Origin of the sequence: Embleya sp. NPDC127516, from assembly GCF_044765325.1 — a bacterium.
Classification (GTDB): Bacteria; Actinomycetota; Actinomycetes; order Streptomycetales; family Streptomycetaceae; genus Embleya.
The window spans coordinates 148,670-206,097 of the sequence record NZ_JBIWJT010000008.1; the positions used below are offsets into that span (position 1 = coordinate 148,670).

Consider the following 57,428-nt stretch of genomic DNA (forward strand, 5'->3'; position numbering starts at 1 on the left):
CCGGACGGCAACCGTCCACGCGAACCCCACCAGCCCGTCCGGCGCTTGAGGACAACCCGAAACCCACCCGGCCGCCCCGCGAACCGCACCGACCCGGCAACGAGCCACCCTCCGCAGCCGCAGACCAAAACGCGGGCAAACCAATCAGCCCGTCCGGCGCTTGAGGACAACCCAAGGCCCCCCACCGCGGACGGCAACCGTCCACGCGAACCCCACCAGCCCGTCCGGCGTTTGAGGACAAAGGCGCTAGACCGCGCCGGTGATCACCCGCAAGAGCCCACCGACCGCATCCACCATCGCCGACCGCGCAGCGACCAGCGCCGGCCGCGGATCGGCCTTCCCCGGCTCGGCGACCAGCCGCGACCGCAGCGTGCCGGTGTAGGCGATGTTCAGCGCCGTGCCCACGTTGATCTTCGTCATCCCCGCACCCACCGCCCGCCGCAGCTCCGCGTCCGGCACCCCCGAGGACCCGTGCAACACCAGCGGCACGTCCACCGCCGCGCGCAACCGCGCGATCAGGTCGTGGTCGAGCGTGGCGGTACGGTCCAGCATCGCGTGACTGCTGCCGACCGCCACGGCCAACGCGTCGACCCCGGTCGCCCGCACGTACGCGGCGGCCTCGTCCGGATCCGTGCGAGCCCCCGGCGCGTGCGCGTCGAGCGCGGGATGGCCCGGCTTTCCGCCGACCTCGCCGAGCTCGGCCTCCAGGCTGATCCCGCGATCGTGCGCCCAGGCCACCGCGTCCGAAGTGGCCGCCACGTTCTCCGCGTAGGCGAGCCGCGACGCGTCGAACATGACCGAGCTGATCCCGGTCCCCTCGGTGGCCGTCAGCAGATCCACCGACTCGACGTGGTCCAGGTGCAACGCGACCGGTACGGCCGCCTCCTCCGCGAGCGCCCGGCACGCCGCCGCGAACGGACCCAGCCGCCCACGCCGAAACTTGACGGCGTTCTCGCTGATCGCCACCACGACCGGCAGTCCCGCCTCCTCCGCCGCGATCAGCACCGCCTCGGCGTGTTCCAGCGTGATCACGTTGAACGCGGCCACCCCGACCCCGTCCGCACGCGCCGCGTCGGTCAATATCCCCGTCGAGGTCAACGGCATGTCATCTCTCCTCGTGAACGATCCCGACAACAACCGGCCCCGAGCACCCCGGCACCCGAACACCCAAACCCACACCGGCACCGGCACCGGCACCGGCACCGGCACCCATACCGGCACCCAAAAGACGCGCACTCACACCCGCGCCACCCCACCCCACCGCGCGCAAGCCGACCGCACACCCACCGGCCCGCGTCCCGGCCACCCCGCGGCGCGGCCTCATCGCGGCGGCTCCACCACATCGACCCGCACCCTCGGCAGCCAGGTCCGGTACAACTCGCCGTCCACGTCGCCCGCCATCGGCGCCGCCACCGCCGCCGCCGACAGCGCCACCGCGTCCCGCAACCGGTCCGGCCACGGTCCGCCCTCGGCCAACCCGCGTGCCAGCGCCGCCACGGCCGCGTCACCCGCGCCGGTGGCGTTGCCGCGTACCGAGGTGGGTGGCGTCGCCCGCCACCAGCCCTCGTCGGTCCCGGCGAGCATGCCCTCCGGACCGAACGAGGCGACCACCGCCGTCCCGGCCCGCGCCGTCCCCGCCAGCCGCGCGACCGCCCGCAGCGGATCCGCCTCACCCGTCACCGCGAGCAACTCGTCCGCGTTCGGCTTGACCACGTCCGGCCCGGCCGCGACACCGGCCGACAACGCCGGCCCCGAGGCGTCCAGCAGCACCGGCACCCCCGCGGCCCGAGCGAGCGTCACCAACTCCGCGTAGCCGCTCGCCGAAACGCCCGGCGGCAGACTCCCGGACAACACCAACACCGAGGCGTCCGGCAGCAGTTCGGCCGTGGCCGCGACCACCAGAGCCCATTCCCGCGCGGTCCGCGCGGGCCCGAGTTCGTTGAGCGACGTCGCGCCGCCCGAGTCGGTCTCCACGATCGTCGTGGTGCAGCGCGTCTCGCCCTCCACCGGCACCGCCGTCAACGCGATGTCCGCCGCCGCGAGGTCGGCCCGTATTCGCTCACCCGTGGCACCGCCCAACGGGGCCACCGCGGTGACGGCGACGCCGAGCGAGCGCAGCACGCGTGCGACGTTGACGCCCTTGCCGCCGGCCCGTCCCTCGACCGACGCCGGCCGGTTCGCGCCGTGTCGGATCATGCGTTCCAGGTGGTAGGTGACATCCCAGGCCGGATTCGGCGTCACCGTGACGATCACAACGCCCTCCGCCCGACGGACCCGACGGACCCGACGGACCCGTCCCGAGGCCCGCCGTCGACACCCGCGCCGACCGTGTCCCTCACGACGCGTCCAGCACCACGGACCGGGTGAGGTGCCGCGGCTCGTCCGGGTTCAGGCCGCGGCTCTCCGCGATCGCGACCGCGAGCTTCTGCACCCGGACCAGCTCCGCCATCGGGTCGAGCGCTCCGGCCACGAACGTGCCACCGGTGGCCGCGACCTGCTCGGCCAGGCCCTCGGGTACCGGCCCGAACACCCAGGTGACCCGGTTCGGCGCGGCGATGCTGATCGGCCCGTGCCGGTACTCCATCACCGGGTAGCTCTCCGTCCACGCCCCGGCGGCCTCGCGCATCTTCAGCGCGGCCTCCGCCGCGAGCCCGACCGACCAGCCCGAGCCCAGGAAGGTGAACTGCTCCGCGCCCACGAACTCCGGCTCGGGCAGCCACGCGACGGCCTCCTTCGCGTCCCGTACGGCCCCGTCCAGGTCCGCGCCGACGTGCGCCCGCAGCAGCGCGAGGGCGGTGGTGGCGAACCGGGTCTGCACGACCGAACGCTCGTCGGCGAAGTCGAGCATCACGAGTTCGTCCGCCGCGGTCACGATCGGCGTCCCGGGCGTGCCGGTGATCGCGGTGGTGGCGACCGTGCCCCGGATCTCCGCCAGCAGCCGCAGTACCTCGGTGGTGGTGCCGGAGCGGGTCAACGCGATGACCCGGTCGTAGTCCCGTACGCCCGGGAACTCCGAGGCCGCGAACGCGTCGGTGACGCCGAGCCCGGCCCGCTCGCGCAGCACCGCGTACGCCTGGCCGATGAACCACGAGGTTCCGCATCCGACGATCGCGACCCGCTCACCGGGGCTCGGTAGTCCGGCGCAGTCCGCGGCCAGCGCGGCGGCACGCGCCCACAGATCGGGCTGAGTGGCGATCTCGGCAGTGGTGTGGTTCACGGTCGTCATGACGCTCCCGGGTCCTGGCGCGCAGCACCGCGCGGACTGCGCACTGCTGCACTCGCATGCTTGAAACTATTCATTTGATAGCAGTTTCACGCACGAATGAGCAATGCCGCTCAGCATGATGAGGTCCGATTCACCCGGATTCGATCTGAAATATCCACCACGCTCGTGCCGCGCACCCGGCGACTTCGGCCCTGTCGCCCGCACGCGACCGCCGCTACATTGGCCCGGCTCAGGCGGCCCGGCCCACCCGGCCGGCGCCACGAGCCCACAGCCCGCAGCCCGCAGCCCGCAGCCCGCAGCCCACGCCCCACACACCCGCCCCGCCCCACCCGACGGGAGATCCGTGCACACCGAAGGACGTCCCGCCCCCGACAACCGGACCGCCTGGCAAACGCTGCTCGCCGATCTGGAGGAGCACCGAACCCGGTCACGAGCCATGGGCGGCCCGGCGAAGGTCGCGCGCCACACGGTCGCCGCCCCCGGCCGGATGTCCGCCCGGGCCCGGGTCGCGGCCCTCCTCGACGACGACTCGTTCGCGGAACTGGGCACGCTCACCGGCGGCGCGGACATCCCCGCCGACGCGTTCGTGGCCGGTTCGGGGCTGCTGGACGGCCGCCCGGTGTTCGTGGGCGCCGAGGACTTCACCGTGCAGGGCGGCTCGATCGGCCCCGGCGCCGCCGCCAAGCGGGCCCGGCTCGTCCGGCTGGCCGGTCAGGAACGCGCGCCGCTGGTGACCCTGCTCGAGGGCGCCGGCCACCGGGCGGGCAACGCGCTCGCCGGCCACACGGCCACGCCCAACGACCTCCAGGCCCTGGCCGACCTCGCCGGACTGGTCCCCACCGTCGCGATCGTGCACGGCCCGTCCGCCGGGCACGGCGCGCTCACCGCGCCGCTGTCCGATTTCGTGATCATGGTGGAAGGCACCGGAGCGCTCTTCACCGCCGGCCCACCCCTGGTCGAGGCCGCCACCGGCGAGCGGGTGGACAAGCACACCCTCGGCGGCAGCGGGGTGCACTGCGTAGTCAGCGGCGTCGCGCACAACGCCGTTCGCGACGACGCGGCGGCGCTGCGCCTGGCCCGCCGCTACCTCTCCTACTTCCCGTCACACGCCTGGCAACATCCGCCGTACGCGGGAGCGGACTCGGGCAACACCGACACCGCCCCGCGAGCCACCGAGGCGCTCCTGGACCTGATCCCGCCGGACCCGCGCCGGCCGTACGACGTCAAGACCGTGCTGGCCGAGGTCTTCGACGCGGGCACACTCCTGGAACTGCAGCCGGCCTACGGCGCCTCGATCGTCACCGCGCTCGCCCGTCTCGGCGGCCACGCGGTCGCGGTCCTGGCGAACCAACCCGCGGTCCGGGCGGGCACCATCGACGCGGACGCCGCCGACAAGGCCGCCCGCTTCCTGTCCGTCGCGGGCGCGTTCCACCTGCCGGTGGTCTTCCTCGCGGACAACCCCGGCGTCCTGGCCGGCACCGCCGCCGAGCGTTCGGGTGTGTTGCGCGCCGCGGCCCGACTGTTCGCCGCCCAGCACCGCCTGCGCGTTCCGAAGCTGCACCTGACGGTGCGCAAGGCGTTCGGCTTCGGCAGTTCGGTGATGGCCATGAACCCGTTCGACGCGCAGACCGTGTCGTACGCGCTGCCGGGCGTCACCCTCGGCGGCATCCCGGCCGCCGCGGGCGCCGCCGCCGCGAAGCAGGACGCGGACACCACCCGCCGGCTCACCGCGAACGAGGCGAGCGGCCCGTGGCGCTCGGCGAACGCGCTGTCCTACGACGACGTGATCGCACCGACCGAGGTCCGCGACGCCCTGCTCACCGGCCTGACCCGCGCCCGAGCCCGACTGACCGGCCCGATCGAACCGGACCGCCGCCCCGGCTACCTGCCCTAGAGAGACGTGTCTTGAGGACACGCCCTGGGAGCGCTCCGGAGCCAGGACCTAGGCTCGCCACATGGACGGTTTGGGTGACCTGCTGCGCGGGATCAGGGCCGACGACGCGCTCTTCGACCGACGGGCGCTGCCCCCGGGGACTTCCGTACGGATCACCTCCGGCGCGCCGTTGACCCTGTGCACGGTGGTGCGCGGCAGCGGCCGACTCGTCCCCGAGGACGGCCCCTCCCTCCCGCTGCGCCCGGGTGACGCCGCCCTGGTCCGGGGTCCCGCGCCGTTCACGTTCGTCGCCGACGCGCGCCCGGGGCACGAGACGGGGACGGACTCGGACCCGGACGACGGGGCCTTCGCCGAGTTGCTCTGCGGCTCCTACCGCGCGCACGCCGACATCGGCCGTCGCCTGCCCGCCGCGCTCCCCCAAACCTTGGTCGTCCCCGACGACCAGGGTTGCGAGGCGGTGTTGGGCTTCGTCTCCGCCGAGGTCGCCGCCGACCGGCCGGGCCAGAGCTTCGTCCTGGACCGGCTGCTCGACTGGATGCTGGTCTGTACGCTCCGCGCCTGGTTCGACCGCCCCGAGGCGCATCCGCCCGCGTGGTACCTGGCCCTGGCCGACCCCGTCGTCGGCACCGCTCTGCGCGCGGTCCACGACGCCCCGGCCCGGCCGTGGACGATCGCCGCCCTGGCCGCCGAGGCGGGCGTCTCCCGCACCTCCCTCGCCGAGCGCTTCACCGCCCGGGTCGGCACGCCGCCGCTCACCTACCTGACCGAGTGGCGGATGGCCCTGGCCGCCGAATTGCTCACCGAACCGGACGCCACGGTCGCCGCCGTGGCCCGCCGGGTCGGCTACGCCGACCCGTTCGCCTTCAGCACCGCCTTCAAGCGCGTCCGCGGCCTGAGCCCCACCGCCTACCGCACGACCCACGCGGCGTAACGCCGCTATCGGGGCAGTTGCTCGAACATCCAGCGATGTCCCTCGGGGTCGGCGACGGTGTAGGCGCGCCCGTGCCCGGTGTCGCGCGGCGGCGCCAACACGGTCGCGCCCGCGTCGCGGGCCACGGCGAAGTGCGCGTCCAGGTCGGCGACGTAGACGTGCACGCCGTCCACCACGTAGGGCACGGACAACCACTTGTCCGCGTCCGCGCAGGTCTCGGCGTGCCGCCGGGGCGAGCGGTAGTCGGGCGTCGGCTCGGCGAGCATGATCAGCCCGCCCTCCGGGGTGGCCACCTCACCGTGGCCCACCGAACCGTCCGGCATCATGATCCGAGTCACCTCCCGGAAGCCGAACGCCCGACTCAGCCAGTCCAGCGCGGCGGCGGCGTCCTGGTAGGAGATCATCGGCGTGACGGTCTGCGACATGGTCGACTCCTTCGATCGTGCGATGCTCGCGCTTCCGAGTCTGCTCGCGCCGGGCGCGCCGGTCTTGGACGAACGGGAACAGGCGTGCCCCGACCCCACCCGGTCGCCCCGGACGTACGCACATGTCCCCCGGTTTCTCGCCCATGTCGGCCGGGCCCGGCCCGGATCAAGCTGGACGCATGACGGAAACCACGCAGTTCCCCATCCTCGTTCTCGGCGGCACCGGCAAGACCGGCAGCCGGGTGGTCACCGCGCTCCGCGCCCGCGGCGCCGCCGTGCGTGTCGCCTCCCGCTCCGCCGAGCAGCGCTTCGACTGGACCGACGACCGCACCTGGGGCCCCGCGCTGGCCGGCGTCTCCGCCGTCTACCTGGTGCCCCTGGACGGTGTCCCGACCGGTCCGGCCTTCGTCCGCCGAGCGGCCGACGCCGGGGTCGAGCGCATCGTGCTGCTCTCCGCGCGCGGCACCGACGTCCCCGGCTACTTCGCCGCCGACGACCCCGGCAACCAGGCTCGCCTCGACCTGGAGGCGGCCCTGCGCGCCTCGGGCATCGCATGGACGATCCTGCGTCCGGGCTGGTTCGCGCAGAACTTCAGCGAGGGCTTCTTCCGCGACGAGGTGCGCGCCGGCGAGTTGACGCTGCCGACCGGCGCCGCGTCGGTGTCCTTCGTCGACACCGAGGACATCGCCGCCGTCGCGGTGGCCGCCCTGCTCGACCCCGGCCACGCCGGCGAGACGTACGAGTTGTCCGGGCCCCGGGCGGTGACCTTCGACGAGGCCCTCGCCGAGATCGCCGCCGCGACCGGCCGGCAGGCCCGCTACGTCCCGGTCGACCCGGCCGGGTACACCGCCGAGCTGATCGCCCGGGGCCTGCCCGAACTCGACGCGACCATGTGGGCGTCGGCCCTGAACAGCATCCATCGCGGCCTGGAGGCCAAGATCTCCGACGGCGTGCAGCGCGCGCTGGGCCGCCCCGCCCGCGACTTCACCGACTTCGTCCGCGCGGCGGCCCCGACCGGCGTCTGGTCTGCCTGACCCCACGGCCGGACCGCCCGGCCCGCACCGACCCGACACCGCGCCGGACCCGATGCCGCGATGGGCGGCCGACGACTCGAACAGAGCCGTCGGCCGCCCATCGGCACGCGCGCGCCCGGCCCGGCCCCGGCCGGCTGCGGGACGGCAGGCCCGCCGGCCCGCAGCTAACCCGCCCGATGATCGAATTCACCACCCGTTTGCGCACCCGTATATCGATCCACCGATCACTCGCGCGTCATCCACGCGCGTCATCTTCCGCACGGCCCACTATTCCGCGCGTCGGACTCCCGATCACCGCGCCGAATCGATCTCGCGCGGCCGCACTTCGATTGTCGTATCGATTAGCCGAATAGTGTGCGACGAAGATCGCGGCGGAGATCCTTTACCGCGTCGACACGTCCGCCCTATCCCGCCGATCGTCATCGCACAACCGCGCCCGCCGTCACTCGGATAGCCGAAGAAATCACACACCGCGCACCGCTATTTCCGCGCCGCGTCCGCCGCCCGCACGCATTACCGCCGACCCGACCGAGGAAATCCCGCCCGCCGCTTTCCGCGGGTCCCGCCGGCGGCCCGGCCGCGGCGCCCCGAGGAGCCGGCCCGGGCACCCGCACCGCACCGAGGAGGTCCGCCCCGTGCGTAACGCGCCGGCAGGCGGGCATTCTCAAGACAGGTTCAGGACCGCACGACCGACGCCGATGCCCGACCCGATCCGCACCACCACGAGAAAATTCGACCCCGCAGCATCGGCACTCGGATATCGTCGATCCCCGGCCACGGCAGTGTCGTCGGGCCCGGAACCCCGGGCTCACCGGCGCGACCACGCAGATCAGCGGGCCGTCCCGCACACTGGGGAACCCACAGCTCGAAGCCCCTGCGGACCGACGTGACCCAGGTCACGCTCGCGGAGGCGTAACACTTGTACCGATCGGAGCGATGCCTTGAGTGGCGCCGGCAGCGCCGACGGATCCGGTCCCGCGGATGCGTCATCGATTCGGTGTAGTTGCGGCGCCGCAGCATGCCCGCGTGAACCGAGAGGTTATTTGTGACCCCGAGCTCGTCCAGCACGCTTCCCAACAGAATCGCCGAATCGGAATCTCTGGTGGCGCTCATCGAGCGTGGCCGTGCCGAAGGATCGATTACCGGCGAGGACATACGCCGAGCCTTCGAAACCGATGCCATCCCTGCGACGCAGTGGAAGAGCATCCTCCGTAGCCTCAACGAGGTCCTCGATGAGGCCGGTGTGACCTTGACCGTCAACCCGGTCAAAGAGACCCAACGGAGAGACGTAGCCACAACTCGGCGATCTGTCAAGAAGACGCTATCCACGCGCTCAACCCGTGTCAAGAACACAGAGACCTTGCCCGCGCAAGTCACGCCCGCGGCAACGGAATCGGGAGAGTCCGTCGTGGAATCTGCTCCGAAGCCGAAGAAGGCCGCAGCCAAGAAGAAGGCCGCGGCCAAGAAGACCACCACCACCGAGACGACCGCCGTCGAGTCGCCCGCCCCCAAGGACGGCGACGAGGCACTGGTCGAAGAGGACCTGTTCGACGAGCCCGCCGAGGCGGCGGCTCCCGAGGTCGGTCCGAGCGGCTTCGTCCTCACCACGGACGAGGACGACGCACCGCAGCAGCAGGTCACCACGCCGGGTGCCACCGCGGACCCGGTCAAGGACTACCTGCGGCTGATCGGCAAGGTCTCGCTGCTCAACGCCGAGCAGGAGGTGTCGATCGCCAAGCGCATCGAGGCCGGCCTGTTCGCGTTGGAGAAGCTGGACTCCGAGCCCGGCCTGACCCCGCAGTTCCGGCACGAACTCGAACTCGTCGCCGAGGACGGCAAGCGTGCCAAGAACCACCTTCTGGAGGCCAACCTCCGCCTGGTGGTCTCGCTGGCGAAGCGCTACACGGGTCGCGGCATGCTCTTCCTGGACCTCATTCAGGAGGGCAACGTCGGTCTCATTCGTGCGGTCGAGAAGTTCGACTACACGAAGGGCTTCAAGTTCTCCACGTACGCCACCTGGTGGATTCGCCAGGCGATCACCCGGGCCATGGCCGACCAGGCGCGGACCATCCGCATCCCGGTCCACATGGTCGAGGTGATCAACAAGCTGGCCCGCGTGCAGCGCCAGATGCTCCAGGACCTGGGCCGCGAGCCCACCCCGGAGGAGCTGGCCAAGGAACTCGACATGACCCCGGAGAAGGTCGTCGAGGTGCAGAAGTACGGCCGCGAGCCGATCTCCCTGCACACCCCCCTCGGCGAGGAGGGCGACAGCGAGTTCGGTGACCTCATCGAGGACACCGAGGCGATCCGGCCGGCCGACGCGGTCAGCTTCACGCTGCTCCAGGAACAGCTCCACTCGGTCCTGGACACCCTCGCCGAGCGCGAGGCCGGCGTGATCTCGATGCGCTTCGGGCTCACCGACGGTCAGCCCAAGACGCTCGACGAGATCGGCAAGGTCTACGGGGTCACCCGTGAGCGGATCCGCCAGATCGAGTCGAAGACCATGTCGAAGCTGCGCCACCCGTCCCGCTCCCAGGTGCTGCGCGACTACCTGGATTAGGCAGCAGGACCCCGGGTACGGACGGACCGCCACACCGGCGGCCTCCGTCCGTACCCGGCGCCACACCTTCCGTGCCACGCCCCGGCGTCGCCGTCAGGGCGTCAGGGCGTCAGCCGATGCGGACCGCGGAAGAGGAACGTCGCGTCCCGGATCGACGGCAGGTCCAGGAGCAGCATCAGCAGTCGGCCCAGCCCCAGGCCCAGACCGCCGTGCGGCGGGATGCCGTAGCGGAAGCAGTCCAGGTAGGACGCGAGCGGTGCCGCGTCCAGGCCCTTCTCGCGCAGTTGGGCGAGCAGTCTTTCGTGACGGTGCTCGCGCTGCGCGCCCGTGGTGATCTCGACGCCCTTCCACAGCAGGTCGAAGCTCTCGGTGAGCGTGGGGTCGTCGTCCGGACGCAGGTGGTAGAACGGCCGGATCCCGGCCGGGAAGCGGGTCACGAAGACGAACTCGTGCCCGGTCTCCGCCGCGATCGACGCGGACAGCGCGCGTTCGCCCTCCGGGTCCAGGTCGACCCGGGTACCGGTCGGGTCCCACCCCTCGGCCCGCAGTCGGCGCAGCGCGTCGGCCATCGTGATCCGCGGGAACGGCAACTCGGGGACGGTCACCTCGACGCCGAGGAGTGCTTCGATCGACGCCCCGTGCACGGACCGGACGTCGTCCAGTACCGCCCGCAACAACCGCTCCTCGAAGGCCATCACGTCCTCGACCCCGTCGATCCAGGCCAGTTCGGCGTCGACGCCGGTGAACTCGGTGGCGTGCCGGGACGTGTAGGACGGCTCGGCGCGGAAGACCGGGCCGATCTCGAAGACCTTGTCGATGCCGGCCGCGATCGCCATCTGCTTGTAGAACTGTGGCGACTGGGCCAGGTAGGCCGGGCGGCCGAAGTAGTCGACGGTGAACACCTCGGCGCCGGATTCGGACGCGGTGCCCATCAGCTTGGGTGTGTGCAGCTCGGTGAAGCCCTCCGCCGCGGTGACCCGACGCATCGCCTGTTCGACGGTGCTCTGCACGTCGAGCACCAGCCGTCGGTCGGGGCGCCGGAGGTCGAGGAATCGCCAGTCGAGTCGACGGTCCGGGCCGGTGTGGGCGTCGATCGGCAGCCCGGGTTCGGCCCGCGAGAGGATCTCGACCCGCTCGGGAAGCAGTTCCAAAGCGCCGAGTCGGACCACGTCGTTGGCCACGACCCGGCCGGTGATCCGGACCGCCGACTCGGGGGTGACCTGCTCGAAGGCGGCCTCGATCGGGTCGTCGGCGCCGACGCGGCGGTGGGTGACCTGGACCCGACCGGTGTGGTCGCGCACCACGACGAACTGCATGCGGCGCTGCCGGCGCAATGTGTCGACCCACCCGTGGACGGTGACCCTCTCGTCGAGATGTTCGGACAGGTCGCGGACGAGGGCGCGCGGCATGGCGGCAACTCCCTTGGTTGCGGGCGCGTTGGTCGCGCCGGGTACGGCGGGTGGTAGACGGCCACCCGAGGAGATCGTCAGCGTAGGTGGCCGGGTCGGCGGTGTCGCCGGATTAAACGGCGGCGGGAGGCACGGGGTGGAGCGGGGGCGAGGCAACGCCGGCCGGCCGCCGGGCACCGGGCCCGCCGCGCCACAGCCTGCGATCGGGCCTGCGCGGGCGACCCGACAGGGCGGTACATCTGCCGACTTGTCCGCCCGTGTGGGCACCAACTGCCGTTTGCAGCACGGGGATTGATGACCAGCCGCGTTACCTGCGGTTTACCATCGGCGGTGTGCCGCACCACCCCCAACCGGCGGCCGCGAGGTGTCGAGATCATGACCGAGAACGCTGGAGACCGAGTGTGGTCGACGGAGCCCGCCGGTGAGCGACCGCCGCCGGGCATCGATGTCAACGTGCCGAGCGTCGCGCGCATCTACGACTTCCTGATCGGCGGGAAGGACAACTACGCCGCCGACCGCGAGGTGGCCCGCAAGTTGATCGCGGTGGCGCCCGATCTCGAACACGACGCCGGCGCCCATCGACGGATCCTGCACCGGGGCGTGCGCTTCCTGGTCGAACAGGGCATCCGCCAGTTCGTCGACATCGGATCGGGTCTGCCCACCGCGCAGAACACCCATCAGGTCGCCCAGGCGATCGCGGCTGAGACCACCGTGGTCTACGTCGACAACGACCCGATCGTGCTCGCGCACGGTCGCGCGCTGCTCGCCGAGAACGACCGCACCACGGTGATCACCGCCGACCTGCGCGAGCCCGAGTCGATCCTGAAGAACCCGGACCTGCTGCGCCTGATCGACTTCGATCGGCCGATCGCGTTGATGCTGCTGGGCGTGATCCACCACATCAACGACGACGAGGATCCGGCCGGGCTGGTGCGCACCTACCTCGACGCGTTGCCGTCCGGGAGTTGGCTGTTCCTGACCCACTTCCTGCACAGCGGCCCGGAGTCGGAGCAGTTGGAGCGGGTCATGCAGGGCTCGCACAAGAGCGGGCGCTTCCGCGAGCGCGAGGAGATCGCGGCCTACCTGGAGGGTCTGGAGACGGCCGACCCGGGCCTGGTCTACATCGACCTGTGGCGGCCCGAGGAGCCGGTGGACGAGGCGACCCTCTCGGTCACCCAGCGCCTGGTCCTGGGCGCGGTGGCCCGCAAGCCGTAGCCGGGGCGGTCGTCACCGCTTCGCGCGCTGGTCGGTGCCGGCGAGCTTGCCGGTGCCGATCGCGATCCGGTTCCAGGTGTTGACGGCGAGGATCAGGGCCATCAGGTGGGCCAGTTCGCCTTCGTCGAATCGGTCTGCGGCCCGGGCGTAGACGTGGCCCGGGACGCCGTCGGCGGCGACCAGGGTCAGCGCCTCGGTCAGCGCGAGGGCGGCCCGTTCCCGCTCGGTGAAGAAGTGCGCGGCCTCGCGCCAGAGCGCGACCAGGGCCAGGCGTTCGTCGTTCGCGCCCGCGTTGTGCGCGTCGGTCCAGTGCATGTGCAGGCAGTACGCGCAGCCGTTGAGCTGCGAGACGCGGATCTGGACCAGTTCGACCAGCGCGGGGTCCAGTCCCTCCCGAGCGGCGGCGTCGAAACCGATCAGGGCCTTGAACACCTTGGGTACGGCGCGGGCGAAGTCGACGCGGCGGGCCTCGGGATCGGGGTGGGAAGGGGGTTCGGGGGCGGCCTCGGTGGGCCGTTCGGTGCGGTGCTCGCTGCTCATGTCGACGAAGCTCATGTGACGAAGGTAGGCGCGAAAGAGACCTGGTATAGGGTGCAGTTCCATGTCGGAAGACGAGGTCAATTCCGCCGAGTGGAGCGGCCGTGACCTGCATCTGGAGTTGTCCGGTACGGGCAGCCGGCGGGCGGTGCTGATCGGGGCGATCCGGACGGCGATCCGCACCGGTCGGCTGGCACCGGACACGCCGCTGCCGCCGTACCGGTCACTCGCCGCCGATCTGGGCATCGCCCGGAACACGGTCGCCGACGCGTACGCCGAGCTGGTTGCGGAAGGCTGGCTGACGGCGCGTCAGGGCTCCGGGACCCGGGTCGCCCGGCGGGTCGAACCGCTCGCCGCGCCGCGCCGCCGCGCCCGCACCGAACTGCCCGCGCGGTCCGCCGGCTCGACCCACAATCTGCGCCAGGGGCAGCCGGACGCGGCGTCCTTCCCACGTACCGCGTGGGTCGCGTCCGCCCGCCGGGCGCTGAACGCCGCGCCGAACGAGGCGTTCGGACCCGGCGATCCGCAGGGGCGTCCGGAGTTGCGGGCCGCGCTGACCGATTACCTCGCGCGGGTGCGCGGGGTGCGTACCCATCCGGATCGCATCGTGATCTGCTCCGGCTTCGCGCACGCGTTGCGGCTGCTGTTCGCCGGTGTGCTGCGCGGGCCGGCCGCCGTGGAGTCGTACGGGCTCGCCTTCCACCGCTCGATCCTGGACGCGGCATCGATCCGCACGCTGCCCCTGGACATCGACGAACAGGGCGCCGACACCGACGCTTTGGCCGCGCGGGCGAACGCGCGCGTGGCCGTGCTGACGCCGGCTCACCAATTCCCCACCGGCGGCCCGTTGTCGCCCGAGCGACGGGTCGCCGTGCTGGACTGGGCACGGGCCCGGGGCGGGATCGTGCTGGAGGACGACTACGACGGCGAGTTCCGCTACGACCGGCGTCCGGTGGGCGCGGTCCAGGGCATGGATCCGGACCGCGTGGTGTACGTGGGCTCGGTCAGCAAGAGCCTGTCCCCCGCGATCCGGCTCGGCTGGATGGTGTTGCCCGAGCACCTGGTCGACGACGTCCTGGCGGTGAAGGGCCTGCGCGAGGCGTGGGCCGGTGTCACCGATCAGCTCACCCTCGCCGACTTCATCGAGGGCGGCCACTACGACCGGCACATCCGCCGGATGCGCCGGCGCTATCGCGCCCGCCGGGACCATCTGCTCGCCGCGTTGGCCGAACACGCCCCGCACGTCACCGCGACCGGCATCGCCGCCGGCCTGCACGCCGTGCTGCGCCTGCCGCCCGGCACCGAGTCCGCCGCGGTCAAGGCCGCCACCTGGCAGGGCCTGGCCCTCGACGGCCTGGCCGCCTTCCGCCACCCGGACGCGACGGGCTCGGCTCCGGACGGCCTGGTGGTCGGCTACGCGACGCCCCCGGACCACGCGTACCCGGCGGCGGTGGAGGCGCTGTGCCGGTCACTGCCGCCGGCGGAGGGCGAGTAGGGCGGACTTCGGGCGCGGGCGGCGCCGCGCTTCGGGGCACGTGCGCCCGCCGGTCACATCGTCCGGGTCGGCGGCATGCCCGAGCGGCCCGAGGCGGGGGTCTTGACCGCCAGGATCTGGTTGACGCCGATGCGGTTCTGTTCGAAGGCCAGGGCCGAGGCGGCCATGTACAGGCGCCAGACCCGGACCCTGCCCGGTGAGGTCAGCCGGGTGGCGCGGTCCCGGGCGGCCTCCAGGTTGGCCACCCACGCGCGCAGCGTGGTCGCGTAGTGCTCGCGCAGCGCGTGCACGTCCCGCACCTCGAAGCCCGCCTCCTCCAGCACCGACACCGTGCTGCCCACCGGCGTCAGCTCGCCGTCCGGGAAGACGTAGCGGTCGATGAACTCGTCGACGTGGTAGGCGGATTCGTCCCGCGCAGGGCGGCGGGCGATCTGGTGGTTGAGCAACCGGCCGCCGGGACGCAGGAGTTCGTACAACGAGTCGGCGTACTCACGGAAGCGGATCCGGCCCACGTGTTCGGCCATGCCGATCGAGGAGATCGCGTCGTAGGGGCCGTCGGCGTGTTCGCGGTAGTCCTGGATCCTGATCTCGACCCGGCCGGTCAGCCCCGCCTCGGAGACCCGTTTGCGGGCCAGGTCGGCCTGTTCGCGCGAGATGGTGATGCCGACCACCTGCACGCCGTAGTGCTCGGCGGCGTGCAGCGCCATCGACCCCCACCCGCAGCCCACGTCCAGCAGCCGCATCCCCGGGCCCAGCGCCAGCTTGCGGCAGACCAGGTCGAGCTTGGCCCGCTGGGCGTCCTCCAGGGTCGCGTCGGGGCGGTCCCAGTAGGCGCACGAGTAGACCATCGAGGGGCCCAGGATCAGCGCGTAGAACTCATTGCCGACGTCGTAGTGGTGCCGGATCGCCTCCTGGTCGCGGCGCAGGCTGTGCAGCATGCCCCGGCGGCGGCGGACCTCCTCGGCGGGCGCGGGCGGCGGTACCGGCAGGCCGGTCAGGGTGAGCGCCTCGCCCATCGGGCGCAGCGCGCCGAGCGCGGCCCGCACGGACGGCAGCGGGCGCTCGGGGTGGTGGGTGCGGATGGCGACCGCCTTGGCCGCCGGGGCGCTCACGGGCGGCGGCTCGTCGCGGTGCAGGGCGATGCCGGCCAGTCGGTCCAGCGCGTCGTAGAGGTCGCCGTCCACGTCCAGGTCGCCGGACACCCAGCCGCGCGCGAAGCCCAGCTCGCCCGGCTTCCACATCAGCCGGCGCAGCGCGCGTCGGTTGCGGACGACCAGGGTCGGGCCGTCCGGAGGCCCCGCCTCGCTGCCGTCCCAGGCCCGGATCCGAATCGGCGACGGGCGGCCGAGTACCTGCTGGGTCAGCGCGGCCAGGCGGTTGGCGGTGTGCGGCATGACGGATTCCTCCGCGGTGTGGAACCCCGGACTCCCGATCCGGGCTACACCGTTGCCCCTACCCCAATCGACGCGGAGCGCGAACGGAATTGCTCCGTCCGGGGCGGATCACCGCCCCGGACGGAGCACATCGTGTCCGGCCGGTCACAGCACCTTGGACAGGAACGCCTTCGTGCGGTCGTGCTGCGGGTTGCTCAGCACCTCGCGGGGCACCCCCGCCTCGACCACGAGTCCGTCGTCCATGAACACCAGCGAGTCGCCGACCTCGCGCGCGAAGCCCATCTCGTGGGTGACCACGATCATCGTCATGCCCTCCTCGGCGAGGCCGCGCATGACGTCGAGGACCTCGCCGACGAGTTCGGGGTCGAGCGCGGAGGTCGGCTCGTCGAACAACATCAGCTTGGGGTCCATGGCCAGCGCGCGGGCGATGGCCACCCGCTGCTGTTGGCCGCCGGAGAGCTGGGCGGGGTAGGCGTCCGCCTTGTCGCCCAGGCCGACCCGCTCCAGGAGTTGGTGCGCGCGCTCCCGGGCGGCGGGCTTGCTGATGCCCTTGACCTGGGTGGGCGCCTCCATGATGTTGCCCGCGGCGGTCATGTGCGGGAAGAGGTTGAAGCGCTGGAACACCATGCCGATGTCGCGCCGCTTGAGCGCGACCTCGCTGTCGCGCAGCTCGTAGAGCTTGCCGTCCTTCTCCCGGTAGCCGACGAGTTCGCCGTCCACCCACAACCGCCCGGCGTTGACCTTCTCCAGGTGGTTGATGCAGCGCAGGAAGGTGGACTTGCCGGAGCCGGAGGGGCCGACGATGCACATGACCTCGCCGGCGCCTACCTCCAGGTCGATGCCCTTGAGCACCTCCAGCGGGCCGAACGACTTGCAGACGTCCTCGGCCTTGACCATGGGTTGCCCGGAGCCGGCCGCCCCGGGCGCGGGCTTGTCGAAGTTGGTCGTCATCGGATCTCGACTCCCGAACGCCGGGTCGGGAACAGGTTGGCCCTGATCCGCTGGAGCGGGGTGGGCGGCAGCGCCCGGCTGGCCCCGCGCGAGAAGCGGCGTTCCAGGTAGTACTGGCCGATGCTGAAGACGGTGGTCAGCAGCAGGTACCAGAAGCAGGCCGCGAAGAGCAGCTCCATCACCGCGAGGTTGTTGGTGTACACGTCCTTGGCCTTCTGCAGCACCTCGGGGTAGACCACCACGCTGGCCAGCGAGGACGTCTTGAGCATGTTGATGAACTCGTTGCCGGTGGGCGGCACGATCACCCGCATCGCCTGCGGCAGCACGATCCGGCGCAGGGTACGGCCCTTGGACATGCCGAGCGCGTGGGCCGCCTCGGTCTGGCCCTCGTCGACGGACTGGATGCCCGATCGCACGATCTCGGCCATGTACGCGCCCTCGTTGATGCCGAGGCCGAGCAGCGCCGCCCAGATCGGGGTGATCAAGTTGTTGGTGTTATGGCCGAACATGGTCGGGAAGATCAGCGCGAGGTTGCCCCAGATGAGCAACTGGACCAGAACCGGCGTGCCGCGGAAGAACCAGATGTAGACCGACGAGACGGTCGCGGTGACCGGATTGCCGGACAGTCGCCCGATCGCGGCGAGCACGCCGAGTACGAGCCCGAGCGCCATCGAGTAGAGGCTGATCTTCAGCGTGTTGACTGCGCCCTTGATGATCTGTTCGTCGAACAGGTACTCGCCGGTCACGCTCCAGTGGATCTTCGCGTTCGCGAACGCGTTGATCAGGAGGCCGACCAGGGCCAGAACCACGACGGCGGCGACCCAACGGCCGTAGTGCGGCACGGGGATCGCTTTGATGTGTTCCCGTTTGGCCGGCTGTTTGTCGGCCGCGGGGGTTGGGGGTGTGGTCACGGGAAGGTGACCTCCTCTTGGAGCACGAGTGCGGGCGCGGGCACGGGGTGGCCCGGTGGGACGGTCCGCCGGGTCCGGCCCCGCCGCCGCTGGGCGGGCGGGGCCGGACCTCGGATCAGGAGGTGCCGCCGTTGATGGTGACCTCGGTGACGGCGCCGGCCTCGACCTTCCAGTTGTTCAGGATCTTGGCGTACTCGCCGTTCTTGATCAGCGCCTCCAGGGCCGACTTCAGCGCCTGCTGGAGCTGCTGGTTGTCCCTGCCGACGCCGATGCCGTAGAGGCCGGCATCGATCTGTTCGCCCGTGACCTCGAAGTCCTTGCCGTCACCGGAGGTCTGCGCGTTGTACGCGGCGACCGGGAAGTCGTTGAGGTCGGCGACGGCGGCACCGCTCTTGAGCTTGAGCAGGGCCTCGCCGTCGTGCTCGTACTTCTGGATCGTGATCGCGCCCTTGCCCGACTCCTCGCACTTCTTGGACTGGGCGGTGGCGACGTCCTCGTTGGTCGTCGCCTGCTGGAGCGCGACGATCTTCCCGCACAGGTCGTCGAGCGACTTGATGTTCTGCGGGTTGCCCTTCTGCACCAGGATCGAGGTGCCGGCGCGGAAGTAGTCGACGAACGCCAGGCCCTGGCCCTGCCGCTCCTTCTTGTCGGTCATCGCGGACATGACCAGGTCGAAGCGCTTGGAGGTGATCCCGGTGATCAGCGAGTCGAACGGGGAGTTCTTGTACTCGTACTTGACACCGAGCTGCTTGCTGAGCGCGGCGGCCAGCTCGGGGTCCACGCCGACGGCCTTGCCGCCCTTCATGAACTCGATCGGTGCGTACGCGATCTCCGAGCCGATCTTGAGCTTGCCGGACTTCTGGACGTCCGGCGGGAGCATCTTGAAGAACGGCGCGTTCTCGTCCTTCTTGCCGAGCGCGCTGTCGCCGCCATCGTCCCCACAGCCGGTCAGGAGCATGGAGCCCGCGACCAGGGTTGCGGCACAGGCGATCAGGCGGCGGTGGGTAAGGCGTCCGCTCATGTGCGGGTTCCTCCAGGTATGAGGGGACAGGGTGGCCGGCATGGCACGAGCTGACTCGCGGTGCCCGATCTGCGGGCGGTTTGGGCGAATCCGGGATCGAGCTATGGGCATGAATGATTTCCTGGTGCTCTGTACGGGACAATGGGACAGATTGTTAATTACGAAGATCCAATTTGACAGAATGTCAAGCAGCGATGGGGACATTTCATCCCATCGGGCGATTTTCCAGGGCATACCGAAACGGCTCTGGCCGGCCGGGGTCTACGCGCATTGGCGTGATACTCGCCGGACGGCGCGTGAGCCGGCGCGGGCGATGCCGGTCCCCCGGCGCAGCAGGAGCGCCACGTCGATCGCGGCGACACCGATCGCGGTGGCGAACGGAACGGCGGGGCGTCGGCCGCCGAGCAGCGCGCCCGCGGCGGCCAGTACGCCGGCACCGGCCAGCGCGAGCCGGCCGGCCCGGTCCGGTCGGCCGTACGCGAGCAACGCGGTGGCGCCGAGCAGCGGCAGCGGGGTGAGCGTGCGGATCCCGGTCGGGCCGAGCCGGTGCGGCAGGCCGCGTACGCCGCCCGCGTGGTCGACACCCAGGTCCGGCAGCGCGTCCGCCAGATGCGCGCCACAGCCCAGCAGCGCGGCGGCGGAGACGACCCACCACGCGGGCGCGGGCCGCCCGGGCAGCCCGAACGCGACGAACGCGGGCAGACTCGCGAAGCCGACCGCGTAGGGCACCCAGGACCCGACGGTGCCCTTGACCCCGAGGTCGTACGCCCACGCGGCACCCACCCCGACCAAATGCGCGGTGCCCGCCGCCGGCCCCGACGCGTAGGACAGCGGTACGCACGCCACGAGCGCGGTTCGGGCGGCGAGTGCCACCCGTTCGGCCGTGACCAGGTCGGCGACGACCGGCTTGCCGATGCGCCCGGCGGCCCGATCGCGGTCCGCGTCCACCGCGTCGTTGCACCAGCCGACCGACAACTGCCCGCTGAGCACCGCCGCGCCGACGAGCGCGCAACCCTTGGCGTCGCGCCCGGCCGCGACGGCGAGCGCGGTGGTCAGGGCCGTGACGGCGAGCGTCGGACCGAGGTGGCAGGCGAACAGGAGGCCGAGCACGGGCGCGTGTTCGGCGGGACGCCCGCCGGGGTGTGCGGGGGTGTGCGGGGTGGCTCCGCTCGGCGTGGCGGCTTCACTCACGTGGGTGTCCTCTCCGGGTAGCCGGCGTACGTCCGGCGCATGCGAGCGACGAGTGCGGGCAAACGACGTGGGTTCGGTGTTCCCGCTGGGCACTGTTCCAGCGTTCCCGCTCGCCGCCGGTTCCGTTCGCCGCCCAGCGTCTTCGCTCCTCATCCAGCCGGGGATACGCCATGACCCGCATCGCAGCCGTCCGTGGCGCACTGCCGCCGCACCGATACCCGCAAGCCGAGATCACCGAGGCGTTCGCGGCGATGTGCCTGCCCGCCGGCGCCGATCGCCGCGTCCTGGATCGGCTGCACGCGAGTGCCCGGGTGCACACCCGCCATCTGGCGCTGCCGCTGGACCACTACGCCAAGCTCGACGACTTCGGCGCCGCCAACGACGCCTACCTGGACGTCGCGGTCGAGCTCGCGGCCGAGGCGGTCGAGTCCGCGCTCGGCGCCGCCGGGCTCAGCGCGCGCGACCTGGACCTGATCGTGTTCACCACGGTGACCGGCCTCGCGGTGCCCTCGATCGACGCGCGCCTGGTCGGCCGGCTCGGCCTGCGCGCGGACATCAAGCGGCTGCCGGTGTTCGGCCTCGGCTGCGTCGCGGGCGCCGCCGGCATCGCCCGCCTGCACGACTACCTGCGCGGGTGGCCCGAGCACGTCGCCGCGCTGGTCTCGGTCGAGTTGTGCTCGCTCACCCTCCAGCGCGACGACGCCTCGATCGCCAATCTGGTCGCGGGCGCGCTGTTCGGCGACGGCGCGGCCGCGGTGATCGCCTGCGGCGACGCGCGGACCGGGCCCGGGCGCGGACCGCGGGTGGTCTCCAGCCGCAGTCGCATGTATCCGGACTCGGCCCGGGTGATGGGCTGGGACGTGAGCGGCTCCGGGTTTCGGATCGTGCTCGGCTCGGACGTCCCCGACGTGGTCCGCGAGTATTTGGGCGGCGACGTGCGGACCTTCCTCGCCGAACACGACCTGACCCCGGCCGACATCACCGCGTGGGTCTGCCACCCGGGCGGCCCGAAGGTGCTCGAGGCGGTCGCCGAGACGCTCGAACTCCCGGCCGGCGCCCTGGACCTGACGTGGCGTTCGCTGGCCTCGACCGGAAACCTGTCGTCCACCTCGGTGCTGCACGTGCTGCGCGACACGATGGCCGCCCGGCCCGATCCCGGTACGCCGGGCCTGATGATCGCGATGGGCCCGGGGTTCTGCTCCGAGCTCGTCCTCCTGGAGTGGTAGGTCGGGGATGTACTGGTATTTCGCACTGGTGGGCCTGGTCGCCCTCGAACGCGTCGCCGAGTTGGTGGTCTCCCGGCGCAACCTGGCCTGGAGCCTGGCCCGGGGCGGCGTGGTCAGCGGACAGGGGCACTACCCGCCGATGGTCGTGCTGCACGTCGGCCTGCTGGCCGCGTGCGTCCTGGAAGTGGGGCTGGGCGACCGACCGTTCGTGCCCTGGTTCGGGTGGTCGATGTTCGCCCTCGTGCTCGCCGCGCAGGCGCTGCGCTGGTGGTGCATCACGGCGCTGGGGCCGCGCTGGAACACCCAGGTCGTGGTGGTGCCGGGACTTCCGCTGGTGCGCACCGGGCCGTACCGGCTGCCCTGGTTGCCGCACCCCAACTACGTCGCGGTCGCGGTCGAGGGCCTGGCCCTGCCGCTCGTGCACGGCGCGTGGGTCACCGCGCTCGCGTTCACCGGACTCAACGCCGCGCTGATGGTGGTCCGGATCCGCTGCGAGTCGACCGCGCTGTCGGCGGCGACCGCGTGATCGACCTGCTCGTCGCCGGCGGTGGGCCGGCGGGTCTGGCCACCGCGATCCACGGCGCGCTCGCGGGGCTGCGCGTGGTGGTCGTGGAGCCGCGGCCGGCGCCGGTGGACAAGGCGTGCGGCGAGGGGCTGATGCCGACGGGCGTTGCCGCGCTGGCCCGGCTGGGGATCACGCCCGCGGGGCGGCCGTTGGCCGGGATCCGGTACCTGGACACCCGGCACGCGGTGCAGGCGAGATTCCGGGAGGGACCGGGACTGGGCGTACGGCGGACCACGCTGCACGCCGCGCTGTACGAACGGGCGCTGGCGCTGGGCGTGGAGCACAGGGTCGGGCGGGTCACCGACGTGCGGCAGGACGCGCACGGGGTGACCGCGGCCGGGCTGAGCGCGCACTGGCTGGTGGCCGCCGACGGCCTGCACTCTCCGATCCGGGCCACCCTCGGGCCCGCCGTGCCGGATCGCCGGGCCCGGCGGTACGGGCTGCGCCGGCACTTCGAGGTCGCACCGTGGACCGACTTCGTCGAGGTGCACTGGTCGCCGCGCGGCGAGGCGTACGTGACGCCGGTGGGCCCGGACCTGGTCGGCGTCGCGATGCTGGGGCCGCGCGGTCGTTCCTACGACGACCACCTCGCCGCCTTCCCGGCGCTGCGGGATCGGTTGGCGGGCGCGGCGGCCGGCGAGGTGCGCGGCGCGGGGCCACTGCGCCGCCGGGTCCGCACCCGGGTCGCGGGCCGCGTCCTGCTCGTCGGCGACGCGGCCGGCTACACCGACGCGCTCACCGGCGAGGGCGTCGCGCTGGCCCTGGCCTCGGCCCGAGCCCTGGTCGCCGCCCTCGTCGCGGGCAGCCCCGAACGCTACGAATCCGACTGGCGCCGGCTCTCCCTCCGCCACCGCCTGCTCACCGAATCCCTCCTCACCGCCCGCTCCCACCCACACACGGCCCGCCTGATCGTCCCCGCGGCCCACCGCCTGCCACGGGTGTTCGGCACGATCGTCAACGCGTTGGCGTAGGTCGGGATCGGGGCCGCGGGACTGCGGGATCGGGGGATCACAGGACCGCGGGATGACGGGATCGGGGACCGTATTGCCCAGGCGCGCCCGAGGAGGGCGCACACTCCGGCGGGGATCGCCCCGCTGTCCGGAGCCTGTGGCAACGTCCGGCGGGCTTCCACGGCGCCACCCGAATCGTCGTCTTCGGGATGGACCCGATCGCCGCGCCGTAGCCGACACCGGGATCGGAACGGCCCCGACGCCGTGCCGCTTCGAGGGCCGGGGCCGTCCCTCCATCTCCTTCTACGGAGCCTGCCAGGGAATCGACGGCCCGCAGTCCACCCGACCGTGCGGCCCGTCGTGCCACACCCACTGTCCATCACCGGTCACCGTGACGCCGTGCTCCTCGCGCGGGGGTTCACCCCGCGCACGCCACGCTGCGTAGGCGTCCTCGATCTCCCGCCACAGGTCGCGCGGCCCGCCCTCGTTCACCTCGAACGAGTGGGCGTCCGGTACGTAGTCGACGGAGGCCCAGGACTGCCCGTCGGCGTACCACGTGGTGAACTCCCCGGCGTGCGCTCCCCTCCCGAAGAACGTGCGCTGCTCGACATCGGGCAGCCGAAGCCCGATCGCGAAATCCGCGTGCTCCTCCTGAAGGGGTCGCGGATCCGTCGTCGTGTGGCGGACCCTGCCCACGCTCGGGTCGGCGATGACGTCACCCACGAAGCGCCGGGCCTCGAACCTCGGGCGCTGCGACCGGGCCCACATGAAGTTGACGTTGCCCACGAATCGGCCCGAGGCCGTGCCGTCGGCCGCGACGACCAGGCGCAGGAGACCGGAGTTGTGGAAGGCCGTGCCCCAGGGCGTGAGGATCACCCCTCCGGGCCGGACCTGTTCCACCCACGCGTACGGCACGCGTTGTACCGCCATGGTGGCGGCAATCCGGTCGTAGGGGGCACCTTCCTTGTAGCCGTGCAGCCCGTCGCCGACGATCAGGGTCGGTTCCGAGCCGCAGCCGCGCAGGGACTCCTGGGCCTGGATCGCCACGAGTGGATCCACCTCGATCGAGGTCACCCGGCCGGCGGTGAGCGCGGTGGCCAACAGCGCAGTGGACCACCCGGTGCCGGTACCGATTTCGAGGATGTCGTGATCCGGTTCGACGTCGAGTTGTTCGAGCATGTGCCGCACGAGGGAGGGTTGCGACGCCGACGATGTCGGGATCAGGCTCCCGCCCGGCATGCCGTCATCCATCTGAGTCACAAGCGGGATGTCGGCCGCCACGGCTTCCGCCCACGCCTCGGGGTCGGTGTCGCGGTCGATCAGGGCGTCGTCACTCCCCCACACCACCCCCGGGACGTACGAGCGCCGGGGCGTGTCCGCGAAAACTGCGTCCCAGTCGACCAAGGTGCTCACTTGTCCTTCTCCTTGTCGCGGTCCCTGTCCTTCGGCGGCACGGGCCTGTCCCACTGGCCGTCCCGCTGCCGTTGGGGGGTCTTGGCGTCGCCGTCCTTGTCGTCCTTGGCGTGGTTCCCCATCGTCTTGCCTCCCGAGTTGTCGTGTGTCGAGCCGATGCCAGTCGGTGGAGGCGTAGGTATCGCCGTCATCGCTCCTTCTCCTCCTCGTCGAGCAGGAACGGAGGTTCCGCCCAATCGGCCACCGCACCCAACGGGCAACCGACTCGCTCCAGGTCGGACAACAACGCGAACCACTCCGGGCCGACCGGCGGTTGCACGGTCGCCAACATGCCCCTGTCCACGGCGCACAACTCCGTAAGCGTGCCGTCCGGCCGAAGCGTCGCGTCTTCCCCGCCGACGTATCTCACGCTCCGATACAGAATCGGCGAAGGCGGCCGAAGAATGACCAAGTCCCGTACCTGACAAGCGAATTCAATCCCACTACGCAAGCGCAGATGAACCTGTCGCCCTCGCACGTCCATAAGCACACCCTCGCGACCCGAATAGGCGTCACGACACCACGCGTGCCGATAGCGCTCGAAGAACGCGAGCCCCCGGTCGAGATCCTCCTGCGTGCTCCCCGAAACCCGCTGCCGCGTGGTCATCGCACGTTCCGCCCACCCGAGCGCGGCGCGCGAATCCACAGCAACAACCGCGAACGCAAACGTAGTCGCGGCTCCCGGAGTGGGGTGAACGCAGCGGTATCGGCGTCCGCCCCGCCGACCCACTCCCGAATCAGCACCCTCAACCGCTCGTCCTGCCAGTCGCGATCCTCCGCCGGAACCGGCACCGAAGCACGTTGAGTCCACCCGAATTGATATGCCATCGTGGGTACGTGTCCTTTCTGTGAGGGGCACGCAGGGAGTGGGGCGACTCGCCAAAGTTGAGCCCCACTCCCTACGCCCGTCGCAGCCCCACCCTTCGGCCTGCGACGTTTTGAGCAAGGGATTGCCTCTCCCTTCCGTACACGGTCTGTCGCTCTGCGTCCCCATCATGAGGTGGGAGAGCTAGCCTGTGCATCTCGGCATCGTTTCCGATTTGCGGTGGAACGGAAGGGGGAACGCCCGTGCGATACCAAGAGAAAGACCTCGAACCCCAAGGCTCGCCACGGCAGATGTTCGGGCGGGAGATTCGGGTCAAGCGCAAGAGCGTGGGCATGTCACTGACGGCGTGCGCGACGATCCTGGGCTACAGCAAGGCGGCGATGTCTCGATACGAGACCGGCGAGAGCACCATCCCACCGGACATGCCGGCAAAACTGGATATTGCCTTCGAGACGGACGGGTTCTTCGTACGGCTTTACCAGATGGTGGAGCACGACCAATTCCCGGACCGTTATCGCGGGTTCATGGCGCTGGCGGCGAAGGCAGAGGCGATCCTGGAGTACTCGGCGCTCACCGTGCCTGGGTTGTTGCAGATCCCTGCCTACGCCCGCGCGCAGTTCAGCAGGTTTGTGCCCAGGTGGCCGGACCCCGAGATCGAACGAAAAGTTGCCGCACGCGTCAATCGGCAAAGCATCTTTACTCGGGAACACCCGCCGCGCTACGGCGCAATCCTTGACCAGGCGGCCATCAGCCGCGTGATCGGTGGCCCAGCCGTCATGCGCACGCAACTCGAAGTGCTCTTGCCTCGGATGGACACGCGGTACGGCACGATCCAAGTCCTACCGTTCAACTCCGGAGCCCACCCGCAATTGGGCGGATCGCTGACGTTGCTGACCCTGCCCGACAGTGAGCCCGTCGCATACCTCGAAGGTAGCCACACCGGCCAGTTGCGTGAGGATTCCGCTACTGTCGCAGACCATCAAACGGCATACGATTGTCTACGCGCCTACGCCCTCTCCCCCAGGGAGTCGGCCGAGATGATCCGGGCGGTCATCGAGGAGTTGGAAGCATGCAAGGGACGCGGGACGCAACCGCCGCGACGTGGCGTAAGAGCTCCTACAGCAACTCGGATGGGGGCAACTGCGTCGAGGTCCGCAATGATCTCCCGGGCGTCGTCCCGGTACGTGACTCGAAGGCCCCAGCCGTAGGTCAACTCCTCATCGGCGCAACGCCATGGACTGCACTGACCGACGCCCTCCGGAACTGACTCGCCCCCTGCCGGCCCCGCCTCTAGGCAATCCGCAAGCGGTCGGCGAGGGCGAGGAGTGGGGTCGATCTGCGGCGCTCGCGCGAGACCAGGTCCGTGACGACTCGGCGGGATGTGGCGTGGTAGCGCATCCACTCGGGGGCGGTGTGTTCGGCCTTGAGGATGGCGCGGGTTGCCCGGTCGTCGTTGGCGAGGTCGATGTGGGCCAGGGCGCGGTCGACGTAGTAGCGCGCCTGCCACGTGGGCGGGAGGCTGTTCAGGTCGGTGATGCGACGGGCTTCGGCCAACGCCTTTTCGGGGCGGTCCATTTCGACGAAGGCGTTGACCGTGGCGACACCCGCGTTGGTGGGTCCGAACGGGGTGGCATAGTCGATGCGGTCGGCGCCGATCCGGGCGGCGGCGGCATTGGCGAGACGCAGGAGTTCGGCGGCGGTGTCCTTGCGCTCCGCGCGGACGGCGGCCGAGGCGGCGCGTAGGAGCAGGATGCCCCACAGGGCGACGTCGATCGGCGGTGTCTTCGTCCACGACGGCTCGATCTTCTCCGCAGTTGCCTCGGCCACCCGTTGCGCGTCGTCTATCCGCCCCTGCTTGCTGAAGATCCAGGACAGCGTCGACATGCCAATGACTTCGAGCCGGGCATCATCGGAGTGCCCGGCTGCGCTCCTGGCCCGCTCCATCGCCGTGTACGCCGCGTCCTCCTTGCCGAACGCGGCCAGAGTCGTTGCCGCGACCTGGTACGCCTCCGCCAGGATGGCGAACGAGGCGGCGCGATCGGCGCCGGAGTGCTCGCGCGTCGCGGACCGCGCATCCGAGATGAGTCGCGGCAATACGGCGGCGATCTCCGACAGCTTCCCGTCACGCCGGATCGCCTCCGTCGACCTCAACGCCGCCCGAAGGTCGAGGACGGACGGCGATTCCCCGTCGGCGACCGCCATTTCGTCTTCGATCAACTCGGAAACCGGAGTCACGGCCCGCCGGAGCGCCAACAGGCTCGGTAGCGGATCCCGATGCACCGCGCCCTCGAACGTGGTCGGCTGCCCAATCAGGATCGACGTTTCCACGTCGAGCGCGCTCGCGAGTGCGTTGAGCGTGGAGAGCCGGGCCGTGAGTCGCTGGTTCTGTTCCAGCTTGCGGACGACATCGACGGAAACCCCCGCAGCGGCGGCGAGCGACTCCTGAGTGTGGTCCCTCCGCAGGCGCAGCCGCGCGATGCGATCCCCGATGCTGTCTTGCATGGTCAGGACTCCCGGCAAGGTAGGCGCTGACCCCACGGTACGCCCGCCGGCCGGCCGGCAATCGCGGGAAGCGACCACCGGCTCACGTCATACGATCGGCTACGCGCGCCTCTGCCCTTTCCCCGAAAGAGTCGGCAGCGATGATCCGGGCGACCATCAAGGAGTTGCAATCATGCAAGGAATCCAGAACGCAGACATCAGCTCATGGCGCAAGAGCACGTACAGCAACGGCGATCAAGGCAACTGCGTCGAGGTCCGCGATGATCTCCCGGGCCTCGTCCCGATACGCGACTCGAAGGACCCGAGCATCGGGCATCTGACAATCGACGCGGCATCCTGGACAGCACTGACCAACGCCCTCCGAAGCTGACCCAACCCGGCCGACCCCTATGCCTCCGGCACCGTTTACGTGGGGCAGCCGAACATTTCGCGGCACGCGTCCAGGCCCTCGATCTCGGTCTCGATCGTGCGGTGTTCCCGCCAGGCGTCTCGGGTCAGGCGTAGGCGGCGGGCCGGGCGCGGGGGGCCGTTTTCGTCGGCGGGGAGGATCTCGATGCCGTCGTCGGCGTAGCCGAGGCGTCGGGAGACCGCCAGCGAGGGTGCGTTGTCCAGGAGCGCCGAAGAGATCGCCCACTGGGCGCCGAGGCCGGCGAAGGCCAACTCCAGCATCGCGGCCCTCATCTCCGTACCGAACCCGTGGCCCTGGTGGGCCAGGCCCAGCCAGGAGCCCGAGCCGATCTCGCGCCGGCGGGCGAAGTCCGTGGCGCTGCACTCCTGGAGGCCGATCACCCGACCCTCGTGCACGACGGCGAGCAGCAGCTTCCACTCCTCCGGCCGCCAGTTCGCCCACGAGCCCCAGTAGAACTTGAGGGCCTCCCGGGCCCGAGCCGGATGCGGCGCGCGCGTCCACGGCGTACTGAACGGCATGAAGTCGGGTGCGTGCACGCCGAGTTCGGCGAGTTCGACCAGCGCCACCAGGTCCTCCTGGCTCGCCGCCCGCAGTTCCAGCCGAGGCGTGGTCAACCGTAGGCCGAAGACCGGCCAATGATCAGTGAGCATGGTCGATTCTCGACGCGACACCCCACCCCACGCGAGCGAATTCCGCCGTCGCGACCGCCTGCTACCGCGTCTGCGCCGTCGGCGCCAGCCCGTGCAGCAGCAGGTCCGCGAACACGTCGCCGACCTCGCGCGGCGACATCGGCCCGTCGAGCTGGTACCAGCTGTTCAGGTGGTGCACGCCGCCGAAGAAGTTGTGCGTGGCGATGTCGGCCGACACGTCCGCGCGCAGCAGGCCCTCGCGCTGGCCCTGCTCGATCAGCGAGCGGAAGCGCTCGTGGTAGCGCCGCCGCTCGGCCCGGATCTCGTTGCGCTTGTCCGGCGCGAGCAGGTGCATCGAGCGGAAGTAGACCACCGCGTCGTCGATGTTGCCCAGGGTGGTGACCACCACGTCCGCCGCCGCCTCGCGCAGCCGGTCCACGACCGGCTCGGGGCCGTCCGCGATGGTGTTCAGCCGCTCGGTCTGCATCGCGAGCATGCGGTGGTAGATCTCCACCAGCAGGTCGTCCTTGGACGCGTAGTAGTGGTACATCGCCCCCTTGGTGACCCCGGCGGCGGCCACGATCTCCTGGACCGAGGTGCTCTCGAAGCCGCGCTCGGCGAACATCCGCGAGGCGATCCGGAGCAGCCGCTGGGGCAAGGGTGTCTCTTCGGCCTCGGACAGAACCGGTGCCGCGTTTCCGCGACCTCTAGCCGCCATGATGTCCAACCTTTCGGGGGAGCGTTCGACGCCACCCTAGCCAAGATACCGACCGGTCGGTACCGTAATTCGCGCACGGCACGTCTCGCGCACCCTACGGCCACGGAACGTCCGCGCCGTCTGCGACCAGGGAGAGGAAGGCGCCGGTGGACTTCAGCTACGACACACGGACCGAGGAACTGCGGGAGCGACTGCTCGCGTTCATGACCGAGCACGTGTACCCCGCCGAAGCCGTGTTCACCGATCAGGTGGCCGATCCGGGCGCCGATCCGTGGGGTCGGCCGCCGGTGATCGAGGAGCTCAAGGTCGAGGCCCGCAAGCGCGGCCTATGGAACCTGTTTCTGCCGGGCGCCGAGGGCGCGGGCCTGACCAACCTCCAGTACGCGCCGCTGGCCGAGATCGCCGGCCGCAGCCCGCACCTGGGCCCCGAGGCGCTCAACTGCGCCGCGCCCGACACCGGCAACATGGAACTGCTGCACGACTTCGGCACGCCAGAGCAGCAGGAGCGATGGCTGAAGCCGCTGCTGGAGGGCACCATCCGCTCGGCGTTCTGTATGACCGAGCCCGACGTCGCCTCCTCCGACGCCACCAACATCACCACGAGCATCGTCCGCGACGGCGACGAGTACGTGATCGACGGCCGCAAGTGGTGGTCCTCCGGGGCGATGGCGCCCACCTGCGAGATCCTGGTCGTGATGGGCAAGACCGACCCGGACGCGCCGCGCCACCGCCGGCAGAGCATGATCCTGGTGCCGCGCGACACCCCGGGTGTACACATCCGGCGCGGGATGCACGTCTTCGGCTACACCGACGGTCCGCACGGCGGCCATGCCGAGGTGGTCTTCGACAACGTACGGGTGCCCGCCGCGAACCTGGTCGGCAACGCCGGCGACGGCTTCGCCATCGCGCAGGCCCGGCTCGGCCCCGGCCGGATCCACCACTGCATGCGGCTGATCGGGATGGCCGAGCGCGGCCTGGAACTGATGTGTCGCCGGGTTATCGCCCGCGAGGCGTTCGGCGGGCCGCTCGCCGACCAGGGCGTGATCCAGGAGTGGATCGCCGAATCCAGGGTGCGGATCGAGCAGTTGCGCCTGCTCGTGCTCAAGACCGCGTGGCTGATGGACACCGTCGGCAACCGCGGCGCGCACCGCGAGATCCAGTCGATCAAGATCGCCACACCGCTCACCGTCGAGTGGATCCTGGACAAGGCCATCCAGGCGCACGGCGCGGGCGGCCTGTCCCAGGACTTCGTGCTCGCGTCGCTCTGGACGCACGCGCGCACGCTGCGTCTGGCCGACGGGCCGGACGAGGTACACCGTCGTTCGCTCGCTCACCGCGAGCTCAAGTCCTACCGAGAGGCAGCCGCCCAGTGAGCGACTCGTCCCGTCCCGTAGCCATCGTCACCGGCGCGAGCCGAGGCATCGGCCTGGGCATCGCCCAGGCCCTGGTCGCGCGCGGCGACCGGGTCTGCGTGACCGCGCGTGGCGCGGACACGCTGGCCGAGGTGGTCGCCTCGCTCGGCGGTCCCGAGCACGCGATCGGCGTCGCGGGCAAGGCGCACGACCCGGTCCACCAGGACGCGGCGGTGGCCGCGACCCTGGAGGCGTTCGGCCGGATCGACATGCTGGTCAACAACGCCGGCATCAACCCGGTGTACGGCCCGCTGGTGGAGCTCGACCTGGACGCCGGGCGCAAGATCCTGGAGGTCAACCTGCTCGCCGCGCTCGCATGGACGCAGCGCGTGCACAAGGCGTGGCTGGGCGAGCACGGCGGCGCGATCGTCAACGTCTCCTCGCTCGCCGGCGCGCGGCCCGCGCACGGGATCGGCTTCTACGGCGTCAGCAAGGCCGCGCTGACCCACCTGACCGCCCAACTCGCGAGCGAACTCGGCCCGCGGGTGCGGGTGAACGCGGTGGCGCCCGCGGTGGTCAAGACGGTCTTCGCGACCGCGCTGTACGAGGGCCGCGAGGAAGAGGTCGCGGCGGCCTACCCGATGGGCCGGCTCGGCGTGCCCGAGGACGTGGCCGGCGCCGTGGCGTTCCTGCTGTCCGAGCAGGCGAGCTGGATCACCGGCCAGACGCTGCTGGTCGACGGCGGCGTGAGCCTGTCCGGCGGTGTCGGATGACCGCGCTCGCCGGCGCCGGGGTGGTGATCACCGGTTCCGGTGCCGGGATCGGCGCGGCTCTGGCCCGCCGCTTCGCCGCCGACGGCGCCCGCGTCGTGGTCAACGACCTGGACGCGGACGCGTGCCACGCGGTCGCCGCCGAGATCGACGGCATCGCGCTGCCCGGCGACGCGGCCGGCGAGGAGGGCGTCGCGGCGCTGATCGCCGGTGCCCGCAAGGCCCTCGGCGGCGAGATCGACGTCTACTGCGCCAACGCCGGCATCGGCGAGGGCATGGGCCTGGACGCCTCGGAAGCGGCCTGGGACCGCTCGTGGGACGTCAACGTGATGGCGCACGTACGCGCCGCGCGGCTGCTCACCCCGGCCTGGCTGGCCCGGGGCCGGGGCCACCTGGTCACCACGGTCTCCGCCGCCGGCCTACTGACCATGCTGGACGCGGCGGCGTACTCCGTGACCAAGCACGCCGCCTACGCGTTCGCCGAGTGGATGGCGATCACCTACGGCGCCAAGGGCATCACGGTCCAGGCGGTCTGCCCGCTGGGCGTGCGCACGGCGCTGCTCGGCGCGACCGGGGAGGCCGCCCGGCTGATCCTGGACGACGGCGCGATCGAGCCGGCTGAGGTCGCCGACGTGGTCGCCGAGGCGGTCGTCACCGGCGCCCCCTTCCTGATCCTGCCCCACCCCGAGGTGGCCCGGATGTACGCGGGCCGAGCCGCCGACCCGGGCCGCTGGCTGGCCGGCATGCGCAAGCTCCAGGCCCGCCTGGAGGTCGCGAAGGACGGCTGAGACCACCCGGGCCCGGGACGGCGGCGCCACGTCGCCCCGGGCCGGTGCGCTCATCCTCGGCGCAGCGCCGCCAACTGCTCGGCGAACGGCACCACTTCGTCGATCGAGTCGCCCTCGCCGCCGCCACCGGCTTCGCGCCTGGACAACCCCGCCGCGAGGTCGGCGAGTTCGCCGCCGGCGCGGGCGATTCGGACGGACAGGTCGTCGCCGGCACCGGCCGCCGCGCCCCAGTCGTCGGTCGCCGCGTACACCGAGGTCGGCACGACCGTGGCCCGCAGGTAGGCGAACATCGGGCGCAGCGCGTGCTCCAGGGCCAGCGAGTGCCGTGCGGTACCGCCGGTCGCCGCGATCAGCACCGGTTTCCCGGTCAGCGCGGTGTGGTCCAGTACGTCGAAGAAGGACTTGAACAGCCCGCTGTAGGACGCGGTGAAGATCGGCGTGACCGCGATCAGGGCGTCCGCTCCGGTGACCGTCTCGATCGCGGCGCGCAGACCCGGCGGCGGGAAGCCGGTGACCAGGTTGTGCGCGATGTCCACCGCGACGTCGCGCAGTTCGACCACCCGGACGTCCGCCTCGACGCCCCGATCGGCCGATTGCCGACGCGTGGCCTCGGCGAGGCGATCACCGAGCAGGCGGGTGGACGAGGGCTTGCCCAGTCCGGCCGAGACGACCACGAGCTTGAGCGGTTGCGGCTTGGGCGGCATGGTGTGCTTCTTCCTTTCTCTCCGGTCTCTCCGGCGGTACAGGGGTGTTCGGCCGGTCACAGCACCGGTGCGACCTCGTTGGCCGGTGCGACCCCGTCGACCGGCGCTGCCTCGTTCGCCGCCGCGTCCCGTCGGGCGACCAGCGCCGCGTGCGTCGGGCCGGCCGGCACGTCCGTCCCGCGCCGGGCCGCGAACTCCTTGCGCAGCACCGGGATCACCTCTTCGCCGAGCAGGTCGAGCTGCTCCAGCACGGTCTTCAGCGGCAGGCCGGCATGGTCCATCAGGAACAGCTGGCGCTGGTAGTCGCCGAACGAGTCGCGGAAGGTCAGCGTCTTGTCGATGACCTCCTGCGGGCTCCCCACGGTCAGCGGCGTCTGATCGGTGAACTCCTCCAGCGACGGACCGTGGCCGTACACCGGCGCGTTGTCGAAGTAGGGGCGGAATTCGCGTATCGCGTCCTGCGAGTTCCTGCGCATGAACACCTGCCCGCCGACGCCGACGATGGCCTGCTCGCGGGTGCCGTGCCCGTAGTGCTCGAAGCGGTCGCGGTAGAGGTTGATCAGCCGGACGAAGTGGTCCCGGGGCCAGAAGATGTTGTTGGCGAAGAACCCGTCGCCGTAGTAGGCGGCCTGCTCGGCGATCTCGGGGCTGCGGATCGAGCCGTGCCACACGAACGGCGGCACGCCGTCCAACGGTCGCGGTGTCGAGGTGAAGCCCTGGAGCGGCGTACGGAAGCGGCCCTCCCAGTCGACCACGTCGTTGCGCCACAGCTCGTGCAGGAGCGCGTAGTTCTCGATCGCCAGCGGGATGCCCTGGCGGATGTCCTGACCGAACCACGGGTACACCGGTCCGGTGTTGCCCCGACCCATCATCAGGTCCACCCGGCCGTCGGCCAGGTGCTGGAGCATCGCGTAGTCCTCGGCGATCTTCACCGGGTCGTTCGTGGTGATCAACGTGGTCGAGGTGGAGAGGATGATCCGCTCGGTACGCGCGGCCACATAGCCGAGCAGCGTGGTCGGCGACGAGGGCACGAACGGCGGGTTGTGGTGCTCCCCGGTCGCGAACACGTCCAGACCGACCTCCTCGGCCTTGAGCGCGATCGCCACCATCGCCTTGATCCGCTCGTGCTCGGTGGGCTCCCGGCCGGTAGTGGGGTCGACGGTGACGTCTCCGACGGTAAAGATCCCGAACTGCACGATGACCACTCTCTCAGGTAGTTGAACTCTCAATCATCCCTAAAGCAAGATACGCCGCCCCCTATTCCCAACCAAGACCGGGCCGGGGCCGGGGCCGGGCGGGGCCCGGACGGGGGCCGAGGCCGGGCGGGGGCCCGGGCAGCCGGGCCGCGCCGGGACGGGGCAGCCCGGACAGACGGACGGGGCCCGAATCGGAGCGAAGCCGGAAGCCAGCCGAGGCGGAGCCGGGCCAGCGCGAATCCCGCGCCGGATCGGGGCACCAAGCCGTCCGGACGCGTAGCGGACGTGCATCCCGGACGCGTAGCGGACGCGCATCCCGGACGCGTAGCGGACGTGCATCCCGGGCGCGTAGCGGACGGCCCGACCGTGACCGCGTAGCGGGCATGCACCCCGGCACGCCGACCGGGGGCACGCCCACAACGCAGCCGCCCGCGCCACACAGCCCGCCAGGCCCGCGCCTCTCACGGGCCATCTCCCACAGGGCCCGAATCGGAGCGAAGCCGGAGACCAGCCGAGGCGGAGCCGGGCCAGCGCGAATCCCGCGCCGGGACGGAACACCAAGCCGTCCGGACGCGTAGCGGACGTGCATCCCGGACGCGTAGCGGACGGCCCGACCGTGACCGCGTAGCGGGCATGCACCCCGGCACGCCGACCGGGGCACGCCCACAACGCAGCCGCCCCGCGCCGAGCAGCCGGGCCAGGGCCGGCCAGAGCCGGCCAGAGCCGGCCAGGGCTCGACGCCCCCTGGGGCTCCGGCACCGCCGGAGAGCGACGCGGCTCCATGTGCGGCACACCACCGCGCGGCACACCAATACGCGGCACACCGCCGCGCGGCACACCAATACGCGGCACACGCCACCGCGCAGCACCGCCACCGCGTGGGTTCAGTCGCGCAGGATGCGTAGGCTTACCGCGAGTTCCGCCTCGGTGACGCGGCCTGCCGCCGCGGCGTCGCCGGATCGGATTGCCGCGACCATTGCCGCGTGCGCGTCGGCGCCCGGGTCCGCCGAGGCGGTGCGCAGGCCCTTCTCGTCCATCACCGCGAGCAGGTCCAGCAGCCCCGGCCGCATGGTCACCTGGAACACCGCGAACAGGTCGGTCAGCACGTCGTTGTGCGCCGCCGCGACGATGCTCGCGTGGAACGCGATGTCCGCGTCGATGTACGCCTCGTCGTCCCCGAGCGCGGCGGCCCGCGCGGCCAACCCCGCCTCCAGCGCCGCGAGGTCCTCGTCGGTACGCCGCTCCGCGGCCAACATCGCCGCCCGCACCTCGATCAGGTTGCGCACCTCGTACACCTCGGCCGCCGAGGCCCGCCGCAGCCGCGTGGTCAGGTCCTCGACCGGCTCGGTGGCGATCACGAAGACGCCGGACCCCTGCCGGGACTCGACCAGACCCGCTCCCGCCAGCGCGCGAATCGCCTCGCGCACGGTCGAGCGGCCGATGCCCAGTTCCTTGCCGAGCGCCACCTCGCCGGGCAGCTTGGCTCCCACCGGCCAGTGCCCCGCGGCGATCCGGTCACGAAGCCGTTCGGCCGCCTGGCCGACCAGCGGGCTGCGGCGCAGGGGGCCGAACGTCATCGTGTCACCCTCACATCTCAGGTTGTCTGACGAATCCTAACCCGCCGGAACCCCGATCCGTCCCTCCCGCTCCCCTGCGCGAGCTCGCTCCGCCGTCCGGGCCCGATTCACCGCCGACACGGTCGCGTGCACCGAGGCGGCCAGGATCGAGGTGTCGATCCCGACGCCCCAGCGGGTGACCCCGTCCACCCGGCACTCCACGTACGACGCCGCCTGCCGGTCGCCGCCCGCGCCGATCGAGTGCTCGATGTAGTCCAGGATCTCGACCCGGATCCCGGCCGCGCCGAACGCCGACGTCAGCGCCGACAGCGGTCCGTTCCCCTCACCAACCACCGAAAGCCCGACCACAGAAAGCCCGACCACCGAACGTCCGACCGCCGAACGCCCGCCCGCCGCATCGGTGAGCGTCCCGGTGAACACGTGCCGTCCCGGTTCAACCTCCTCGGCCCGCCATCCGCTCACGTCCACCGGCGAGCGCCGGTCCAGGTACTCGCGCCGGAACAGCTCGCCCAACTCGACCGAGGTGATCTCCTCGCCGCTGTCGTCGGTGGCCTCCTGGACCACCCGGGAGAACTCGATCTGGAGCCGGCGCGGCAGGTCCAGGCCGTGCGCGCTCTGCATCAGGTAGGCGATGCCGCCCTTGCCGGACTGGCTGTTGACCCGGATCACCGCCTCGTAGTCGCGGCCCACGTCGGCCGGGTCGATCGGCAGGTACGGCACGTCCCACGGCGCGCGGTCCGCGGACAGGCCCAACTCCTCGGCCTGGCGGGCGTGCCGCGCGAAGCCCTTCTTGATCGCGTCCTGGTGGGTGCCGGAGAAGGCGGTGTACACCAGGTCGCCGCCGTAGGGGTGGCGGGCGTGCACGTCGATCCGGTTCGCGTACTCGACGGTGCGTCGGATCTCGTCGATGTCGGAGAAGTCGATCATCGGATCCACCCCCTGCGTGTGCAGGTTCAGCGCGAGCGTGACCAGGTCCACGTTGCCGGTCCGCTCGCCGTTGCCGAACAAGCAGCCCTCGATCCGCTGCGCGCCCGCCAGCAGCGCCAGTTCGGCGCAGGCGACGCCGGTACCGCGATCGTTGTGCGGGTGCACGGACAGGATCACCGCGTCTCGGCGGGCCAGATGCCGGTGCATGTACTCGATCTGGTCGGCGTACACGTTCGGCGTGGCGATCTCGACCGTGGCCGGCAGGTTGTGGATCACCGGCCGGTCCGGGCTCGCGTCCCACAGCTCGGTGACGCTGTCGCACACCTCCAGGACGTAGTCGGGCTCGGTCAGGTTGAACACCTCGGGCGAGAACTCGAACCGGATGTCAGCATTCGGCCGGGCGTCCGCGCCACGCGCGACGTCCTTCGCGCCGGCCAGGATCAGGCCGTGCAGCGCGGCCCGGTCGTGTCCGAGGACGACCTCGCGCCAGGTCGGCGCGGTCGCGGTGTACATGTGCACCACGGCGTGCGCCAGTCCCTCGATGGATTGGTGGGTGCGTTCGATCAGGTCGGTCCGGGCGGCGGTGAAGACCACGATGGTCACGTCGTCCGGGACCGCGTCGCTCTCGGCCAGGTGCCGGACGAAGTCGTAGTCGGCGCGGCTGGCCGACGGGTAGCCGACCTCGATCTCCTTGAAGCCCATCGCCACCAGCAGGTCGAACATCCGCCGCTTGCGTGACGGGTCCATCGGCTCGGCCAGTGCCTGATTGCCGTCCCGCAGGTCCACCGGAACCCACAGCGGCGCCTGTTCGATCCGCCGGGTGGGCCAGGTCCGCTCGGTCGGGTCGATCCCGACCCGGACCCGTTCGTGCGCCGGGCGGTAGCGGTGGTGCGGCATCGCGCTCGGGCGCTGCCGGTTCCAGTGCGGCCGATCCTCGGGGATGGGGCCGGCGGGGGTGCGCAGGGTCGGGAAGTTGTGTTCGGTCATGGTGCGGAACCGTCCTCGCGGTCGAAAGATCGACCGGCAGCACCGAACCCCGCGGCGGGGTGCCGGTCGGATCAGACCCCGCCGCGGCGGCCGAGAAGGAGGACGCGCAGCTTCATGACGAGGACGCTAGCACAACTTGTCTGACAACCTGATGTCTTTCTCGAGGGCTACGCCCAAAATGAAGAAAGCAACACACCAAGGCACGACGCCCCACGACGCCCAAGGACACGCCCGCACAACGCCCGCACACAGAGCCCCAACGCGCACGCACCCCAGCGCACCCGCCCAACACACACCGCCACCGCCGCCCCAACGAGAGGAGGCGCCGACCCGGTTACCCGGAGGCGCCTCCCTGGACCGACCGCGTGGAGTCGGGATGTTCAGAGATTGCTCAGCTTCGCGTAGGGACGGCAGATCCGCTCCTGACGCGACCCGAAATCGACAGTGACCGCGATGTCCTCTTCGACACCGACGATCCGACCGAGTCCGTACTGATCGTGCGTCACTCGTGCACCGAGTTCGAAATCCTCGATGATGGGAGCGACCGGGACATTGAAGGGACTGGTGGGCAGAATGCGCCGGGTCACGGCTGACGTCGTCATCCCCACCAGTATGCGCCTGTCGGGTGACGCGCGGGGCGTTCGGGGGCGGTATAGGCGAAGCCGTAACCGGAAAGTGTCCCCACGATATGGCGGTTCGAATCCCGTAGAACCCGACCGAAATGCCGCACGGCCAACCCTGCCGCAGGTCACGCGGGATCCGGCCGGCACCGCGTTCTCGCACACTATGCGAACAACGCCCCGGTAAACCCGATTGGGCCGATCGGGCGAAGCCCGAACGCATCGCCGACGCGTGCCGCCCCCCGCCCGGCGCCGGTCGGGCCGCCGTACCGATCCCCGCCCGCCGATAGGGTCGGCGGCATGAGCGACAGCACTGCCCCGGTGGACATCGAGCTGGTCAGGCCGCCCGAGATCCTGCTCGAGCACGACGAGGTACGGGTCTTCCACAGCGGCATCCTGCGCACGCCGGCCGGCCTGTACACCAGCATCGGCATGGAGACCTTGGCCCGTCCCACCGGCCCGCGCCCGCCGGCGCCGCCGCTGTTCGGGCAGTACGGGGTGTCGGTGACCCGCTCGGGCGACCGGTTCGCCCACTCGGCGCTGGCCACGACATTGTCGGCCGGGCCGATCCGGTTCACCTCCTGCCTGTTCGGTCCCGTCCCGGACGGCGATCTGGTGCTGGACGTGGTGCTGCCGACCATCCCGCGCCGCCTGGTGCTGCGCTTCGACTCGGACCGGCACGACGGCACCGGCCTGACACTGAGCACGCCGCCGGCGATCGTGCGCACCGAGGCGGGCGTGACGTTGTGGCACGCGGGGGTGTTGCGTACGGACGCCGGTCGGCTCACCCACGTGGAGGCGACCTCCTCGGACGACCGCGCGCTCGGCGGCGCCAAGTGGGACGTCGAACACAAGCCGCTGGCGGTGACCTGGGACGACCCGACACCGGCCCGTGAGGCGCGGCAGCGAGGGCGGGACTTCGTGAGCACGGACAGTTGGATCGCCGCACCCGACGCGCACGGCACGCTCTCGTGCGCGCCGCTGGACGTGACGCGGGAGCTGTAGCGACAGTCCCGAGCAACGCTCGCGAGCGGCACTTCCGAGCGACGTTCCCACGCCACTTCCGAGCGACAGTCCCGAGCAACGCTCCCGAGCGGCACTTCCGAGCTACACTCCCACGCCACTTCCGAGCGACACTCCCTCCCAGTCGGGTGGGCACCGCCGACCCAAATCCCGGTGGAGGACGGAACACCCGCCCGCTCTACAGGTCCGACCCGCCGGTGGCGTCGATCGTGGTGCCGGTGACCCAGCGGGCGTCGTCGGAGGCCAGGAACGCGACCGCGTCGGCGATGTCGGCGGGTTGCCCGACCCGGCCCAGTGCCGCACGGCCCGCGGCCTGCGCCTGGGCCGCCGGATTCCCGCGCAGCCAACCCGCGTTGACGTCGGTGTCGACGATGCCGGGGGCGACATTGTTGACCGTGATCCCACGCGGGCCCAGGTGCTTGGCCAGAGCGAGCGTGAACGCGTCCAGAGCGCCCTTGGTCATCGCGTACGCGATCGCCTCGGGGAAGGCGATCCGGGTCGCACCGGAGGTGACGGTGACGATCCGGCCGCCATCGCGCAGTACCGGCAGCGCCTCGCGGGTGAGGAAGAACGGCGCCCGGGTGTTGACCGCGAACACCCGGTCGTAGCCGGCCTCGGTCTCCGCCTCGATCGGCCCGGTCGAGCCGATCCCCGCGTTGTGCACCAGGATGTCCAGCCCTTCGACGCCGAACTCGGCCCAGCCGGCCCGCAGTCCACCCAAGAGCGTGTCCACGTCGCCCGGTACGCCGAGTTCGGCGTGCACCGCGAAGGCCAGCCCGCCGGCCGCCCCGATCGCCGCGACCACCTCCTTCGCGGCGGCCTCGTCCCGGCCGTAGTGCACCGCGACCAGTGCCCCGTCCGCGGCCAGCCGCTCGGCGATGGCGCGGCCGATCCCCCTGCTCGCGCCGGTGACGAGCGCGGTCTTGGCGGTGAGCGTGTGCATGGTTGCGCCTTTCGTCCGCGAACCGCTTCTTTAGCGATCGCTACAAATCTCGTTCGGGCAGCACCGTACCCCAGATTTGTTAGCGATCGCTACAGAAGCATCACCGAGCCGACCCCAGACCCTGATCGGCCTCCGATCCGGCGAGCATCAGCGTGGTCTCCTCGATCCGAAGGAATCGGCCGTCCGGCGCGAACTCGCCGAACACGTACACCTCCATCACCACGGTCGCGCCGTCCGCCTTGCGCACCTCGACGGTGTGCCGATCGGCGTAGCGCGACCCGTCGAACAGTTCCTCGTGCAGGCGCACCCGGCCGCCGGCCACGACCGAGCGCAGGTGCGCGATGTGTTCGACGAAGCCGGCCCGGTCCGACCAGACGCCGTCGGTGCGCTGGCGGTAGTCCGGCGCGAAGTGCCGGTCGACGGCGGTGTCGAGATCCAACTCCGGGCGGAAGAGGAGGTCGGTGAGGGCGGGAACGATTGCGGTCTGTGTCATGGCGAGGTGACTCCGATCCGGGCGGTCCACGCAGGACGGCCCACGCGAAGGAAATGCGTGCTTGGCGCACGCTTTTGACGATAGCCCATAAGCGTGCGCGGCGCACGCTAATCTGAGGTCATGGAACACGTGGTGGGACACGAGGTCGCGGACGCGCTGGGTCTGCTGCTCCGGCGCGGCACACGCGCGAACCTGTACGCGCGACTGACCGAGGGCCTGGGGCCGGCCGTGGACGAGGTGACGTATCCCGTGCTCAGCGGGCTGGCCCGAACCGGGCCGCGCAGCGCGGCGGACCTGGCCGGCGAGATCGGCCTCGACCGATCCGGCGTCAGCCGTCGCGCGTCGCGCCTGGAGGCGGCCGGCCTGGTCCGCCGCGAGCCCGACCCGGACGACCGCCGGGCCGTACTGCTCGCACTGACCGACGCGGGCGCCTCCTGCGTCGAGGAACTGCGTGAGCGGCTCGCGACCCGGATCGAGTCCTCGCTCGCGGGCTGGCCCGCCGACGAGGCGCGGATGTTCGCCCGCGGACTGCGCCGATTCGTCGAGGACGGGCCGTTCACGGAGGCGTAGCCCGGCCCGCCGAGGCATAGCCCCACCCACCCGGGCACCCACCCGGGCACCCACCCACCCAGGCACCCAACCACCCGGGCGGTAGCCCGGCCCGCCGAGGCATAGCCCCACTCACCCGGGCACCCAACCACCCAGGCAACGACCCACCCGGGCAGCCACCCACTCCGGCACCCACCCACCCGGGCACCCACCCGCCCGGATGCCGCCCACCGGGGCCATCCACCCGGGCGCACCACCCGCCCGACCGAGGGCCATTCGCTCGATCGAGTGCCGAGTGCCACTCGCCTCCGGGCACGCTTTGCCGATTCTTGACTTTACATGCGTATGGTCACAGCTTATGTTTACAGACGTAAGCTAACAAGCGTTAATTCATGGGGGTCCTCGTGAGCAGCACAGAAACCCGGTCCGCCGCCGCTCCGAACGACGAGCCGGATCCCGCGGGTCACCCTCGTCGGTGGGCCGCGCTGCTCGTGCTCTGTTCGACGCTGGTGGCGGTGACACTGGACAACTCGGTGCTCAACACCGCGCTGCCCGCGCTGGCCGAGGGGCTGGACGCGTCGACGGCGGATCTGCAGTGGATCACCGACGCCTACACGCTGGTCTTCGCCGCCCTGCTGCTGCTCGCGGGCAGTCTGGGCGCCCGCTTCGGTGCGCGACGCGCCCTGCTCGGCGGGCTGGCGCTCTTCGGAGCCGGATCGGCGATCGCGGCGGTGTCCTCGACCGCGGCCGAGTTGATCGCCTGGCGGGCGGTGATGGGACTGGGCGCGGCGTTCGTGATGCCCGCGACGCTGGCGATCATCATCCGGCTGTTCCCGCCGGTCGAACGCGCCAAGGCGTTCGCCGTCTGGTCGGCGTCGGCCGGCGTCGGCGTGCTGATCGGCCCGGTCACCGGCGGCGCGCTGCTGACCCACTTCTCCTGGTCCAGCGCGTTCTGGATCAACGTCCCGCTCGTGCTCGCCGCGATGATCGGCATCGCGCGGATCGTGCCGAGCGTCCCGAGCGTGGGCACCGCCCGACTCGACCTGCCCGCCGCCGTGTTGTCCGTCATCGGTCTGGGCGTCCTGGTCGACGCGATCATCGAGGCGCCGGAGCGCGGCTGGACCGCGCCGGTCACGCTCGCCGAGCTCGGCGCGTTCGTGCTGCTCGGTGTGGTGTTCGTGGCCTGGGAGCTGCGCCGCGACGAACCGATGGTGCAGATCCGCCTGTTCGCCAACCGGGGCTTCGTACTCGCCGCCGCGACGCTCGCGGTGACCTTCTTCGCGCTCTTCGGCACGCTGTTCGTGCTCTCCCAGTACTTCCAGCTCGTGCACGGCTACAGCCCGCTCAAGGCCGGCCTTGGCGCGATGCCGTTCGCCGTCGCGATGGCCACGATGTCCGGGCTGTCCCCGGTGGTCACCACCCGGCTGGGCATCCGGGCCACGCTCACCGTCGGGCTCGCCGCGATCGCGGCCGGCCTGACCGTGATGGGCCTGACCACCGGGACGGACACCCCGTTCGCCGCACTCGCCGGGGAAATGGCCCTGGTGGGCGCGGGGATGGGGATGATGATGGCTCCCGCGAGCATGGAGATCACCGCGTCGGTGCCGGTGCGCTACTCGGCGATGGCCGGTGCGCTCAACAGCGTGGTCCGCGAACTCGGCGGCGTGCTGGGCATCGCGGTGGTCGGCACGCTGGTGTCCTCGCACTACCGGAGCGAGATGGCCGACCAACACCTGATCGGTCCCGCGGCGGTCGCCGAAGACGACCTGCACAGCGCGTACGGGGTGGCCGGGCACCTGTCCCCCGAGTCCGCCGGCCGGCTCACCTCGGCCGCCGACCACGCCTTCACCACCGCGATGAACAACGGCGCCCTGGCGGCCGCGGCGGTCGCCGCGATCGGCGCGATCGTGGTCGCGATCGGTCTGCCCAGGCGTACCGGCGGCACCCCGGTCACCGCCGGGCAGCCCACCGAATCGACCAACGCCCAGGCGGTGCAACCTGCCTGACGGATCGTCACCACAGCGCACGGCGGCCGGCGCGTTCCGGTCGCCGTGCACCCGTCGTTCGGCGACCGGTCGTCGACACCCCCGAGGAGGCACCCATGCCCGCGAGCGCCGCTTCCACGCCTCGTACGCTGACCGCCATGGACGACGATCAGGGGCCGAACCGCCGACGTAATCGCCGCGGCCAGGGTGCGCTTCTGCGCGACGACATCCTCGCCGCGGCGACCGCGCTCATCGAACGCGACGGACACTCCGGCGACGTGACGCTGCGCCGGATCGCGCGCGAGGCCGCGATCACCGCGCCGTCGATCTACGCGCACTTCAACGACCTCGACGACGTCCTCGACACCGTGCTCAACGGCTACTTCGACGACTTGCAGGCGGCCATCGCGGCCGCCGCGGCCGAGGAGACCGAGGCGGACCGGTCGCTGCTCGCGGGTTGTCGGGCGTACGCCCGGTTCGCCATGGATCGCCCCGGCCGCTACCGCGCCCTGTTCCACCGGATGCGCCCACCGAACACGGATCCGGCCGAACCGGCGCCCGCGATGCCCAGTCGGATGGACGTCTTCCAGACCCTGATCGACGCGATCGCGGCCACCGCGGCGGCCGGTCGCTCGGCCGGGACCGACCCGTTCGAGGACGCGTTGGCCGTCTGGGCCGCGATGCACGGCGCGATCCTGCTGCGGATGACCGCGCCCGTCTTCGACTGGCCGCCGCTGACCGACTTCATCGACACTCTGGTCATCCGCACGGCGCGACTGACCTGAGGCGCCGTCGAGACGCCGATTTTCGAACCCGATCGATCCGAAGGCGACCGGTATGTCCACTCTCGTGGGCGTCACCCGGTCCGGGCGTGCCATCGCGGGCCCCGGCATGGAAGGGTGTCCCTACGGATCGAGTCCAGTTCGAGAGCAGGAACGCACCATGGCTGACGAGACACCCGCGAACGAGACAACCGAGGAGACGGCCGCCGAGGCCGCCGAGGCCGAGACGCCCGAGGACGAGACCAAGCGCAAGTTCCGCGAGGCCCTCGCCCGCAAGCGCGGCACCAAGACCGACGGCACCGGCGAGGGCCCCGGCGGCGACGGATCGAAGATCCACGGCGCGCACGGGCCCGCCGCACAGCAGCGCTCGTTCCGCCGCAAGAGCGGCTGACTCGGACCGCTCACGGACCGAACCGCACCCCGATTCGGCCCGAAACGCACCACCGAGGGACTGCCTTCGCCGGGTTACCGAGCAGTAGGATCGCCAGATCTCATGGCATGCCTCCTGCCCACCCGGCGAAGGGTTCCCCGTGTTCGACTACGACGTCCTGGTCATCGGTTCGGGTTTCGGCGGATCGGTCGCCGCGCTGCGGCTGACCGAGAAGGGCTATCGGGTCGGCGTCCTGGAGGCCGGCCGGCGCTTCGCCGACACCGACTTTCCCAAGACGTCATGGCAGTTGCGCGACTTCCTGTGGGCCCCCGCGCTCGGCCTGACCGGCATCCAGCGCATCCACGTGCTCAAGGACGTGGTCGTACTGGCCGGGGCGGGCGTGGGCGGCGGATCGCTGAACTACGCGAACACCCTGTACGAGCCGCCACAGCCGTTCTTCGACGACCCGCAGTGGGGCCACATCACCGACTGGCGCGCCGAACTCGCGCCGTTCTACGCCCAGGCCAAGCGCATGCTCGGCGTGGTGACCAACCCGCACACCACCCCCGCCGACGAGCACATGAAGGCCGTCGCCGAGGACATGGGCGTGGGCGACACCTTCCATCTCGCGCCGGTCGGCGTGCTCTTCCCCGAGGAGGGACAGCGGCCCGGCGAGGAGGTGGCCGACCCGTACTTCGGCGGGGTCGGCCCGCGCCGGACCACCTGTACCGAGTGCGGCTCCTGCATGACCGGCTGCCGGGTCGGCGCGAAGAACACGCTGCTCAAGAACTACCTCCACCTGGCCGAGCGGGCCGGTGCCGAGGTGCACGCGGAGCGTACGGTGCGCCGGGTCCGGCCGCTGGGCCCGCGGTGGCACGCGGACGGGTCCGCCGGCGGCTACGCGGTGGAGACCGTGCACAGCGGCCCCGCGACGGCGCCCCGTTCGCCGCGCACCTGGACCGCCGAGCAGGTGGTGTTCGCCGCCGGCACCCTGGGCACCCAGCGCCTGCTGCACCGGATGGCGGCGGAGCGTACGCTGCCGCACCTGTCCGGCACGCTCGGCCGGCTGACCCGGACCAACTCCGAGGCGCTGGTCGGCGCGGTGGCACCGACCACCGGTGTGATCGACGCGACTCGCGGGGTGGCCATCACCTCCTCGTGGCACCCGGACGCGGACACCCACATCGAACCGGTCCGCTACGGCAAGGGCTCCAACGCGATGGGGCTGTTGCAGACCCTGCTCACCGACGGGGACCGACCCCGAGTGCGCCAACTCCTGACGAACGCGCTGCGGAACCCGGCCCAGCTGCGGCTGCTGAACGTGCGCAACTGGTCCGAGCGGGCGATCATCGCGCTGGTGATGCAGTCCCGGGACAACTCGCTGACGGTGTACCGCAAGCGCGGCTTGTTCGGGCGCACCAGGATCACCACCCGGCAGGGCCACGGGGAACCCAATCCGAACTGGATCCCGGCCGGCCACGAGGCGGTCCGGCGGATCGCCGAGCGCCTGGGCGGCGTGGCCGGCGGCACCTGGGGCGATCTGGCCAACGTGCCGATGACGGCGCACATCCTGGGCGGCTGCGTGATCGGCGACTCGGCCGAGACCGGCGTGGTCGACCCATACCAGCGTGTGTACGGCCACCCGGGCCTGCACATCCTGGACGGCTCCGCGGTCAGCGCGAACCTGGGCGTGAACCCGTCCCTGACCATCACCGCACAGGCGGAACGAGCCACCGCGATGTGGCCCAACCGCGGCGACGCCGACACCCGCCCCGCCCTGGGCGCCGCCTACCGACCGATCGCCTACACCCCGCCGGCGGCCCCGGTGGTCCCGCCAAGCGCCCCGGCGGCGTTGCGACTGCCGATCGTGGAAGTGCGCTCCGGATCCGTGCCGCCGCGCGAGTGACGCCGACGGGCAGCCCCGGCAACGCGGGGAACCGACGCGGAGCGGGATTCGGCCTCCGCGCACAGACCCGTCCGGTCACTTGAGCAGGTCGGACGGGCCGGCGACGTCGACCAGCGCCATCTCCACGTGCGTGACACCGGTTTCTTCGAGCCGGTAGGCGATTTTGCGCAGCACGATCGCGACGTCGCCCCAAGTCGCGGCGCTTCGCGGGTAACAGGACACGGTCATCCGCTCGTCCGATTCCCCATAGGGCGGGGTGGGGCCGGGCAAAACGCGCACCAGCATCACATCGGTTTCGAAGGAGTGGCCTTCCGCCCGATCGGCACCCAACACATCCCCCACGAGGTCGGTCAGGTCCTCCCAGTCGCCCTGCCACGGGTGGGTCAGGGAGAGACACAGGGCCCCTTCGCTCATCTCCCGACCGCCGAAAGCCGGATCCCCGGGACCCGGGATGGGCCGAGCGGGCGCACCGCGCAGTCCGAACTCGGCGACGAGGCGCTCGTGGTCATCGCCGAGGTAGATCTCGCGAGCCCACTCGTCGCGGCTCCGCTCCTGAAGCGCGTATTGATCCGTGTCATCCGTCAAGTCCCATCGGTACGGCCGGAAGAACCTGTCCACCCGCACGAAGGCCTCCTCCGCCGAGATGCCGAAGACCTCCACGATGCGCTCGGAAATACGGGCGAGGCGCCTGTCGTCGTTGGAATCTACGGCGGCGGAATACTGACGCACGTTTTCGCTCCGATTCAAATCGTGAGGCACGCGCCTCGGGCTGAGCCGACAATACCGGACGCCAGGCCGGAACAACGCGGCCCCCGAGCCCAATGGGGCTCGGGGGCCATCCCGCAAAACAACCTCTACACGAAGTAGAAGCCTGCGAACCACCTGTTGAAGATCATGGCCAGGATTGCTGTCAGCACGGCAATCTGATGGCCCTTGATGACCGGCCGCTCGCCATAGTCCTTGTAACCGTCCGGGTTCATGAGCATCGGACCTTCGATGTAGTCGTAGTTGCCCGTGCTCCGGCCGCTCCGGCCCTTTTTAACGGTGTCCTCCCAAGCCGGTCCGCCCGATTTCGGATACGTGACGTGAGTGTAGGTCTCGAGCTCCGACTTTTTGACCCGGTACATGAGCACGACACCCCGGTCTCCGGACCTCGCCAGCTTGCGGGCCCAGTTGTCGGCCTGCGTTTTATCGTTCGTCACATAGAATCCGTCACCGAAATCACGCTCGCGGGTCTTGAACTGCGGGTCGATTCCGTTCTTCAGAATGCTGTCGAGACTTCTTTCCGTCGTGGCGTGGAAAAGCCAAATGTACTCATCGGCATCCTTTTTCTGCTTCTCCTCGCGGTCCGCGTCCTCGAACTTGCGTGGATTCGGGCGCACAAACTTATTCGGCATCATCTTCGGCGTCGGTGGCGACGCCTTCTTCGCCGTCACCACCGCCGCGTCGGCCGCGTTGTCGGCGACCCGGTACGTCGTCGCCGCGTTGCCGGCGATGGGGATCGCGCCCGCGGCCGAGATCGCCGCGTTGACCCAGTCGCCCTCGGCGGCGTAGAGACCCGCGTTGGCCAGGTCCGCCGCTTCGCCGATGACCGGGACCATGCCCGCCACATCGAGGACCACGTGGACGACCGGGGCGACCTTCTGGACCGCCTTGACCGTCTTCTTGGCCCACTTGGGCATGCCCCAGAGCCCGGACGGGTCCGAGTAGTAGAGCGGATTGTTGTAGCCGTAGATGTAGGGGTGGAGCTGGAGCGGGTCGCCGGTGTCGATGACCGGGTCGACCGAGATGAACCGACCCAGCGAGGGGTCGTACATCCGCGCGCCCAGCAGCGTCAACCCGGTCGTGTCGTCGACCTCCCCGCCGACGAAGCCCTTTCTGTCCACCCAATTGGCGGGCGCCGCGCCGCGTGTCTCGCCGAATGCCGTCATCTTCCGGCGCTCGACCGGCATGCCGGGCTTGAGCGCCACCGCGATCAGCGACGACTGGTGGTGGTCGGTGACCATGGCGGTGAGGCCGCCGGTCGGGCCGGTCGAGCGGACGACCGTGTGAGCGCCCTGCTGCGAGTAGTACCGCAGGCCGGCGACCGATCCGTCGGGCTTGGCGGTGACCTCGGTATCGCCGAGGAACAGCGTGGAGCCGGTCGGGGTACGGCGGATCAGCCGGTTGCCGTCGACGTCGTAGGCGAATTCGCTGGTCCCCTGGACCGAGTCGACGACCTTGCTCAGCTTGCCGTGTTGGTCCCAGGCCAGGGTCTGCGTCGCACCGTTCACCCGGCGGGTTTCGGTATTGCCGAGTGCGTCGTAGGTGTAGGTGTCCTGCTGCTGCGATGGTTGCGCGGCGGTCGTGGTGACCGAGAGCAGGGCGTGGTTCCTACCGGGCCCCTGCTGGGCGTAGGCATAGCTCCGGGTGACGTCCTTGGCGGTGTCCCCCGTGACGTCGAACCGCTTTTCGCCGACCCGGTTCCCGATCGCGTCGTACGAGTACTCGCGGTAGTACGGGTCCGGGCCGCCGACCGTGCCGCCGGGGCCGCGGGTCGGTCCGGTGGCGCACTGGTTCGTCGACGTCCACGTCTCGGTCAGGAAGCGCAGCGGGGAGTAGTTGAAGCACTGGACGTCTTCGACCGTGGAACCCGAAGTCCCGCCCGGACGGCGGTCCTTCAAATAGGTGACGTTCCCGGCCTTGTCGTAGCCGTAGGAGGTGTCGCCCAACCAGTGCCCGGGGGCCTCGATGTGGTTGGCGGTCTGCTTCAGCGCGCCCGTGGCCTCGTCGTAGGTGTTGGTGGTCCACAGGCGGTTCGGCGCGCTGCCCGCGGCGCTGCGCAGCACGTTGCCGAACGCGTCGTAGGTGGTGTCGGAGGTGTACCACGCGAGGCCGGAGGTGCTGACCGGCATGCCGTCCGCGTTGTAGCGGAAGACGAGCTTCTCCTGCGGGAGGCCGCCGGCCGCGGGGAGCACGACCTCCTTCGGCGCCCCGGTGTCCGTGTAGGTGTAGCCGTACCGGTAGTCGCCGGCCAGTTTGCCCTCGGTCGCGGGGATCTTGATGGTGCGTCCGGTGACCCGGTACGCCACGTCGTAGCCGCCGATCTCCTCGGAGTACGGCTGACCGTTGGTGTACTGCGTGGCCTTGCTCAGCAGTCCCTTGGCGCCGGGCCCGTCGTAGGCCCACTCGCTGACGATCGGCCCGTTCGGCGTGCCGGTGCGGATGGTCGTCTGCCGGCCGATGGCGTCGTAGGCCCGGACGAGAACGACACCGCGCGCGTCCGTCGACGACGTCTTCTGGCCGAGGTTGTCGTACGTGAACGCCGAGCGGCCCTTGTCCGGGTCGTTCGTCTCGATCAACCGGGTTCGCGAATCGTACTTGTACGTCCACTCGTTGCCGAGGGCGTCCGTCATCCTGGACGGGTTGCCCCGCAGGTCGTACTCGTACTTGGTCTCGCTGAACTGCGTGCGCGTCGTGTCGGTGAACAGGTCCCGCTTGACGATGCGGCCGAGGGCATCCGTCCACTGGCGCGAGGCGATCCCGCCGGTGGGCGGGATCTCGACGGTGTAGTCGCCGCCGAATTCGAAGCGCGCGGTGTTCGCGCGGACTCCGGCGTTCCAGGTCTCCACCGTCGTGGCACGGCCGAGACCGTCGTACTTCTTCTCGGTCCAGGACGGGATCTGCGTCCACGACGTCGGTGCGTAGACCTTGTCCGACGGCTCACCGGACACCAGGTACTTGGCATTCTCCCGACGGACGTCGCCGCTCGGGTTGTACATGACGTCGGTGACCACGCGCCCCGCGCCGATGGCCTCGTTCTGGGTCTGACGTTGCCTCAGCAACCCGTCGTAGAAGGTCTTTCCGACGCTGTAGGAGCCGTCGTCGCGAACCGTGCGGGAGGTGACGACCGATGCCTCGGTGCCGGTGACGGAGTACGAGTACTCGATGCTCGGCGACCGGTTGCCCGACGAGCGCTCGGGCATCCAGACCTTGACCAGGCGACCGAGCGGGTCGTAACCGGAGACGGTCACCCGGGTGTTGGGATCGGTCTTGTCGAGCGCGTGTCCGCGCCCGGGCTCGAAGGTCGTCGTGGTCGCGTGGCCGAGCGCGTTGGTCACCACCGCCGAGGTCGGGCTGTCGTTGCCGTCCGGGGTGTAGGCGGTCGTGGTCGGCTGACCGTTGGCGTCGAAGCTCTTGGTGACGCGCCCGAGGACGTCGTACTCGGTCCGCGAGTCCTCGATCCGTCCGGTGCCGTCGGTCGATGTCGTCTCGGTGCGGGTGGGGCTCCCCCGCGTCGGGGCCACCCCGTAGTCCGCGCCGTCGTAGGCGGTGCGCGCGTCGGACATCACCCGAGTGGGACCGGCTGTGTCGATGTCGGCGCAGAGGGAGGCGAACGATCGGATGCGGTCCGCTATCCCGATCAGGTTTGCCGAGAGGTTGTGCAGGTACGTCGTGACCGTGCACGTCTCGTCGCCCTGGACGGTCGTGTCCCCGGTCGTCTCGACGCGCAGCGGCAACGCGTACACGGGGTCGAACTCGAGTGTCCTGGATCCCGTGGAGCGGACCCGACCGCCGCTGACGGTCTCGTAATTCGTGGTCGAGGCGACCGAGCCCTGGTACATGTCCAGCGCGGGCGCGTCGGTGCGCGGCTGGGTCCCGGTCTTCCTGGACCACGGGACGGTCACCGTCCGCGAGGCCACGGCCTGGCCGTCGGACTGGTACTTGATCGTCTCCGCCGTCTGGCCCTGGTACGGGGGCAGGTCATCCGCGATGACGGCGCCGGTGGAGTCCTTGACCTGGGCCACGCGGGTGCCCGACGGCAGCGGGTCGCCGTGCATGCCGCGGAAGAAGCGGGTTTCGCTCAGCCCGGCGACGGTGCCCTCGTCCGGGGAGGTCTTGCCGGTGACGACCTGGACGCGTCCGTAGCCGCGCCACAGGCTCCAGGTGCGTTCGGCGGCCTTGGTGAACTCGCCGTCGTCCTTCGCCCAGGCCGCGCCGTCGAGGTAGCGGTACCCGGTGACCTTGGCGGGGGCGCCTCCGACGTAGTCCTCTTCGGAGATGTTGTCGACGACGTACTTGTTGAACCACTCGATCTTCGGATCGTCCGCGCTGTCCGGAGACCAGAACACCGGGTAGCAGCGGGAGGTGTTCGCCTGCGGCTCCGGCTTGGTCGCGCCCGGGGTACACGCAGGGTCCGGCGCGGAGTACTTGACGACGAGGCCGCCGCCGGTCTCGGTGAAGATCTTCTCGACCCGCAGGCGGTTGAACGGCGGGCGGGCCTCGCCCTGCTTGGACTGCCGGTTGGGCATGTCGACGGCGTTCGCGTGGAACGTCACCGGCGGAAGCGAGGCGACCGTGCCGTCGGGCGCGTAACCGGTACGCCGGACCGAGTCGAGCCACGCCGGCGGGTTGGTGTCGTAGCGGGCGTCGAGAAAGTTGTGCTTCAGTTCGAAGACGTCCACCGGACGGTACTGGTTCGACCCGGCCGACTTGGCCACCTCGGTGGTGATCGTGGTCAGCCACTTGCGGGACCAGAACGTCGGGCCACCGGTGTAGCACTTGCCGGTGTCCTTGCACATCGCGTCGACCGGAGTGTCGGGCCAGTGCAGCGCGTCCGTGGAGAACTTGGTGAACTTCGCGTCCGCGCAGTCGAACGCCTCCGACACCAGGCAGCGCTCGCCGACGGTGAACGAGACCTTCGCGGGAGCCGGACGCGAGTACACCGCGTCCGTGCGCAGCCCGTACTCGATCCGGTCCAGCCAGCCGCCTCGCACGTACGGCTTGGGCTGGTCGGTCTTGCTGTTCTTGGCGTACCAGTTCTTCTCCTGCTTCCAGTACAACGCCATCGCGTTGGAGTGGGTGTCCTCGACGTAGTCGAGGTTCCATCGCCACGCCTGGTCGCACGCGGAGTTCTCGAACGCCGTCTGGTGGCACGGCTCGTCCGACTGGTTGCCGAAGACCGGCACCGTGAACACCGAATCGGTCGTCGCCTTGCCGTTCGCCCAGCCCGGCAGGCGGTTCAGGCCGAAGTGGTACTTGCTCCCGTCCGGCGTGGTGACCAACCAATACTCGCCGTTGTCGTCACCGTTGACCGCGCCGAACTTCTGTTCCACGCGCGTGCCGTTGTCCGACGCGGGCTTCCACGCCTTGGTGGTCTTGTCCTTCACCAGCGGCAACGTGGAGCCGTTCAGGGACATCACGGCGTTTTCGCTGCCCCAGCACAGATCGCCGGTGTCCTTGGCGTTGTTGCCGTTGGTCTTGTCGTCCGAGCAGCCTCGGTACGTCCGTTCGATGTAGCCGGGGTGGTAGTCCCAACCGTCGCCCACCCACGACGCCTGGTTGTTCGTGGTCGAGGTGCGTCCGTCCACCGACTGCGACGAATAGCCCAGCGAAACCGCCGGCTTCGGGCCGGCCGCGACCGGCGGGACATCGATCCCGTAGTCCCACGAGAATCCGCCCGACGATCCACCCGCGGTCCACTTGCCCGACGGCTGGAGCGAGGTGGCCTGGTAGTCGCCCGCGTCACCGGACTTCCCGCCGGTGGCGGCCAACACCACCGAACCGCCGGACGACGCGGTCATCGCGGCGACTTGCGGCGCGGCCGGTGGGGGCGGCGCGACCGTCGCGGTGACCTCGTTGAGGACACCGTTGTTGACCGAGCCCAACTCCACCGCATCCGAACAGCCGGGCGCGTCGGGGGTGGTGAGGAAGCACTCCGGGAACTGCACGAGCTTGAGCCGCGAACCCCAGCCCGCGCCGTACAACTGCTCGAAGGCGTCGTACTTCAGCTTCAGATCGACCGCGGTCGCGCCGGCCGACGGCTCCAGCTTCATCAGCACGCCGTCCAGGCCGGCCGCCTCCGTGGCGGCGCGCGTGGACACCGTCACCGTCCATGTCCCGGACGGCGTCTCCGCCGTGGTCGCGTCGGTCGATGCCGCGGCCGACTTCGCGGCCGAGGAACCGGACGCCGGGGACCCGCCGGCCGGGCCGAGCCAGATCGGCAGGTTTCCCGCCCGTTGCATCGCGGCGGAGCCACCACCGGGCGCGGAACCGCTCGCCTGCCGGGCGCCGTTGCCGGTGCCGATGACGATCTGCCCGCTGCCGCCGTCCACAGGCGTCGTACGGGTCGGCGCGTACTCGACCTGCGTTCCCGGCGCCACCGGAAGCTTGAACTCGGCCGTGCTCTCCGTACCGGGAACCGGCTTGTCCTTCTGCAATTCCGGTAGTTGCACACCGGACCGGGACGGCGCGCGAGCGGCCATCGCCTGCGCCGGCACCAACGTCACCGTCAACAGCGCGGCCACCGACGCCGCAACCATCCGTGCGGGGCGCCCCACCGCACCCGGGCCACCGCCGCCGCCCACCAGACCGCCCCGCTCGCGTCGACCGCGAGCCCACCCCAGATCGACCACGCGAAAAGCCCCCCAGAAACGCGGGCACCACAAACAGCCCCGCAGCCACACGAGCGCCGCCGATCATCGCGGATAAATCGACGCCGAAGCAATAGGTCGGCAAAGCCGAGGCAATTGATGTGACGGCCGTCACCGGCTTCCGAATACCCGCGTGGCGGATTCTCTTCCTGCTTAAAACCGAACATGTGGGAATTTAAAGTGCCAACTTTTTATTTGCCGCAATCATTGTCCTTCGCGGATGAAATGCACACCCGCAAGGGCTTCGAAAGCATATGATTCGGGCAAAATATTTCCCCGGTCAAGATCCTTTCTTTCCCGGGACTTCGGGCCACCGGATCAGCGAAGCAGCGACAGAACGTCCGAATTTCGACGCTCCCGGGTCCACCGAGGACTGCCTTTAGGAAATGTGCTGCTTTGGAGACATGACAGCAGTCTCCGCTTGGTCCATGCTGTGACCCGCATGTCTGCGCCTCGGGAAGTGGGGACGCGGATCCTTTAGCCGTGCGCGCCTTTTTTGGCTACGCGCGCGGCCCTGGGTGGGTTTGTTCGGTCGCGGCGACGGAGTCGTTTCCAAGATCGCGGGAATAAGGGGGCGGCGCGTGTCGCAATTGGCTGGGCGTTTGCGATGGGCGGCCGGTCGGCCGCGAAAGCGGGTCGGTGCGGCGGTCGCTGCACTGGTGGCCGCGGCCCTGGGGGCCGGATCTTTGATTCTGTTGGACGAAGGCGGCGGCAATCCGCGCAGGGCGGCGGAGCCGGCGGCCGCGCCGGTGCGCGTCGACGAGAACGCCGCCCAGCGCCGCGCCCGCGAATCCGGGCAGCCCGTCACCGTGGAAACCACGCTGACGGCGACCGGGACGACGGTGGCCAACCCGGACGGGTCGTTCAGCCGCACCGAGCGCGTGCTCCCCATCCGGGTGAAGAACGGCGATGGCTGGGCGAACGTCGACCCCACCCTGCGGCGAACCGGCGCCGGGTACGCGACCACGGCCACCACGACCAAACTCGTGTTCGCGGCCGGAGGTTCGCCTGCCGCGACCCGACCCGAACCGCGACCGGCGCCCCGCCGCCCCGCCGCGGCACCTGCGGCCGAAGGCGCACTGGCCGCGGGCGCGCCGGCCGACGGCAAGCCGGCGCACGACATCCAGTCCACCGGCGGCCCGCCTCGCGGGACTTCGTCCGGCGTGCCCCCAGCCGACGGGAACACACCTGCGACACCCCGGGAAACCGGGCCCACCCCGGGTGGACCGGCGACCGTTCCCCCGGTGGTGACAGCGTGGCCGACCGGACCGCTGGGCCCCATTCCCATCGATCCCTCCTGGGACCAAACCCCCCTGCCGGACGGCGCGTTGGTGCGGATGACCACCGGCGAGGGGCGCACCTTCACCGTTTCCTGGCCGAACGGACCGCTGCCCACCGCACAGACGTCCGGGAACCGGGCGGTCTATCCGAATGTGCTGCCGGGTGTCGACCTCGTCCTGACCGCTCGGGACGGCGGCTTCTCGCAGGTCCTCGTGGTCAGGACACGGGACGCCGCCGCGCACCCGAAGCTCGCCGAGTTGGCGCTGCAACTATCTGCCGTCGACCTGGCGTTCAAGCACGACGAGTCCGGCGTCACGCGCGTCGTGGACGCCGCGGGCGGCGAAGTGGCCGCGTCCCCGACGCCGTTCATGTGGGACTCCGCCGGCCACGCACCGGACAGCCTGTGGAGTCAGCGCCAGACGTCCTTCGTCGCCGGATCCGTGCCCGCTCCCCCGGACGCCCCCGAGCTCCCGGGTCTGCCGGCTCTGAACGGCCCCGAACCCGGCACCCACGAGGCGGTGGTCGGGTCGAGCCTGGAGGGCGATCGCCTGCGCCTGACGCCCGACCGGAAGCTGCTCGACAACCCGGACACGGTCTTCCCCGTGTTCGTGGACCCCTCGTTCTGGGGCCACTCGGCGGCCTGGACCCTGGCCTACAAGCCACACCCCGGCTCGTCGTTCTGGATGGGCGCGAACTACAACGGCGGCACCACGAACGCACGCGTCGGTCACGAGAACACCTCCGGCGGCACCGCGCGTTCGTACTTCCGCATGTCGTTCGACCCGAGCCTGCGCGGGGCGAACATCTCCGCGGCGACGTTCCGGGCGCTGGAAGTGCACTCGTGGTCCTGCTCGGCACGGCCGGTGAGCCTGTACCTGACCGGGCCGATCAGTTCCTCGACCACCTGGAACAACCAACCCGGCCAGTACGACCAACAGCAGAGCGTCAACGTCGCCAAGGGCTACAGCGCGTCCTGCCCGGGCGACTGGGTCGGCTTCAACGCGCGGAACGCGGTCGACCAGGCCAAGAACAACGGCTGGGGCGACATCACCTTCAAACTCCAGGCGGACAGCGAGACCGACACCTACGGTTGGAAGAAGTTCGACGTCAACCCGAGTCTGGAAGTCGTCTACTGGCGCCCGCCGAATCCGCCGACCGACATCTCGATCTCGCCGGGCGGCGCCTGCCGGACCACCGAGCCGTACCCGGTCGTCGGCATGACGGATGTGACGATCAATGCGCGCGCCACCGACCCCGACGGCGACCTGCGCCGCATCTGGGTCACCGTCGACTCCAGCGCGGGCGGCGAGCGAGTGCTGTTCGGCTACCTCGATGTCGACGGGCAGGGCTGGATCCACCACCGCATCCCGATGGCCCGGCTCCAGGACGGCGCGACGTACTCGTTCCGGATGCAGGCCAACGACTGGACGGGAGCCGACTCGGACCCGAACGCCGTCGTGACATGCCACTTCAGGGTGGACAAGGCCGCCCCGAACCCGCCCTCGGTCACCTCGCCGCAGTACCGGGCCGGCAGCGACAACGCATGGCCCGAAGGCGCCGACTACGGCACCCCCGGGGACTTCACGTTCGCCGCCAACGGATCGAACGACACCACCGCGTACGCCTACAGCTTCGACACCAACCTGCTGGACACTCGCGTCGCCGCGCCGTCTCCGGGAGGCAGCGTGACGATCAACCACACACCGGCACACGCCGGTCCGGTACAGCTGTATGTCAAGGCGCTCGACACCGGCGGCAATTGGTCGAGCCAGACCGTCTACACGTTCTTCGTCGAGCCGCGCGACGAGGTCGACGGGCCGATGGACTTCACCGGGGACCGCATCCCCGACCTGGCCGCGGTGGACCCGAACGGCAATCTGCGGATCCACCCGTCGTTCTCCGGCGGCCGGCTCAACCAGTCCATCGACGCGGTCAAGAACGACGACGGCAGCGGCAGCCCCGGCCGGTCCCAGGTGCCCGCGGGCCACTTCAAGGACGCGTTGACCACCTACCACGGCGACTGGTGGGGCGGTGACGGGTTCCAGGACCTGGTCGCGCGCATGCCGGACGGCAAACTGTGGATCTACCCCGGCAACGGCCGAGGCGGCGTCGACACCGAGGGGCGCATGGAACTCCTGTTGCCCGAGGGAGCGCCGGCGCCGCAGGACCTGACCCAGATTCTCACGATCGGCGACGCCACCGGAGACGGACTGCCCGACATGCTCGCCACGACCGCCGACGACCTGTGGGCTTTCGACGGCTACACCGGCGCGTCACTGCTGACCGCGCGCA

47 protein-coding genes and 1 pseudogene (1 of these 48 cut by a window edge) are annotated in these 57,428 nt (G+C 70.8%); 22 read left to right on the top strand and 26 right to left on the bottom strand.

What is annotated here, in order from left to right:
* Positions 1 to 246 precede the first annotated feature (246 nt).
* The 3 genes from ACIRL2_RS17535 to ACIRL2_RS17545 form a co-directional block, all read right to left on the bottom strand.
* On the bottom strand, positions 247 to 1,104 hold the full coding sequence (locus tag ACIRL2_RS17535; protein ID WP_395863841.1) for a ketose-bisphosphate aldolase: 858 nt from the start codon (positions 1,102 to 1,104) through the stop codon (positions 247 to 249).
* Positions 1,105 to 1,320: 216 nt separating this feature from the next.
* Complete coding sequence (locus ACIRL2_RS17540; RefSeq protein ID WP_402232994.1) at positions 1,321 to 2,253, bottom strand: 1-phosphofructokinase family hexose kinase; 933 nt, start codon at positions 2,251 to 2,253, stop codon at positions 1,321 to 1,323.
* Positions 2,254 to 2,335: 82 nt separating this feature from the next.
* Positions 2,336 to 3,226, bottom strand: a complete 891-nt coding sequence (locus ACIRL2_RS17545; protein ID WP_395863837.1) for an SIS domain-containing protein — start codon at positions 3,224 to 3,226, stop codon at positions 2,336 to 2,338.
* Positions 3,227 to 3,569: 343 nt separating this feature from the next.
* Between ACIRL2_RS17545 and ACIRL2_RS17550 the strand changes: the two genes are divergently transcribed.
* On the top strand, positions 3,570 to 5,120 hold the full coding sequence (locus ACIRL2_RS17550) for an acyl-CoA carboxylase subunit beta (RefSeq protein ID WP_402232996.1): 1,551 nt from the start codon (positions 3,570 to 3,572) through the stop codon (positions 5,118 to 5,120).
* Between the two features lie 61 nt (positions 5,121 to 5,181).
* The gene (locus ACIRL2_RS17555) at positions 5,182 to 6,051 is read left to right on the top strand and encodes an AraC family transcriptional regulator (protein WP_395863833.1); all 870 of its coding nucleotides are present in this window, start codon (positions 5,182 to 5,184) and stop codon (positions 6,049 to 6,051) included.
* Between the two features lie 5 nt (positions 6,052 to 6,056).
* Here the strand turns inward: ACIRL2_RS17555 and ACIRL2_RS17560 are convergent, their stop codons facing one another.
* Positions 6,057 to 6,476, bottom strand: coding sequence for a VOC family protein (locus ACIRL2_RS17560; protein ID WP_402232999.1), 420 nt, complete (start codon positions 6,474 to 6,476; stop codon positions 6,057 to 6,059).
* 179 nt (positions 6,477 to 6,655) lie between these two features.
* On the opposite strand from ACIRL2_RS17560, the gene ACIRL2_RS17565 reads away from it, so the two are divergent.
* Together ACIRL2_RS17565 and ACIRL2_RS17570 are read left to right on the top strand one after the other, a co-directional pair.
* Positions 6,656 to 7,510 (top strand): NAD(P)H-binding protein, encoded by an 855-nt coding sequence (locus tag ACIRL2_RS17565; protein ID WP_402233002.1) that lies wholly within the window; start codon positions 6,656 to 6,658, stop codon positions 7,508 to 7,510.
* Positions 7,511 to 8,555: 1,045 nt separating this feature from the next.
* On the top strand, positions 8,556 to 10,070 hold the full coding sequence (locus tag ACIRL2_RS17570; RefSeq protein ID WP_395863827.1) for an RNA polymerase sigma factor: 1,515 nt from the start codon (positions 8,556 to 8,558) through the stop codon (positions 10,068 to 10,070).
* 101 nt (positions 10,071 to 10,171) lie between these two features.
* On the opposite strand, the gene aspS is transcribed toward ACIRL2_RS17570, so the two are convergent.
* Positions 10,172 to 11,479, bottom strand: coding sequence for an aspartate--tRNA(Asn) ligase (aspS, locus tag ACIRL2_RS17575; RefSeq protein WP_395863825.1), 1,308 nt, complete (start codon positions 11,477 to 11,479; stop codon positions 10,172 to 10,174).
* 375 nt (positions 11,480 to 11,854) lie between these two features.
* On the opposite strand from aspS, the gene ACIRL2_RS17580 reads away from it, so the two are divergent.
* Positions 11,855 to 12,694, top strand: a complete 840-nt coding sequence (locus tag ACIRL2_RS17580; RefSeq protein WP_395863823.1) for an SAM-dependent methyltransferase — start codon at positions 11,855 to 11,857, stop codon at positions 12,692 to 12,694.
* 12 nt (positions 12,695 to 12,706) lie between these two features.
* Here the strand turns inward: ACIRL2_RS17580 and ACIRL2_RS17585 are convergent, their stop codons facing one another.
* Complete coding sequence (locus ACIRL2_RS17585; protein WP_402233007.1) at positions 12,707 to 13,249, bottom strand: carboxymuconolactone decarboxylase family protein; 543 nt, start codon at positions 13,247 to 13,249, stop codon at positions 12,707 to 12,709.
* 46 nt (positions 13,250 to 13,295) lie between these two features.
* On the opposite strand from ACIRL2_RS17585, the gene ACIRL2_RS17590 reads away from it, so the two are divergent.
* On the top strand, positions 13,296 to 14,726 hold the full coding sequence (locus tag ACIRL2_RS17590; protein WP_395863819.1) for a PLP-dependent aminotransferase family protein: 1,431 nt from the start codon (positions 13,296 to 13,298) through the stop codon (positions 14,724 to 14,726).
* A 53-nt stretch (positions 14,727 to 14,779) separates the two neighbouring features.
* Here the strand turns inward: ACIRL2_RS17590 and ACIRL2_RS17595 are convergent, their stop codons facing one another.
* The 5 genes from ACIRL2_RS17595 to ACIRL2_RS17615 form a co-directional block, all read right to left on the bottom strand.
* Entirely contained in the window at positions 14,780 to 16,120 is a 1,341-nt protein-coding gene (locus ACIRL2_RS17595; protein ID WP_395863817.1) for a class I SAM-dependent methyltransferase, read from the bottom strand.
* 144 nt (positions 16,121 to 16,264) lie between these two features.
* Complete coding sequence (locus tag ACIRL2_RS17600; RefSeq protein WP_395863815.1) at positions 16,265 to 17,071, bottom strand: amino acid ABC transporter ATP-binding protein; 807 nt, start codon at positions 17,069 to 17,071, stop codon at positions 16,265 to 16,267.
* The gene (locus ACIRL2_RS17605; protein WP_395863813.1) at positions 17,068 to 17,982 is read right to left on the bottom strand and encodes an amino acid ABC transporter permease; all 915 of its coding nucleotides are present in this window, start codon (positions 17,980 to 17,982) and stop codon (positions 17,068 to 17,070) included. Before ACIRL2_RS17605 ends, ACIRL2_RS17600 begins: the two co-directional genes overlap by 4 nt.
* Positions 17,983 to 18,097: 115 nt before the next feature.
* The gene (locus tag ACIRL2_RS17610) at positions 18,098 to 19,003 is read right to left on the bottom strand and encodes an ABC transporter substrate-binding protein (protein WP_395863811.1); all 906 of its coding nucleotides are present in this window, start codon (positions 19,001 to 19,003) and stop codon (positions 18,098 to 18,100) included.
* Between the two features lie 261 nt (positions 19,004 to 19,264).
* On the bottom strand, positions 19,265 to 20,194 hold the full coding sequence (locus tag ACIRL2_RS17615; protein ID WP_395863809.1) for a UbiA family prenyltransferase: 930 nt from the start codon (positions 20,192 to 20,194) through the stop codon (positions 19,265 to 19,267).
* 92 nt (positions 20,195 to 20,286) lie between these two features.
* Here ACIRL2_RS17615 and ACIRL2_RS17620 point away from each other — a divergent pair, with 92 nt between their 5' ends.
* The 3 genes from ACIRL2_RS17620 to ACIRL2_RS17630 are packed head-to-tail and all read left to right on the top strand — an operon-like array spanning position 20,287 to position 22,956.
* Entirely contained in the window at positions 20,287 to 21,420 is a 1,134-nt protein-coding gene (locus ACIRL2_RS17620) for a type III polyketide synthase (RefSeq protein WP_395864069.1), read from the top strand.
* A gap of 7 nt (positions 21,421 to 21,427) precedes the next feature.
* Entirely contained in the window at positions 21,428 to 21,946 is a 519-nt protein-coding gene (locus tag ACIRL2_RS17625; protein WP_395863807.1) for an isoprenylcysteine carboxyl methyltransferase family protein, read from the top strand.
* On the top strand, positions 21,943 to 22,956 hold the full coding sequence (locus tag ACIRL2_RS17630) for an NAD(P)/FAD-dependent oxidoreductase (RefSeq protein ID WP_402233013.1): 1,014 nt from the start codon (positions 21,943 to 21,945) through the stop codon (positions 22,954 to 22,956). The genes ACIRL2_RS17625 and ACIRL2_RS17630 overlap by 4 nt, the downstream gene beginning before the upstream one ends.
* 282 nt (positions 22,957 to 23,238) lie before the next feature.
* Here ACIRL2_RS17630 and ACIRL2_RS17635 read toward each other — a convergent pair whose 3' ends face one another.
* From ACIRL2_RS17635 to ACIRL2_RS17645, 3 genes are read right to left on the bottom strand one after another with little or no spacing between them, the layout of a single operon-like run.
* On the bottom strand, positions 23,239 to 24,348 hold the full coding sequence (locus ACIRL2_RS17635; protein ID WP_402233018.1) for a hypothetical protein: 1,110 nt from the start codon (positions 24,346 to 24,348) through the stop codon (positions 23,239 to 23,241).
* Positions 24,345 to 24,539, bottom strand: a complete 195-nt coding sequence (locus ACIRL2_RS17640; RefSeq protein WP_402233021.1) for a hypothetical protein — start codon at positions 24,537 to 24,539, stop codon at positions 24,345 to 24,347. Before ACIRL2_RS17640 ends, ACIRL2_RS17635 begins: the two co-directional genes overlap by 4 nt.
* The gene (locus ACIRL2_RS17645) at positions 24,536 to 24,691 is read right to left on the bottom strand and encodes a hypothetical protein (RefSeq protein WP_402233024.1); all 156 of its coding nucleotides are present in this window, start codon (positions 24,689 to 24,691) and stop codon (positions 24,536 to 24,538) included. Before ACIRL2_RS17645 ends, ACIRL2_RS17640 begins: the two co-directional genes overlap by 4 nt.
* A gap of 812 nt (positions 24,692 to 25,503) precedes the next feature.
* Here ACIRL2_RS17645 and ACIRL2_RS17650 point away from each other — a divergent pair.
* Positions 25,504 to 26,247: pseudogene (locus tag ACIRL2_RS17650) on the top strand (helix-turn-helix domain-containing protein); the annotation flags it as partial.
* Between the two features lie 35 nt (positions 26,248 to 26,282).
* Positions 26,283 to 26,480: a DUF397 domain-containing protein gene (locus ACIRL2_RS17655; RefSeq protein ID WP_402233027.1), complete on the top strand. Its 198-nt coding sequence runs from the start codon at positions 26,283 to 26,285 to the stop codon at positions 26,478 to 26,480.
* Between the two features lie 23 nt (positions 26,481 to 26,503).
* Here the strand turns inward: ACIRL2_RS17655 and ACIRL2_RS17660 are convergent, their stop codons facing one another.
* Positions 26,504 to 27,715 (bottom strand): helix-turn-helix domain-containing protein, encoded by a 1,212-nt coding sequence (locus ACIRL2_RS17660; protein ID WP_402233029.1) that lies wholly within the window; start codon positions 27,713 to 27,715, stop codon positions 26,504 to 26,506.
* A gap of 172 nt (positions 27,716 to 27,887) precedes the next feature.
* Between ACIRL2_RS17660 and ACIRL2_RS17665 the strand changes: the two genes are divergently transcribed.
* Positions 27,888 to 28,085, top strand: coding sequence for a DUF397 domain-containing protein (locus ACIRL2_RS17665; protein ID WP_402233032.1), 198 nt, complete (start codon positions 27,888 to 27,890; stop codon positions 28,083 to 28,085).
* A 35-nt stretch (positions 28,086 to 28,120) separates the two neighbouring features.
* On the opposite strand, the gene ACIRL2_RS17670 is transcribed toward ACIRL2_RS17665, so the two are convergent.
* Positions 28,121 to 28,774 carry a GNAT family N-acetyltransferase gene (locus tag ACIRL2_RS17670; RefSeq protein WP_402233035.1) on the bottom strand — a complete coding sequence of 218 codons (654 nt, stop codon included), beginning with the start codon at positions 28,772 to 28,774 and terminating at the stop codon, positions 28,121 to 28,123.
* A gap of 61 nt (positions 28,775 to 28,835) precedes the next feature.
* Positions 28,836 to 29,471, bottom strand: coding sequence for a TetR/AcrR family transcriptional regulator (locus ACIRL2_RS17675; RefSeq protein WP_395863791.1), 636 nt, complete (start codon positions 29,469 to 29,471; stop codon positions 28,836 to 28,838).
* 146 nt (positions 29,472 to 29,617) lie between these two features.
* On the opposite strand from ACIRL2_RS17675, the gene ACIRL2_RS17680 reads away from it, so the two are divergent.
* Genes ACIRL2_RS17680 through ACIRL2_RS17690 form a run of 3 tightly spaced genes read left to right on the top strand, consistent with a single transcriptional unit; the run spans position 29,618 to position 32,381 of the window.
* On the top strand, positions 29,618 to 30,844 hold the full coding sequence (locus ACIRL2_RS17680) for an acyl-CoA dehydrogenase family protein (RefSeq protein WP_395863789.1): 1,227 nt from the start codon (positions 29,618 to 29,620) through the stop codon (positions 30,842 to 30,844).
* The gene (locus ACIRL2_RS17685) at positions 30,841 to 31,596 is read left to right on the top strand and encodes an SDR family oxidoreductase (protein ID WP_395863787.1); all 756 of its coding nucleotides are present in this window, start codon (positions 30,841 to 30,843) and stop codon (positions 31,594 to 31,596) included. The genes ACIRL2_RS17680 and ACIRL2_RS17685 overlap by 4 nt, the downstream gene beginning before the upstream one ends.
* A complete protein-coding gene (locus ACIRL2_RS17690; protein WP_402233038.1) occupies positions 31,593 to 32,381 on the top strand; it encodes an SDR family oxidoreductase in 789 nt (262 codons plus the stop codon). The genes ACIRL2_RS17685 and ACIRL2_RS17690 overlap by 4 nt, the downstream gene beginning before the upstream one ends.
* A gap of 50 nt (positions 32,382 to 32,431) precedes the next feature.
* Here ACIRL2_RS17690 and ACIRL2_RS17695 read toward each other — a convergent pair whose 3' ends face one another.
* The 5 genes from ACIRL2_RS17695 to ACIRL2_RS17715 all read right to left on the bottom strand — a co-directional run bounded on the left by ACIRL2_RS17695 (position 32,432) and on the right by ACIRL2_RS17715 (position 38,374).
* Positions 32,432 to 33,085 (bottom strand): FMN reductase, encoded by a 654-nt coding sequence (locus ACIRL2_RS17695; protein ID WP_395863783.1) that lies wholly within the window; start codon positions 33,083 to 33,085, stop codon positions 32,432 to 32,434.
* 56 nt (positions 33,086 to 33,141) lie between these two features.
* A complete protein-coding gene (locus tag ACIRL2_RS17700) occupies positions 33,142 to 34,281 on the bottom strand; it encodes an LLM class flavin-dependent oxidoreductase (protein WP_395863781.1) in 1,140 nt (379 codons plus the stop codon).
* A gap of 884 nt (positions 34,282 to 35,165) precedes the next feature.
* Complete coding sequence (locus ACIRL2_RS17705) at positions 35,166 to 35,858, bottom strand: FadR/GntR family transcriptional regulator (RefSeq protein ID WP_402233042.1); 693 nt, start codon at positions 35,856 to 35,858, stop codon at positions 35,166 to 35,168.
* A gap of 36 nt (positions 35,859 to 35,894) precedes the next feature.
* Positions 35,895 to 37,772, bottom strand: a complete 1,878-nt coding sequence (leuA, locus tag ACIRL2_RS17710; RefSeq protein ID WP_402233044.1) for a 2-isopropylmalate synthase — start codon at positions 37,770 to 37,772, stop codon at positions 35,895 to 35,897.
* 380 nt (positions 37,773 to 38,152) lie between these two features.
* A complete protein-coding gene (locus tag ACIRL2_RS17715) occupies positions 38,153 to 38,374 on the bottom strand; it encodes a hypothetical protein (RefSeq protein ID WP_026218929.1) in 222 nt (73 codons plus the stop codon).
* A gap of 318 nt (positions 38,375 to 38,692) precedes the next feature.
* Here ACIRL2_RS17715 and ACIRL2_RS17720 point away from each other — a divergent pair, with 318 nt between their 5' ends.
* Positions 38,693 to 39,397 carry a hypothetical protein gene (locus ACIRL2_RS17720; RefSeq protein WP_402233046.1) on the top strand — a complete coding sequence of 235 codons (705 nt, stop codon included), beginning with the start codon at positions 38,693 to 38,695 and terminating at the stop codon, positions 39,395 to 39,397.
* A 196-nt stretch (positions 39,398 to 39,593) separates the two neighbouring features.
* On the opposite strand, the gene ACIRL2_RS17725 is transcribed toward ACIRL2_RS17720, so the two are convergent.
* Together ACIRL2_RS17725 and ACIRL2_RS17730 are read right to left on the bottom strand one after the other, a co-directional pair.
* Entirely contained in the window at positions 39,594 to 40,358 is a 765-nt protein-coding gene (locus ACIRL2_RS17725; protein ID WP_395863773.1) for an SDR family NAD(P)-dependent oxidoreductase, read from the bottom strand.
* 100 nt (positions 40,359 to 40,458) lie between these two features.
* Positions 40,459 to 40,851, bottom strand: coding sequence for a nuclear transport factor 2 family protein (locus ACIRL2_RS17730; RefSeq protein ID WP_395863771.1), 393 nt, complete (start codon positions 40,849 to 40,851; stop codon positions 40,459 to 40,461).
* A 120-nt stretch (positions 40,852 to 40,971) separates the two neighbouring features.
* Here ACIRL2_RS17730 and ACIRL2_RS17735 point away from each other — a divergent pair, with 120 nt between their 5' ends.
* From ACIRL2_RS17735 to ACIRL2_RS17755, 5 genes are all read left to right on the top strand, one after another.
* A complete protein-coding gene (locus ACIRL2_RS17735) occupies positions 40,972 to 41,421 on the top strand; it encodes a MarR family winged helix-turn-helix transcriptional regulator (protein ID WP_402233050.1) in 450 nt (149 codons plus the stop codon).
* A 383-nt stretch (positions 41,422 to 41,804) separates the two neighbouring features.
* Positions 41,805 to 43,406, top strand: coding sequence for an MFS transporter (locus ACIRL2_RS17740; RefSeq protein ID WP_402233053.1), 1,602 nt, complete (start codon positions 41,805 to 41,807; stop codon positions 43,404 to 43,406).
* Positions 43,407 to 43,543: 137 nt separating this feature from the next.
* Complete coding sequence (locus ACIRL2_RS17745) at positions 43,544 to 44,170, top strand: TetR/AcrR family transcriptional regulator (protein ID WP_402233055.1); 627 nt, start codon at positions 43,544 to 43,546, stop codon at positions 44,168 to 44,170.
* A gap of 157 nt (positions 44,171 to 44,327) precedes the next feature.
* Positions 44,328 to 44,558, top strand: coding sequence for a DUF5302 domain-containing protein (locus ACIRL2_RS17750; RefSeq protein WP_395863764.1), 231 nt, complete (start codon positions 44,328 to 44,330; stop codon positions 44,556 to 44,558).
* A 139-nt stretch (positions 44,559 to 44,697) separates the two neighbouring features.
* The gene (locus ACIRL2_RS17755; protein ID WP_395863762.1) at positions 44,698 to 46,443 is read left to right on the top strand and encodes a GMC oxidoreductase; all 1,746 of its coding nucleotides are present in this window, start codon (positions 44,698 to 44,700) and stop codon (positions 46,441 to 46,443) included.
* A 75-nt stretch (positions 46,444 to 46,518) separates the two neighbouring features.
* Here the strand turns inward: ACIRL2_RS17755 and ACIRL2_RS17760 are convergent, their stop codons facing one another.
* Positions 46,519 to 47,172 (bottom strand): hypothetical protein, encoded by a 654-nt coding sequence (locus ACIRL2_RS17760; protein ID WP_402233059.1) that lies wholly within the window; start codon positions 47,170 to 47,172, stop codon positions 46,519 to 46,521.
* 125 nt (positions 47,173 to 47,297) lie between these two features.
* The gene (locus ACIRL2_RS17765) at positions 47,298 to 53,729 is read right to left on the bottom strand and encodes an RHS repeat-associated core domain-containing protein (protein ID WP_402233061.1); all 6,432 of its coding nucleotides are present in this window, start codon (positions 53,727 to 53,729) and stop codon (positions 47,298 to 47,300) included.
* Positions 53,730 to 54,541: 812 nt separating this feature from the next.
* On the opposite strand from ACIRL2_RS17765, the gene ACIRL2_RS17770 reads away from it, so the two are divergent.
* Positions 54,542 to 57,428 carry the 5' portion of an FG-GAP-like repeat-containing protein gene (locus tag ACIRL2_RS17770; protein WP_402233064.1) on the top strand. 1,811 nt of this gene lie beyond the right edge of the window, so the window shows 2,887 of its 4,698 coding nt (coding positions 1-2,887); the start codon lies at positions 54,542 to 54,544; the stop codon falls past the right edge of the window.

What these genes read in the sequence shown, in the direction of transcription:
- ACIRL2_RS17535 (WP_395863841.1), bottom strand. Translation starts at nt 1,104, where the DNA reads ATGCCGTTGACCTCGACGGGGATATTGACCGACGCGGCGCGTGCGGAC.
- ACIRL2_RS17545 (WP_395863837.1), bottom strand. Translation starts at nt 3,226, where the DNA reads ATGACGACCGTGAACCACACCACTGCCGAGATCGCCACTCAGCCCGAT.
- ACIRL2_RS17555 (WP_395863833.1), top strand. Translation starts at nt 5,182, where the DNA reads ATGGACGGTTTGGGTGACCTGCTGCGCGGGATCAGGGCCGACGACGCG.
- ACIRL2_RS17560 (WP_402232999.1), bottom strand. Translation starts at nt 6,476, where the DNA reads ATGTCGCAGACCGTCACGCCGATGATCTCCTACCAGGACGCCGCCGCC.
- ACIRL2_RS17565 (WP_402233002.1), top strand. Translation starts at nt 6,656, where the DNA reads ATGACGGAAACCACGCAGTTCCCCATCCTCGTTCTCGGCGGCACCGGC.
- aspS (WP_395863825.1), bottom strand. Translation starts at nt 11,479, where the DNA reads ATGCCGCGCGCCCTCGTCCGCGACCTGTCCGAACATCTCGACGAGAGG.
- ACIRL2_RS17580 (WP_395863823.1), top strand. Translation starts at nt 11,855, where the DNA reads ATGACCGAGAACGCTGGAGACCGAGTGTGGTCGACGGAGCCCGCCGGT.
- ACIRL2_RS17585 (WP_402233007.1), bottom strand. Translation starts at nt 13,249, where the DNA reads ATGAGCTTCGTCGACATGAGCAGCGAGCACCGCACCGAACGGCCCACC.
- ACIRL2_RS17590 (WP_395863819.1), top strand. Translation starts at nt 13,296, where the DNA reads ATGTCGGAAGACGAGGTCAATTCCGCCGAGTGGAGCGGCCGTGACCTG.
- ACIRL2_RS17595 (WP_395863817.1), bottom strand. Translation starts at nt 16,120, where the DNA reads ATGCCGCACACCGCCAACCGCCTGGCCGCGCTGACCCAGCAGGTACTC.
- ACIRL2_RS17600 (WP_395863815.1), bottom strand. Translation starts at nt 17,071, where the DNA reads ATGACGACCAACTTCGACAAGCCCGCGCCCGGGGCGGCCGGCTCCGGG.
- ACIRL2_RS17610 (WP_395863811.1), bottom strand. Translation starts at nt 19,003, where the DNA reads ATGAGCGGACGCCTTACCCACCGCCGCCTGATCGCCTGTGCCGCAACC.
- ACIRL2_RS17625 (WP_395863807.1), top strand. Translation starts at nt 21,428, where the DNA reads ATGTACTGGTATTTCGCACTGGTGGGCCTGGTCGCCCTCGAACGCGTC.
- ACIRL2_RS17640 (WP_402233021.1), bottom strand. Translation starts at nt 24,539, where the DNA reads ATGACGGCGATACCTACGCCTCCACCGACTGGCATCGGCTCGACACAC.
- ACIRL2_RS17655 (WP_402233027.1), top strand. Translation starts at nt 26,283, where the DNA reads ATGCAAGGGACGCGGGACGCAACCGCCGCGACGTGGCGTAAGAGCTCC.
- ACIRL2_RS17660 (WP_402233029.1), bottom strand. Translation starts at nt 27,715, where the DNA reads ATGCAAGACAGCATCGGGGATCGCATCGCGCGGCTGCGCCTGCGGAGG.
- ACIRL2_RS17665 (WP_402233032.1), top strand. Translation starts at nt 27,888, where the DNA reads ATGCAAGGAATCCAGAACGCAGACATCAGCTCATGGCGCAAGAGCACG.
- ACIRL2_RS17670 (WP_402233035.1), bottom strand. Translation starts at nt 28,774, where the DNA reads ATGCTCACTGATCATTGGCCGGTCTTCGGCCTACGGTTGACCACGCCT.
- ACIRL2_RS17675 (WP_395863791.1), bottom strand. Translation starts at nt 29,471, where the DNA reads ATGGCGGCTAGAGGTCGCGGAAACGCGGCACCGGTTCTGTCCGAGGCC.
- ACIRL2_RS17690 (WP_402233038.1), top strand. Translation starts at nt 31,593, where the DNA reads ATGACCGCGCTCGCCGGCGCCGGGGTGGTGATCACCGGTTCCGGTGCC.
- ACIRL2_RS17695 (WP_395863783.1), bottom strand. Translation starts at nt 33,085, where the DNA reads ATGCCGCCCAAGCCGCAACCGCTCAAGCTCGTGGTCGTCTCGGCCGGA.
- ACIRL2_RS17705 (WP_402233042.1), bottom strand. Translation starts at nt 35,858, where the DNA reads ATGACGTTCGGCCCCCTGCGCCGCAGCCCGCTGGTCGGCCAGGCGGCC.
- leuA (WP_402233044.1), bottom strand. Translation starts at nt 37,772, where the DNA reads ATGACCGAACACAACTTCCCGACCCTGCGCACCCCCGCCGGCCCCATC.
- ACIRL2_RS17715 (WP_026218929.1), bottom strand. Translation starts at nt 38,374, where the DNA reads ATGACGACGTCAGCCGTGACCCGGCGCATTCTGCCCACCAGTCCCTTC.
- ACIRL2_RS17720 (WP_402233046.1), top strand. Translation starts at nt 38,693, where the DNA reads ATGAGCGACAGCACTGCCCCGGTGGACATCGAGCTGGTCAGGCCGCCC.
- ACIRL2_RS17725 (WP_395863773.1), bottom strand. Translation starts at nt 40,358, where the DNA reads ATGCACACGCTCACCGCCAAGACCGCGCTCGTCACCGGCGCGAGCAGG.
- ACIRL2_RS17730 (WP_395863771.1), bottom strand. Translation starts at nt 40,851, where the DNA reads ATGACACAGACCGCAATCGTTCCCGCCCTCACCGACCTCCTCTTCCGC.
- ACIRL2_RS17735 (WP_402233050.1), top strand. Translation starts at nt 40,972, where the DNA reads ATGGAACACGTGGTGGGACACGAGGTCGCGGACGCGCTGGGTCTGCTG.
- ACIRL2_RS17745 (WP_402233055.1), top strand. Translation starts at nt 43,544, where the DNA reads ATGGACGACGATCAGGGGCCGAACCGCCGACGTAATCGCCGCGGCCAG.
- ACIRL2_RS17750 (WP_395863764.1), top strand. Translation starts at nt 44,328, where the DNA reads ATGGCTGACGAGACACCCGCGAACGAGACAACCGAGGAGACGGCCGCC.